This window comes from Pseudomonas sp. KB-10, from assembly GCF_018221585.1.
GTDB lineage: Bacteria > Pseudomonadota > Gammaproteobacteria > Pseudomonadales > Pseudomonadaceae > Aquipseudomonas > Aquipseudomonas yangonensis.
Map to the genome: position 1 here is coordinate 677652 of NZ_QYYB01000002.1, position 57253 is coordinate 734904.

A 57253-nucleotide genomic window follows, 5' to 3' on the forward strand; every position below is an offset into this window, starting at 1 on the left:
GGCGTGGTGCTGTCGCTGGCCGGCAACATGCTGCTGTTCGCCTGGGTATCCTGGTTCTCGCGCACACGGGTTTCCGAACACTGGCAGGCCGGGCGCTTCATTGGCCATGACCTGGGCACCAAGCCCAGCAGCCGCAGCCTGCTGGCGGTGCAGGTGGCCGACCTGCTGATGCTGTCCAGCCGCTTCGTCGGCGAGGAACGCGCCCGTCAGAGCTTCACCCGCTTCGCCTTGCGCCAGGGTAAAAGCAAGAACTTCGACCCCAATCAGCCGGCCAACAGCGAATGGATCGCCCACACCGAACGCCTGCTCGCCGGTGTGCTCGGTGCATCGTCGACCCGCGCGGTGGTCAAGGCGGCCATCGAAGGCCGCGAGATGCAGGTCGAAGACGTGGTGCGCATCGTCGACGAAGCCAGCGAGGTGCTGCAGTTCAACCGCGCCCTGCTGCAGGGCGCGATCGAGAACATCACCCAGGGCATCAGCGTGGTCGACCAGAACCTGCGCCTGGTGGCCTGGAATCACCGCTACCTGGAATTGTTCGAGTACCCCGAGGGGCTGATCTACGTCGGCCGGCCGATTGCCGAGATCATCCGCTTCAACGCCGAGCGCGGTATGCTCGGCAGCGGAGATGTCGAAGAGAACGTCGCCAAGCGCCTGTACTGGATGCGCCAGGGCACCGCGCACAGCTATGAGCGGGTGTTCCCCAATGGCCGGGTGATCGAGCTGATCGGTAACCCCATGCCGGGCGGCGGCTTCGTCATGAGCTTCACCGACATCACCGAATTCCGCGAAGCCGAGCGCGCCCTCAAGGACGCCAACGAGAGCCTGGAGCGGCGAGTGGCCGAGCGCACCTTTGAGCTGTCGAAACTGAACCAGGCGCTGACCGAGGCCAAGGCCCACGCCGAAGCCGCCAACCAGTCGAAGACGCGCTTCCTGGCGGCGGTCAGCCATGACCTGATGCAGCCCCTCAATGCTGCGCGCCTGTTCTCCGCAGCGCTGGCCCATCAGGACGACGCCCTGCCCAGCGAAGCCCAGGAACTGGTCCGGCACCTGGACAGCTCGCTGCGCTCGGCCGAAGACCTGATCACCGACCTGCTGGATATCTCGCGCCTGGAGAACGGCCGGATCACCCCGGATCGCCACCCCTTCGCCCTCTCCAGCCTGTTCGATACCCTCGCCGCCGAATTCGGCGTGCTGGCTGCCGAACAGGGCATCGACCTGCGGGTGCACGGCAGCCGGCAGTGGATCGACAGTGACATCAAGCTGCTGCGCCGGGTATTGCAGAACTTCCTGACCAACGCCTTCCGCTACGCCAAGGGTCGCGTGGTACTGGGCGTGCGCCGCGAAGGCGAGCAGTTGCGTCTGGAAGTGTGGGACCGTGGCATGGGCATTCCCGAGGACAAGCGCAAGGTGATCTTCGAGGAATTCAAGCGCCTGGACAGCCACCAGACCCGCGCCGAGAAAGGTTTGGGCCTCGGCCTGGCGATTGCCGATGGCCTGTGCCGCGTGCTCGGCCATCGCCTGGAGGTGCGCTCCTGGCCGGGCAAGGGCAGCGTGTTCAGCGTCAGCGTACCGCTGGCGAGAAAACCGGCACCGAAACCACAGGGCCCGACCGTTTCGGCGGCGGACGGGCAACCCCTGCAAGGCACTCAGGTGATCTGCATCGACAACGAGGACAGCATCCTCACCGGCATGTACAGCCTGCTCTCACGCTGGGGTTGCCAGGTGTGGACAGCGCGCAACCGTCTGGAATGCGAGCATCTGCTCAGCGAAGACGTACATCCGCAGCTGGCGCTGGTGGATTATCACCTCGACGAGGGCGAGACCGGCACCGAACTGATGGCCTGGCTACGCACCCGCCTGGGCGAACCGGTACCCGGCGTGGTGATCAGCGCCGACGGCCGCCCGGAACTGGTCGCCGAGGTGCATGCCGCAGGCCTCGACTACCTGCCCAAACCGGTCAAGCCGGCCGCCCTGCGCGCATTGCTCAGTCGCCATCTGGTGTTGCGCGGTTAAGGTCAGGCGCCTTGCCTGGACCGCATGTGCCTGCCTGCGACCGAGCCCCTAACCAAGGGTTGGACTTGCGCGGCGCAGGCTCTCAACAAAAATGGCCAGAATGCCCGTTCCAGAGCGGCGTGGAGGTTCGTCCCCCACAGCTGATGCCGCCCCCGCCACGGCTAGGCACAGGCGCGCCAGCGCTCAACAATGGTCCTTACACCACAGGATGTAATGATCATTCCCGGAGCCTGCCATGCCCCTGCGTACCCAGCCACTCGGTATCTCGCGATGAACGCGCCGCTGCCAATTCGTGACCTGCCACCCCGCCAGCTGGATATTGATAGCGACGGCCTGCGTCTGCGCGCCTATCTCTGGGACAGGCCCGGTGCTCCGACTCTGCTGCTGGTGCATGGCTATCCCGACAGCCACGAGATCTGGCGCCCGCTGATCCATGAGCTGGCCGGCGACTATCGAATCGTCGCCTACGATGTGCGTGGCTGTGGTGCATCCGAGATGCCGAAACGACTGCGCGACTACCGCCTGGAGCAGTTGGGGCGCGACCTGGCAGCGGTGGTGCAAGCCACCAGCGCGGATCGCCCGGTACACCTGGTCGCCCATGACTGGGGCTCGATCCAGAGCTGGGAGGCCGTGACCGAGCCAGGTATCCAGCCGCTGCTGGCGTCCTACACCAGCATCTCCGGCCCCTGCCTCGACCATGTCGGCCACTGGATGCGCGAGCGCCTGAGCCTGCGCCGCCCTGATGCCCTGCTGCAGGCACTGAGACAACTGCTCAGCTCCTGGTACATCGCCTTCTTTCACATTCCGTTGCTACCGGAACTGGGCTGGCGCCTGGGCCTGGATCGAGCCTGGCCCAGGCTGCTGCGGCGTCTCGAAGGCGTGCGTAACCTGCCGTCGAGCCCGACGCAGCGCAGCGATGGCATGCACGGCGTGCAGCTGTATCGCGCCAACTTCATACGCAGTCTGTTCAGACCGCGCTCGCGCAGCACCCGCGTGCCGGTGCAATTGATCGTGCCGTTGCACGACCGCTTCGTGCGCCCGCAGCTGTTCGAGGATTTGCAACGCTGGGCGCCACTGCTGACCCGCCGGGAAGTTCGCGCCGGCCATTGGCAACTGCTGGCCGAACCCACTGCGCTGGCCGGCTGGCTGCGCGACTATGTGGACAGGCTCGAACAACCCAGCCCTCGGCCGGACCGACCGGAAGACAACCCAAGCTAGCGACGCGGCGATAAGGAGCGACGGCCGCTCACTCGCCCAGTTCGTCCAATGCCGGCAGATCGGCAGAGCGTTCGAGCAACTCGCCCGGCAGGCTCTTGCTCGCGCGGGCGCCCAGCAGCTTGAGGTTTTCCACACGACCGACGAGGTTGCCGCGGCCGTCGACCAACTTGTTGCGCGCGCTGGCGTAGGCCTTGTCCAGCTGCTGCAGGCGGTTGCCCATTTCGTCCAGATCGGCGACGAAGGCCACGAACTTGTCGTACAGCTGGCCGGCGCGCTCGGCGATCTCGCGCGCGTTCTGGCCCTGGCGCTCCTGACGCCAGAGGCTGTCGATCACCCGCAGGGTCGCCAGCAAGGTGGTCGGGCTGACGATCACCACCTGCTGCTCGAAAGCCTCCTGAAACAGGTCCGGCTCTGCCTGCAACGCCGCGGCGAAAGCGGCTTCGATGGGCACGAAGAGCAGGACGAAATCCAGGCTGTGCAGGCCTTCGAGGCGCTGGTAATCCTTGCCGGAAAGCCCCTTGAGGTGGCTGCGCAGCGAGATCAGATGCTGCTTGAGCGCCTGCTGGCGAATCGGCTCTTCCACCGCCGAGACATACTGCTGGTAGGCACTGAGGCTGACCTTGGCATCGACGATCACCTGCTTGTCGCCGGGCAGACGGATCAGCACGTCAGGCTGGAAACGCTCGCCGCCGGCGCCCTTGAGGCTGACCTGAGTCTGGTATTCACGCCCCTTCTCCAGGCCGGCATGCTCCAGTACACGCTCCAGCACCAGCTCGCCCCAGTTGCCCTGGGTCTTCTGTCCCTTAAGTGCACGGGTCAGGTTGGTCGCTTCGTCGCCCAGGCGCTGGTTGAGCTGCTGCAGGCGCTCCAGCTCCTTGCTCAGGGAAAAGCGTTCGCGCGCCTCTTGCTGATAGCTCTCGTCGACGCGCTTCTCGAATGCCTGTATGCGCTCCTTGAGCGGGTCGAGCAGTTGGCCGAGGCGCTGCTGACTGGTCTCGGCGAAACGCTGCTCGCGCTCGTCGAAGATCTTCGTCGCCAACTCGGAGAACTGGGCACGCAGCTCATTGCGCGCCCCCTGCAGGTCATCGAGGCGTTGCTGCTGGTTATCGCGGTTCTCCTGCAGCTCGGCCGCCAGTGCCGCACATTCTGCGGTCAGCCGGCGCAGCTCGGCTTCGTTGCGTTCACGCTGCTGATTCCAGGATTGAGCGGCCTCGCGAGCGATCTGCCGCTCCTGCTGCAGCAGTTCGTTCTCACGGCGCAGGCCGGCCAGCTCGGTCTGCTGGTCAACCTTGATTTCGCTGATCTCGGCCAGCTCGGCACGGCACGCATCGAGCTGCGCCAGCAGACCGGCCTGGCTCAGTTGGGCGTGCTCCAGGCGCTCCTGCAGCAGCGCATGTTCGCCCTGCTCGCGAGTCAGTCGGCGTTGCAGTGACCACAGCCCCGCCAACAGCGGGACCAGCGCGACGACGGCGCCGATGGCGAGAGAGAGAGGATCGATTGGCATAGACGCTCCATGTTGAACCGCCGAGCAGTATACCCAGCCAGCGATTCACACGGGGCCAGCACGCATTCAGCGTGATAGGCGCTCCAGCTCCAGCTGGGCGCAGCGGTCGCCTGCACGAGCGGCCTGGCGCAGCAGTTCATAGCCGATACGGCGATCACGGGTGTTGCCGCAGTCGCGGCAGAGCAGTTGGCCCAGGCGGCTTTGCGCCTGCACACAGCCTCTGCGCGCGGGCTGCTTGAGCAGATTGCCGGCGATGCGCTTGACGCTGGGCGTTTGCCCCAGACGCGGATTGTCGAGCAGCCATAGCGCAACGCGCATGGGCAGACGAGAAGAAGCGGAGCCAGTAGCAGAGGACGAAGAAGGTAAAGCGCGAGGCATAAATAAAGGGGGGGTGACTGCCGGGGCGCGCCACTCTACTCCTTTTTTGCCGAAGGTAAAGTCTTGCCTGGCGGACGGATTGTCGTTCCATAAAAGAGTTCCGCCACAATCCACAGAAGCTGTGGATAACTCCGTGAACAACTTGAGCGAAAGCGCTGCCAGGCCCGATGTTTCGGGGCTCCGAGACAAACTGTCGATTTTTTCACCAATGAAAAAAATGCATATTTTTCATTGACTTAAAAATCATCCACGAAAAATCAAACGTTTAGCGACGTTTCTGACAGTGATGTGACAGGCTGCTTCAGCTTTGTGCACAACTCGCTGCGACATATCCGCGCAGCGCTCTGTATCGGGGCATCCAAACGACTCATGCAGCCGACATGCGGGTCTGCGATAACCTCTCCCTGCACCAGAAACTGCACCCAGCGAAACGGCCGTGGTCGGTCCGCCTATCCATGGCAGATCGCACGCAGGGTCGAACAAGCGCCACTGCGCGAAATCAGATCGGCTTGGCACCCTTCGGAGCATGGGGTACCGTCCCGCAACTGCACCTGGCAAGGAGAACTCATGAGCCGCTGGCGTTTCTGGCTGAGCATCTGCATGGCGATTGCGGTGCTGCTATCGCTAGTGGCCTGCTACGCCGCCTATCGCGTGCAGCAGTTGCTCGACGAGCAGCATGTCGAGCTGGACTGGCAGGGATTGAGCCTCACCTGGCGTGGCCTGCGGCTGCGCGAGGTGAGCCTGGTGCAGCGGCAACAGGATGAATTGCACGCTCACGCCAAGCAGGTGCATCTGCAATGGCTGGCCAGCGAAACGCCGCGCTACCGCCTGGCTGCGCAGGGCCTGCGAGTGGAGTGGCTGCCGACACAGACAGAGGCGCAAAACCCGCCCGACAGCGACCTCGACGCCACCTTCCAGGCAATATCGAATGCCCTGCCCTGGCTGCCGAGGCAGATCGAACTGCGCGATATCCAGGCGCAACTGCCCTGCATCAATGGCCGTTGCGCACTCGATGGCGAGCTCGACGTGCAGCGTCTGGACGATGCCTTGCAGGTGCGCGCGCGACTGCTACGCGAAAACCACAGCGCCGTATTGCAAGCGCACCTGCAGGGGCTCGATGGCGCTCTGGATAGTGCGCGCCAGTTGCAGATGACTCTGCACCTCGATGAACAACAACAGATGGAGCTGCACAGCGACCTGGCCGCTCAGGGCGATGCACTGCAATGGAATGGCGACCTGCTGCTCGCGCCGCTACAGGAAATAGCCTGGGTCGCCGTCTGGCTGAGCGAATGGACATCACTGGACACCGCCAATCTGCCAGCGACGCCGCAGCAGGCCGGCATCATCGCCCAATGGCAACTGCAGCTGCCGCAGACCACCCGCCAGCTTGGCGAGCTGCTGACCGCGCCTGGATGGCTACGTGTCGACGCCCAGCTGCCGCAGCCCTGGCCACTGCCCGGCATAGGCCTGCTAAGCGGTGAACTGCAGCTCGACCTGCGCAATGCCGCAAGCGCCTGGCAAGCGCGCAAGTTGCACGGCAACCTGCAACTCGACACCCAGAGCGCGCCCTGGCTGACCGCCCTGCCAAGCGGTCTGAGAACAAGCCGTGTGCAATTGCAGCTGCAGCCGCTGGAAAGCAATCCGGATACCCCGCTGGCCCTGCAGCTGAAGCTCGTCGCGGAAGGGGCGCTGCAGGTTAAGGCCAACGCCGAGCTAGGCCTGCAGCAATCACGCGACTGGGCGCTGGAGGTGCGCCAGTTGCAGCTCGATGCCCGTGCCAAGCGAGTGGACCTGGACAGCAATCGAGCCGACGGCCTGCAGCTGAACCTCGACCTGTCTGGCAAGGTCACAGCGCAACAGCTGCAACTCGCGCTGGCCGGCAACTCGCGTCTGGAGACTCAGCGCCTGCGCGGTGCCGACCTGGATCTGCAACAGGCCAGGTTGACCCTCGCCGGCCTGGGCGTGACCGGCGCGCCCCGTGCGCCGACACTGTCCGGCCCGCTGGCGCTGCGCGTGCAGAATCTGCAGCACGCACAACTGCAGGCCCAGGGCTGGCAATGGCAGGGCCGGATGGAGGCCGACAGCGCTCGCCAGAAGCTCGATGGCGCCCTGTTGGCCGACTCAGGCTTGAGCATGACTCTGGGACTGAACAATACCGCCGATGGCCTGGCGCTGAACGCCACGCTCGACGAGCTGTTTCTGCGTGCGGGTAACCCGCTCGCGCAAACCCTGGCCAGTTGGCCGCCACTGCTGACCCCGGAAAACGGCCGCATTCAGGGCAACGCCAGCCTCAACCTGCCCAGCGGCAAGCCTCTGCAACTGCGGGCGAAGCTCAGCGGCAAGGGCCTGGCAGGTATCTACGACCGCAGCACGCTGAGCGGTGTGGATGGCGAACTGCAGCTGCACCTGGCGGGCGACCGCCTGAAACTGGAACTGCCGAGCCTCAGCGCCAGACAGATCGACCCCGGCATCGCCCTCGGCCCGTTGCATGTGCAGGCCAGCTATCAGGCCAGCCTGCAGCATCCGATGGCCGGCAAGCTCAGCCATCAGCGCGCAGAACTGGGAGTTCTCGGCGGCAGCCTGCGCCTGGAACCGGCGACCTGGGCACTGGATCGGTCGAGCCAGCTGCTGCCACTGAAGCTCAGTGGCCTCGACCTGCAGGAACTGTTTCGTGTGTATCCAGCCGAGGGACTGGCCGGTAACGGGCTGATCGACGGCACGCTGCCCCTGCGCCTGGGTGGGGCGATCAGCATCGAGCAGGGGTTGATCGAAGCCAGGCCACCGGGAGGGCAACTGCGTTTTCGCTCGCCGCGCATCCGCGCCATGGGTCAGGCCAACCCGGGCATGAAGCTGGTCACCGACGCGCTGGAAGATTTCCACTACGATCTGCTCAGCAGTAGCCTCGACTATGATCAGTCCGGCACACTGCGTCTCGGCATGCGTCTACATGGACAGAACCCGGCCATCGAGCAGGGCCGCCCGATTCACTTCAACATCAACCTGGAAGAAGACATTCCGACCCTGCTGGCGAGCCTGCAACTGACCGACAAGGTCAGTGACATCATCCAGCGACGGATTCAGCAACGGATGCGCCAGCGTGTCCCTCAAGAAACGAAGGAGTAGCGCCATGCGCACGTACCGCCTCCTCGCCGCCCTGAGCCTGGCATTGCTGTGCCAGGCCTGTACCCCGACGGTGCAGCTGGCCATGCCCAACGAGCCGATCAACATCAACCTCAACGTCAAGGTCGAGCACGAAATCTACATCAAGGTGGACAAGGCGCTGGACAACGTATTCAACGAAGACAGTGGTCTGTTCTGAACCCGCCGAACAGGTTCTACGGAGAGAGACGATGATTCGATACATTTCAACCCTGCTCCTGGCGCTGACCCTGAGCCTGCCGGCTTATGCGCTGAACCTCAACCAGGCCATGAGCGCCCTGGGCGACGCCAAGGCCAGCGGCCAGCTGGGCGAGCAGCCCAACGGCTATCTCGGCGTGGTCAAGCCCGGCGGCCAGGCCGACGAAATCGCGCGCCTGATCAACCAGGCACGCCGCGCCGAATACCAGAAGGTGGCCAAGGACAATGGCATCAGCCTGAGCGACGTGGAAGCCATTGCCGGCAAGAAGGCCATCGAGCGCACGCCCAAGGGCCAGTTCATCCAGCTGAACGGCCAGTGGCTGCAAAAATAGATGCCAGACGGCAGAAACGAAAGAACCCGCCTAGGCGGGTTCTTTTTTGCGAGCGCAGCGATCAGGCGTCGGCTTTGCCCACGGCATCCTTGATCAGGGTCTGCAGTTCGCCCTTCTCGTACATCTCGGTGAGGATGTCGCTACCGCCGACCAGCTCGCCGCCGACCCACAGCTGCGGGAAGGTCGGCCAGTTGGCGTACTTCGGCAGGTTGGCGCGGATTTCCGGGTTCTGCAGGATGTCGACATAGGCGAACTTCTCGCCGCAGCCCATCACTACCTGCGCAGCACGGGCAGAGAAGCCACACTGCGGGGCGTTGGGCGAGCCTTTCATGTACAGCAGAACGGTGTTGTTGGCGATCTGCTCTTTGATGGTTTCGATGATATCCATGGGGCACCTCAGCATAGACTTCGCGACCCGACGGTCGCCACGGTGGCGCGATTGTAGCGAAAAGCCGAGCATAATGCTCGGCCTTGCCGTCATCCCCAGAACTGTTTACGACCTAGCGAGCTAGAGCCATGCAAGGCAAAAACAGGCGAGGACGCGGAGTTTACAAGTTGTAAATGAGCAGTCCGAGCCTGTTTTTAACGCAGCAGGGCCGACGCGCAGCAGGTCGTTACGCAGCCACCACCTCAACCGGCACGCCGTTAAGCACCGCATTGCCGGACAACGCATCGAGGCGGCGCTCGTCGGTCAGGTCATTGGCGCTGGCGCCGGGCTGGGCCTGTGCGATGTCCAGTTGCACGCCCGGGCGGGCATGGCCCCAACCATGCGGCAAACTGACCACACCGGCCATCACCTCGTCGCTGGCCGCCACCTCCACCTCGATGCTGCCGACGCGCGAACGCACCTGTACACGCTGCCCATCGGCCAGGCCGCGACTGGCCAGGTCTACCGGGTTCATCAGCAACTGATGACGCGGCTTGCCCTTCACCAAACGGTGATAGTTGTGCATCCACGAATTGTTGCTGCGTACATGGCGGCGACCGATCAGCAGCAGTTCATGGACACCAGGCAACTCCTGCCCGGCAAAGCGCGCCAGGTCTGCCAGCAACGGTTCGGGCGCTGCCTGCACGGCCTTGCTCGGAGTTTTCAGCCGTGCCGCCAGGTTCGGTTGCAGAGGTCCCAGGTCAAGACCATGGGGATGCTCGCGCAAGCTGGCCAGGCTGAGCTTGTGCTCGCTGCGATCGCCATAGGCGCCGAAGCGCAGCCCCATGTCGATCATCTGCTCCGGCGCCATGGTCGGCTTCAGTTCAAGGTTGTTGCGCGCGGCAAAGGCCTTGGCCAGACCGACGAAAATTTCCCAGTCGTGCAGTGCACCGTCCGGCTTGGCCAGCACAGCCTCGTTGAAGCGGGTGACATTACGCACCGCGAACAGGTTGAAGGTGGTGTCGTAATGATCGTGCTCCAGCGGCGCGGTCGGCGGCAGGATCAGGTCGGCGTAACGGGTGGTCTCGTTGATGTAGAAATCCACCGAGAGCATGAAGTCCAGGCCGTCCAGCGCCCGCTCCAATTGGCGACCGTTGGGCGTCGACAGCACCGGGTTGCCGGCTACCGTGACCAGCGCGCGAATCTGCCCTTCTCCAGGGGTCAGCATCTCTTCGGCCAGCGCCGAGACAGGCAGCTCGCCGCCATATTCCGGCAGGCCGGACACGCGGCTCTGCCAGCGGTTGAAATGGCCACCGGAAGTACTCGCCACCAGATCGACCGCCGGCGAGGTGCAAAGCACGCCGCCGACGCGGTCCAGATTGCCGGTCACCAGGTTGATCAGTTGCACCAGCCATTGGCACAGCGTGCCGAAGGCCTGGGTGGACACCCCCATACGGCCGTAGCACACCGCCTTGTCGGCTGCGGCAAAATCACGCGCCAGTTGCCGGATGGTGTCGGCCGGTACGCCACAGCGAGCGCTCATCGCCTCGGCGTGGAAGTCGGCGATCACCGCGCGCACCCGCTGCAGCCCTTCCACCGGCAGATGGCTGTCGCGGGTCAGGCCCTCCTCGAACAGGGTGTTGAGCAGCGCCAGCAGCAGCGCGGCATCGCTGCCGGGGCGCACGAACAGGTGCTGATCGGCGATGGCCGCGGTTTCACTGCGCCGCGGGTCGACCACCACCAGCTTGCCGCCACGAGCCTGGATGGCCTTCAGGCGCTTTTCCACGTCCGGCACGGTCATGATGCTGCCGTTGGAGGCCAGCGGATTGCCGCCGAGGATCAGCATGAAGTCAGTGTGATCGATATCGGGAATCGGGATCAGCAGGCCGTGGCCATACATCAGATGGCTGGTCAGGTGATGCGGCAACTGGTCGACCGAGGTAGCGGAAAAGCGATTGCGGGTTTTCAGCTGACCGAGGAAGTAATTGCCGTGGGTCATCAGCCCATAGTTGTGCACACTGGGATTACCCTGATAAACGGCCACGGCGTTCTGCCCATGTTCGGCCTGGATCGCACTCAGGCGCTCGGCCACCAATTCGAACGCTTCCTCCCAGCCGATGGCCTGCCACTGCTCGCCGATGCGCCGCATGGGCTGGCGAATGCGGTCGGGGTCGTTCTGGATATCCTGAAGCGCCACAGCCTTGGGACAGATATGGCCACGGCTGAAGCTGTCCTGGGCATCGCCCTTGATCGAGCGAATCTGCATGGCGCCATCCGGCTGGGTTTCGGTTTCGATGGCAAGGCCGCAGATGGCTTCGCACAGGTGGCACGCACGGTAATGGAGGGACTTGGTCATGGCCTGGCCTCTTGTTCTGATCCGAGACGACCGGTCAGGTCGCAGGTTTCGCACTATGGGCCGAGCACGGGGACGACGCCAGCAGGGTTCGTCCCGTGAATCGATAGGCATCATGGGTGCCGATTCAGGTGCTGCCGCCTTCAATATCGCTGGCGCCAAAGCTTTGGCAAAAAGGCTTGTAAAACAGGATTCTGCGCCTGCGCAGCCGGTAACTTGCGCCGTCTCGTCATTTCCTTATAGGATCGCGCCTTCCCCTGTTTCGTCGCACCCTGCGGCCTCCTGCCGCAAGCTCTGCTGTTTTTGTCGGTTTTGTCACCGGACACAGGCTTGCGAACTGTAGTGATAAAGGTAGTTAACGATGAGCGTCAGACACTTCCTCTCGATGATGGATTACACACCGGACGAACTGGTGGGGTTGATCCGCCGAGCCATCGAGCTGAAGGACCTGCGCAACCGCGGCGTACTGTTCGAGCCGCTGAAGAATCGCGTGCTGGGCATGATCTTCGAGAAGGCCTCGACCCGCACCCGTCTGTCGTTCGAAGCCGGCATGATCCAGCTCGGCGGCCAGGCCATCTTCCTCTCGCCGCGCGACACCCAGCTGGGTCGTGGCGAGCCGATCGGCGACGCGGCCATCGTCATGTCGAGCATGCTCGACGCGGTGATGATCCGTACCTTCGCCCATAGCAACCTCACCGAATTCGCCGCCAAATCGAAAGTGCCGGTGATCAATGGCCTGTCCGATGACCTGCACCCCTGCCAGCTGCTGGCCGACATGCAGACCTTCCTCGAACATCGCGGCAGCATCGCCGGCAAGACGGTGGCCTGGATCGGCGACGGCAACAACATGTGCAACTCCTATATCGAAGCGGCGATCCAGTTCGACTTCCAGCTCAAGGTCGCCTGCCCTGAGGGCTACGAGCCGGACGCGCGCTTCCTCGCGCTGGCCGGTGACCGCGTGCAGGTGCTGCGTGACCCGCGCGAAGCCGTGGCCGGCGCTCATCTGGTGAGCACCGATGTATGGGCCTCCATGGGCCAGGAAGACGAAGCCGAACAGCGTATGGCGCTGTTCCGCCCTTATCAGGTCACCCCCGCACTGCTCGATAACGCCGCACCGGACGTGCTGTTCATGCACTGCCTGCCGGCGCACCGCGGCGAGGAAATCAGCCTCGACATGCTCGACGACCCACGCTCGGTTGCCTGGGCCCAGGCCGAGAACCGCCTGCACGCGCAGAAGGCGCTGCTCGAACTGCTGGTCGAGCCGGCGTATCACCACGCATGAGCCAGCCGCTGCTGCAGCTACGCGGGCTGAACTGCGGCTACCAGACTCACAAGGTGGTGCAGGATCTCGACCTGCACCTCAACGCTGGCGATATCGGCTGCCTGCTGGGGCCATCGGGCTGCGGCAAGACCACCACGCTGCGCGCCATCGCCGGTTTCGAGCCGGTGCTCGAAGGTGAGATCGAACTCGATGGCGAAATCATCTCCCGCGCCGGTTTCACCCTGGCACCGGAAAAACGCCATATCGGCATGGTGTTTCAGGATTACGCCCTGTTCCCACACCTCAGCGTGGCGGAGAACGTTGCCTTCGGCATCCGCAAGCAAGCCAACGCCGAGCGCGTCACCCAGGAGCTGCTGGAACTGGTCAAACTCGGCAACCTGGCCAAGCGCTACCCGCACGAGCTCTCCGGCGGGCAGCAACAACGTGTCGCCCTGGCCCGCGCCCTGGCGCCGGAGCCGAAGCTGCTGCTGCTGGACGAACCCTTTTCCAACCTCGATGGCGAGTTGCGTCGGCGCCTGAGCCACGAGGTCCGCGATATCCTCAAGACCCGAGGCACCAGCGCCATTCTGGTCACCCACGATCAGGAAGAGGCTTTCGCGGTCAGCGATCATGTCGGCGTGTTCCAGGGCGGTCGTCTGGAGCAGTGGGACACCCCGTTCAACCTCTACCACGAGCCATTGACGCCCTTCGTCGCCAGCTTTATCGGTCAGGGTTACTTCATTCGCGGCCAGTTGCTCAGCCCGGATACGGTACAGACCGAACTCGGCGTGATACGCGGCAACCGCGCCTACACCTGGGCACAAGGCAGCGCGGTGGATGTGCTGCTGCGCCCGGATGACATCGTCGCCGATGAAGGCAGCGATCTGAAGGCGCGCATCGTCGGCAAGACCTTCCTCGGCGCCGCGACCCTGTATCGCCTGCAACTGCCCACCGGCAGCCAGCTGGAATCGATCTTCCCCAGCCATGCCGACCACCAGCCAGGCGATGAAGTGGGCATTCGCATCGCCGCCGATCACCTGGTGGCCTTCCCGGCCCTGGGCAGCGTGGCGGCGCAGCTGCAACTGAGCGATTCCGGCGGCGTGCGCCGGGTCAGCAGCAACTGATCAGAGCATCAGCTGGCCGCTGGCGATATGCCGCGCGTGGCCCGCGATCTTCACCCGGCCACCGTCCAGACGGCAGAGCAACTCACCACCTCGTGTCGAGCACTGAAAAGCGCTGAGCTCGCTGCGGCCCAGGCGTTCGGCCCAGTACGGCACCAGCATGCAGTGTGTCGAACCGGTCACCGGGTCCTCGTCGATGCCGATGGCAGGCGCAAAGTAACGCGAGACGAAGTCATGCCGCTCGCCTGCTCCGGTGATCAGCACGCCAAGGCCCGGCAACGCCGCGAGCGCCGGCAGATCGGGGGTAAAGCCGCGCACCTGCGCTTCGGACGCCAGCACCACCATCAATTCCTGCACGCTGCCATCGGCATTGAGCAGGGCCAGCACCTGCTGCGCGGGCTGATCCATCGCGCGCTCGACCTCGGCTTGCAGCGACGCCGCCACCGGTACCACCGGACGCACGGGGAAATCCAGCTCCAGCCGCTCCCCTCGACGAGTCACGCGCAAAGCGCCGGACAGGCAGGTGAACTGCAGTACGTCGCCCGCCTCGTGATAGAGATCGAACAGCACCTTGGCGCTGGCCAGGGTCGCATGGCCGCACAGCGGCACCTCGCTGGTTGGAGTGAACCAGCGGATGTGCCAGGCCTCCCCTTCCTTCACCACGAATGCCGTCTCGGCCAGGTTGTGCTCGGCGGCGATACGCTGCATCAGCGATTCGTCCAGCCAGGCATCCAGGCGATAGACCATGGCGGGATTGCCCGCGAAAGGTTGCTCGGTAAAGGCGTCAACTTGATGAAATTCGAGCGGCATGATGCGTTCCTGGCCAGATCAGAAACGCCAGCATGCCTGCGCCAGGTCACCTGCAACAGGTACAGTTGCTGTTTTCCAGATACGCGAGAGCATCGCGGCTGAAGCCGCTCCTACGAGCCCGATAGATCAGGGCTCGCTGCGCACGCGCTTGACCGCATCCAACCAACCGGCGTAGAGACGCTCGCGATGCGCGTCGTTCATCCGCGGTTCGAAACGCTGCTGACGATGCCAATGACTGGCGACGGCATCGAGGTCGCGATACAGCCCGAGTTTCAGCCCTGCCAGATAGGCGACGCCGAGCGCAGTGGTCTCGGTGACTTCGGGCCGCTCGACACTGACACCGAGGATGTCGGCGAGAAACTGCATGACCCAGTTGTTCTCCACCATGCCACCGTCGACACGCAGCGCGCTGGGCGCCGCCGCGCCGTCCTGACGCATGGCTTCGAGCAGGTCGCGGGTCTGGTAGCACACCGACTGCAGGCCGGCGGTGACGATCTCCTTGATGCCGGTATCTCGGGTCAGACCGAAGATGGCGCCACGCGCTTTCGGGTCCCAGTAAGGTGCGCCCAGACCGGTGAAGGCCGGCACCAAAAACACCCCGCAGGCCTCTCCCGTCGCTTCGGCCAGGGCCTCGCTTTCGCGCGCATGGCTGATCAGCTTGATGCCGTCGCGCAGCCACTGCACGGCGGCGCCGGCGACGAAGATGCTGCCTTCGACCGCGTAGGTGACCTTGCCATCAAGGCGATAGCCGACGGTGGTGAGCAGACGATTCTTCGAACTCACCGGCTGCTCGCCGGTGTTCTGGATCATGAAGCAGCCGGTGCCATAGGTACTCTTGACCATACCCGGTTCGAAGCAGGCCTGACCGATCAAGGCTGCCTGCTGGTCGCCGGCCATGCCCAGCACCGGGATGCTGGCGCCGAGCAACTCGGCTTCGGTATGGCCGAACTCGGCAGCGCAGTCGAGCACTTCCGGCAGCAGGCTGGCGGGAATGCCGAACAGCTTAAGCAGCTCTTCGTCCCACTGCTGGGTGTGGATATTGAACATCAGTGTGCGCGAAGCATTGCTGGCATCGGTACGGTGCACCTTGCCATCGGTCAGACGCCACAGCAGGAAGCTGTCGACCGTACCGAAACGCAGCTCGCCGCGCTCCGCCCGCTCCTGTGCGCCTGGCACGTTCTGCAGGATCCAGCGCAGCTTGGTGGCGGAGAAATACGGGTCGATCAGCAGGCCGGTCCTGGCCGAGACCATCGCTTCGTGGCCTTGGTCCTTGAGTCCGGCGCAATAGTCGGCGGTGCGACGATCCTGCCAGACGATGGCCGGATGGATCGGCGTGCCGGTCGCAGCATCCCAGACCAGCGTGGTTTCACGCTGGTTGGTGATGCCGATAGCAGCGATCGCATCGGGCTGCAGACCGCTGCTGGCGATGGCATCGCGGCAGACCTTGAGCGTGGACAGCCATATCTCCTGGCCGTCGTGCTCGACCCAGCCATCCTGCGGGAAGTACTGCTTGAATTCCTGCTGAGCACGCGCCACGGGCAGGCCCTGAGCACTGAAGATGATGGCGCGGGAGCTGGTGGTGCCCTGGTCGATGGCTAGCAGGTATTGAGACATGCAAGGTTCCTTGTTGTTATTGCCAACGATCGCTGCTGTTGACCGCAGGATGACTTATTTTGCTTGCAGCATACTGCGCGGCTCAGGCTTTGCCGATAGCGGCAAAGTGTCCCTGAGTATGCTGGGCCAGGGTGTCGGCCGAGAGCTCGAGCTCCAGCCCACGCCGGCCGCCGCTGACATGAATGGTGGAATGCAGGCGCGCCGACTCGTCGATGAAGGTGCGCAGGCGCTTCTTCTGCCCCAGCGGGCTGATGCCGCCGACCAGATAGCCGGTGGCACGCTGCGCTGCCGTCGGGTCGGCCATATCGGCCTTCTTCGCTCCGGCAGCCGCCGCCAGCGCCTTGAGATCGAGGCTGCCGGCCACCGGCACCACGGCCACCAGCAGCTCGCCCTTCTCGGTGGCCGCGAGCAGTGTCTTGAATACGCGCTCGGGCGCCAGGCCCAGTTTCTCCGCCGCCTCCAGCCCGTAGGACGGCGCCTTGGGGTCGTGCTGGTAACTGTGTACGCGGTGTTCGGCCTTGGCCTTCTTCAACAGATCGATTGCAGGCGTCATGTTCGAATGTGAAAACACTGGGAAAGATGCCCTACATTAACAGGCCGAAATCCTCCGCATCTACAGCCTATAATGGGTGACCATCACAGGAAGCGCTCATGAATCTCGCTCCCCGCCAGCACGACATCCTCAATCTCGCCCGTGAACGCGGCTACGTCAGCATCGACGAACTGGCCCAGGCGTTCGCCGTCACGCCGCAGACCATCCGCCGCGACATCAACCAGCTGGCCGAGCACGGCCTGTTGCGCCGCACCCATGGCGGCGCCGCCTGCGAAGCCTCGAGCATCCAGAACACCGCCTATGGCATGCGCGCCGGGCAGATGCGCGAGGAGAAGCAGCGCATTGCCGAAGCCGTGGCGGCGCAGATTCCCGACCACGCCTCGCTGTTCATCAACATCGGTACCACCACCGAGGCCATCGCCCGTGAACTGCAGAACCACAAGGGTCTGAAGATCATCACCAACAACCTGCACGTGGCCGCTCAGCTCAGCGCCAAGGCCGACTTCGAGGTTCTGGTGGCCGGCGGTACGGTGCGCAGCGATGGCGGCATCGTCGGCCAGGCGGCGGTGGACTTCATCCAGCAGTTCAAGGTCGACTACGCCATCGTCGGCATCAGCGGCATAGACGAAGATGGCAGCCTGCTCGATTTCGACTACCAGGAAGTGCGCGTTTCCCAGGCCATCATCGAAAATGCCCGGCAGGTTTTCCTCGCCGCCGATTCCAGCAAGTTCGGCCGTAACGCCGTGGTGCGCCTGGGCTCCATCGCCCTGGTCGACCGCGTTTTCACCGATAGCGCGCCCTCCGCCGCCATCACCCGCCTGCTGAACAGCCACAAGGTCCAGCTCGACCTGGTCTGAGCACGCTCCCTCCGAACGACGCCCAAGCTCCTTTCACCACCACTCGGCGCGCAATCGCGCGCCGGGGTAGCGAAGTTGCGCATGTTCGTCTAGGATATTTTCGAAAGTGAACATAAACACATTCGAATCCAATAGCCGAGCGTGCCCTATGCCCCACGATCCCTTCACCAGCCCCGTTGCGGAAGTCTATGACCTCGCCGTCGTTGGCGGCGGTATCAATGGGGTGGGCATCGCAGCCGATGCAGCCGGTCGCGGCCTGTCCGTGTTCCTTTGCGAAAAGGACGACCTGGCCAGCCACACCTCCTCTGCCAGCAGCAAGCTGATCCACGGCGGCCTGCGCTATCTGGAGCACCACGAGTTCCGCCTGGTACGCGAAGCCCTGGCCGAGCGCGAGGTGCTGCTGGCAAAGGCTCCGCACATCGTCAAACCGATGCGCTTCGTCCTGCCGCACCGCCCGCATCTGCGTCCGGCCTGGATGATCCGCGCCGGCCTGTTCCTCTACGATCACCTGGGCAAGCGTAAGCGCCTACCCGCATCACGCGGCCTGCGCTTCGGTGCCGGCAGCCCGCTTAAGGCAGAAATCAGCCGAGGCTTCGAATACTCCGATTGCTGGGTAGACGATGCCCGTCTGGTGGTGCTCAACGCCATGGCCGCACGGGAGAAAGGCGCACACATTCACCCACGTACGCGCTGCGTCAGCGCCCGTCGCAGCAAGGGGCTGTGGCATATACACCTGGAGCGCAGCGACGGCAGCCTGCTGTCGATTCGTGCCCGCGCGCTGGTCAACGCCGCCGGCCCCTGGGTCGCGCGCTTCATCCGTGAAGACCTCAAGCAACAGTCGCCCTATGGCATCCGTCTTATTCAGGGCAGCCATATCGTCGTACCGCGCCTGTACGACGGTGAACAGGCCTACATACTGCAGAACGAAGACCGCCGCATCGTCTTCGCCATTCCCTATCTGGAACGCTTCACCCTGATCGGTACAACCGACCGCGAATACCAGGGCGATCCCGCCCAGGTGGCGATCACCGCCGAAGAAACCGATTACCTGCTCAAGGTGGTCAATGACCACTTCAAGCAACAACTTGGCCGGGCCGACGTGCTGCACAGCTTCGCTGGCGTGCGCCCGCTGTGCGATGACGAGTCCGATGAGCCTTCGGCCATCACCCGCGACTACACCCTGTCGCTCTCCGGAACGCCGGGCGAAGCGCCGTTGCTCTCGGTATTCGGCGGCAAGCTGACCACCTACCGCAAGCTGGCCGAGTCGGCCATGCAGCAACTGGCGCCCTACTTCAGCAAACTCGGTCCGAGCTGGACGGCGAGCGCCCCATTGCCTGGCGGCGAGGACATGCAAGACCAGAGCGCACTGGTCGAAGCCCTCTGCGAACGCCATGGCTGGCTGCCCTCCAGCCTGGCCAGGCGCTGGGCTGCCTCTTACGGCAGCCGCACCTGGCACCTGCTCGAAGGCGTGCACAACCTGACCGACCTCGGCGAACACCTTGGCGCCGGCCTCTACACCCGTGAAGTGGACTATCTGCGCCGTGAAGAATGGGCCCGCAGCAGCACCGATATTCTCTGGCGGCGCAGCAAGCTGGGGCTGTTCATGACGCCGACACAGCAGGCCCGCCTGCAGGACTATCTGAACAGCCGTGATCCGCATTCGGCTCATGCCGCCTGATATTTCGCGTGCTCCGATGCCCCGCCTTGCGGGGCTTTTTTATGTCCGTAAAAAAATAAAATATCGACGGCTTCCAGCCGATTGCGTTACGGCCGAACTATTAGCAACTTTTTTATTGCGCCATTTCAATAACTTGGCACCAAGTTGCGGAATAAAAACATTCTTATTCAGTTTTATTTTTACTTATGTTTCAAGAACTTAGGTTTGACAGCGGAAAGAAGCCGGCAGAAAATTCAAGGCCATCACAGTCATTGATACAGTTGGAGCGGTCATGAAAGGCGACAAGAAGGTCATTCAACACCTGAACAAGATTCTTGGTAACGAACTGGTCGCCATCAACCAGTACTTCCTGCATGCGCGTATGTATGAAGACTGGGGCCTGAAAAAGCTCGGCGAGCACGAGTACCACGAATCGATCGACGAGATGAAGCACGCCGACAAGCTGATCAAGCGCATTCTCTTCCTCGAAGGCATTCCCAACCTGCAGGACCTGGGCAAGATCCTGATCGGTGAAAACACCAAGGAAATGCTCGAGTGCGACCTGAAGATCGAGCATAAGGCGCACGGCGATCTGAAAGCCGCCATCGCCTACTGCGAAAGTATCGGTGACTACGCGAGCCGCGAACTGCTCGAGGAAATCCTCTGCTCCGAGGAAGAGCACATCGACTGGCTGGAAACCCAGCTGAGCCTGATCGAAGCCGTTGGCCTGCAGAATTACCTGCAATCGCAAATGGACGAGTAAGTCCAAACTGCTGGATAAAGAAACGGGAGCCGATGGCTCCCGTTTTCATTGTCTGCGCTTATTTCTGCGGGTCCGGTTCGCCATCGGAGCGACCGATACTGGGGGGCGCATCCACCAGCAATTCTTCCGGCACTTCATCCACGCGCGGGTCGAGCGCCGCGGCCATGGGGCTGACCGTATCAGGCATCGGCACGTGACTCAGCGGCGCCTCGTCGACCCGGTGCCGGCCAGTGACACGCTTGGGCTGCACCCAGACGATCAGCACCACGGCATAGAGCGATACCAGCATGTAGAACATGCCCGGCCCGAAGTGCTGCATCATGAAGCCGGCCAGCAACGGACCGATGCAGGCGCCAACGCCATAGGTGGTCAGCAACATGGCGGACAGCGCCACCCGGCGCGATTGCTCGACATGGTCGTTACCCAGCGCCACGGCCAACGGGTACAGGGTGAACAGCAACATGCCGGTGACGAAGCCGTTGGCCAGCAACAACCAGTACGGCAGGTCGAACAGCCCCCACATGGGAACGGCGGTCAAGCACAGCAGAATGGCGTTACCGCGAATCAGCCAGCTGCGGTCCAGACGATCGGACAACCAGCCCAGCGGCCACTGCGCGCAGAAACCGGCGATGATGCACATGGCTACGAACAGGCTCGCCTGCGCGGTATCCAGTCCGCTGCGGCTGGCGTAAACCGGCGCCAGGCCGTAGAAGGCACCGACCATAAGCCCGGCGACGAAAATGCTGCCCAGCGCCTGCGGCACGCGTTTCCAGAAGAAACCGATTTCCAGCGGCGCTGCCACCAATTTGGCCGGGTGCACGCGGCGGGTCACGGCCAGCGGAATCAGGCAGGAGGCGAAGCAGATCGCCACCAGCACCAGCGGCTTGTAATCCAGAGTAGGGCTCATCGCCAGCAGGCCCTGGCCCACGACCAGGCCCAGGTCCACGGCCACCATGTAGCCGGCGAACACCTTGCCGCGCATATGATTTTCCGACTGCTCGTTGAGCCAGCTCTCGATCACCATGTACTGGTTCATCATTACCGCGCCCATTACGAAGCGCAGCAACAGCCAGACCTCCAGACGCTCGACCAGTATGTGTAACAGCACGATCACCGTGGCGAGGCCGGCGCAGGCGACGTAGGAGCGGATATGACCAACGCTGGCGATCAGCTTGTGGCCGAACTTGCCACCGCAAACCAGGCCGAAATAATAGGCCGCCATCAGGCCGCCAACCCAGCTGTCACCGGCGCCTTCCCCGGTCAGGCGCAGGCCCATGTAGGTGCTGAACAACCCTGAACCGGCCAGCATGAGTAAGGTGGCGCTATACAGGGCCGGGAAGGTGACGAGCGGGCTGAACATGACGACTCCAGACGGGACGGCAGCAGCGCCGTCCGACGAACACGGGACGATGGCGTCCCGTCGGCCCCGGGCGGGGCCAGCGAAAACCGCGCATTATCCATATCCGCCACCTGCCCCGCCACGCCCGCCGGGCGCTTTACGGCGAAACGCCCAAACGCCTGTGGCGCTAGCGCACCTCGCGCTCCTTGACCCGGAACCAAGCCGCGTAAAGCGCCGGCAGGAACAGCAGGGTCAGCGCAGTGGCGACCACCAGGCCGCCCATGATGGCCACGGCCATCGGCCCGAAGAACACGCTGCGCGACAGCGGAATCATCGCCAGCACGGCCGCCAGCGCTGTCAGCACGATGGGGCGGAAGCGCCGTACCGTGGCTTCGATGATGGCGTGCCAGCGATCGAGGCCGTGGCTGATGTCCTGCTCGATCTGATCCACCAGAATCACCGAGTTGCGCATGATCATCCCGGCCAGGGCGATGGTGCCGAGCATGGCGACGAAACCGAACGGCTGGCGGAAGATCAGCAGGAACAGCGTCACGCCGATCAGCCCCAGCGGCGCGGTGAGAAACACCATGGCCGAGCGCGAGAAACTCTTGAGCTGCAGCATCAGCAACGTCAGCACCACCACGATGAACAACGGCACACCGGCGTTCACCGATTTCTGCCCGCGCTGCGAGTCTTCTACCGTACCGCCTACCTCCAGCAGGTAACCATCGGGCAATTCGGCGCGGATCGGCTCCAGGGTCGGCAGGATCTGCTGGGTCAGGCTGGCCGGCTGCTCCTTGCCATAGACATCGGCCCGCACGGTAACGTTGGGCAGGCGATTGCGATGCCAGATGATGCCTTCCTCGAAACCGTATTCCAGCGTCGCCACCTGCGACAGGGCCACACTGCGCCCACTGTCGGTCGGCACCGCCAGGCTCGGCAGCAGGCTCAGCGCCTTGCGCTCCTGTGGCGTACCACGCTGGAGAATCTCGATCAGCTCGTTGCCTTCGCGGTACTGGCTGACGCTGGTGCCGGACAGCGAGCCCTGCAAAAAGCGCGATAGTTCGGCGGTATTGACCCCCAGCGCACGCGCACGATCCTGATCGATGTTGAGGATCACCACCTTGCTCGGTTCCTCCCAGTCCAGATGCACGTTCACCACATGCGGGTTCTCGCGCACCTTGTCCGCTACCTGGCGAGCCAGGGCACGTACCTCGTCGATATGCTCGCCACTGACGCGGAACTGGATCGGATAGCCTACGGGTGGGCCGTTCTCCAGGCGGCTGACGCGACTGCGCAGTGCAGGGAACTGGTCGTTCATTGTCTGGATCAGCCAGGTGCGCAGGCGCTCGCGCTCCTCGATGCTCGACGCCAGCACGACGAACTGGGCGAAGCTCGCCGCCGGCAGCTGCTGATCCAGCGGCAGGTAGAAACGCGGTGAGCCGGTGCCGACATAGGCGACATAGTTGTCGATGCCGGTCTGCTCCTTGAGCAGTTCTTCCAGGCGACGCACTTCGGCCTCCGTGGCGCTCAGCGAAGCGCCCTCCTCCAACTTGATGTCGACCATCAGCTCCAGACGACCCGAGGCCGGGAAGAACTGTTGCGGCACGAAGCGGAACAGCAATACCGAGCCGATGAACAAGCCGATGGTCAACAGGATGACGATGCCGCGACGGCGCACACACCACTCAACCGTGGCGCGTACGCGGCGGTAAAACGGCGTCGAGTAGGGGTCGTGGCCGTCATCGCTGCCGCCATGTTTCGCCGCGTGCAGCTTGGCCAGATCCGGCAGCAGCTTGTCGCCCAGATAGGGCACGAACATCACCGCCGCGATCCACGAGGCGATCAGCGAGATGGCCACCACCTGGAAGATAGAACGGGTGTACTCGCCCGTGCCGGACTGCGCGGTGGCGATGGGCAGAAAGCCCGCGGCGGTGATCAAGGTGCCGGTGAGCATGGGAAACGCAGTGCTGGTCCAGGCGAAGCTGGCGGCCTTGAAGCGGTCATAGCCCTGCTCCATCTTGATCGCCATCATCTCCACCGCGATGATCGCGTCGTCCACTAGCAGGCCCAGGCCGAGCACCAGCGCGCCAAGCGAGATCTTGTGCAGGCCAATCCCCAGGTAATACATGGCGGCGAAGGTCATCGCCAGCACCAGCGGGATCACCAGAGCCACCACCAGGCCGGTGCGCACGCCCAGGGAGAAGAAGCTGACCGCCAGCACGATCACCAGCGCCTCGACCAGCACCTTGACGAACTCGCCCACGCCGGCCTTCACCGCCGCCGGTTGATCCGACACCTTGCGCAGTTCCATACCCAGCGGCAGGGTCTGCTGCAGGCGGGCGAACTCGCCCTCCAGCGCCTTGCCCAGTACCAGGATGTCGCCGCCGTCCTTCATCGACACGGCAATACCGATGGCGTCCTCCCCCATGAAGCGCATGCGCGGCGCAGGTGGATCGTTGAACCCCCGTTTGACCTCGGCGACATCGGCAATGCGGAAGGTGCGGTCACCGACGCGAATGGGGAAGTTGCGAATCTCCTCCACCGACTCGAAGCGTCCGGTTACGCGTAGCTGGATACGCTCACTGGCCGTTTCGAAGAAGCCGGCCGCTGCCACCGCATTCTGCGCCTCCAGCGCCTGCTGTACCGCAGACAAGGGCAGGCCCAGGGTCGCCAGTTTGGTGTTGGACAGCTCGATCCAGATTTTCTCGTCCTGCAGGCCCACCAGCTCGACCTTGCCGACGTCCTTGACCCGCTGCAGTTGCAGCTGCAGGCGGTCGGCGTAGTCCTTGAGCACCGCGTAGTCGAATCCCTTGCCGGTCAGGGCATAGATGTTGCCGAAGGTGGTGCCGAATTCGTCGTTGAAGAACGGCCCCTGGATGCCGGGCGGCAATGTGTGGCGGATGTCGCTGATCTTCTTGCGTACCTGGTACCACAGCTCGGGAATCTGTGAGCTGCGCATGGAGTCGCGCGCCATGAAGGTGACCTGCGACTCACCCGGTCGGGAGAAGCTGGTGATGCGGTCGTACTCGCCGGTCTCCATCAGCTTCTTCTCGATGCGCTCGGTAACCTGGCGCGAGACTTCCTCGGCGCTGGCGCCCGGCCAGTTGGTGCGAATCACCATGGCCTTGAACGTGAAGGGTGGATCTTCGCTCTGCCCCAGCTTGGTGTACGACAATGCGCCCACCACGGCGAACAGCAGCATGATGTAGAGAACGATCTGGCGATGGCGCAGCGCCCAGGCAGACAGGTTGAAGCTCATGCCGGCTTACTCCTTGGCTGCCAGTTCGACGTTGCGATTGTCGCGATCCACGGCGCGCACCTTCTGGCCCTCACGCAGCATCTGCACACCAGCGGCCACCACCCAGTCGGAAGCGGAAAGTCCCTCCAGCACCGGCACACGGTCGTCACCATAGGCGCCTACGCGGACCGGCCGGCGCTGCACGGTTTGCTCCTGGGGGTCGATGACCCAGACGAAGGCCTGGCCCTGCTCGGCGCTGAGAGCCGACAGCGGCACGGCCAGCGGCACCTCGCCATTGCTGGCGATGAAGACGCGCGCACTCTGCCCCAGCTCGGCCGGCACCTTGCCTTCGCTGAAGGCGACGCGGGCAGCGAAGGTTCGCGACTGCGGATCAGCTGCCGGTGCCATTTCGCGAATGCGCCCGGGGAAGCGCTGGCCGGGCTGCGACCACAGCTCCACCTCGACCGCCTGACCGATCTCGAAACGGCCAAAGCTCTGCTCCGGCAGGCTGATGGACACTTCACGTTCGCCATCGGCTGCCAGGGTGAACACGGTTTGTCCGGCAGCCACCACCTGCCCGACCTCGACCGCACGGCGGGCGATCACGCCATCCTGCGAAGCGCGCAGCACGGCGTAGTCGGTCTGGTTGCGCGCCACGTCGTATTCGGCCTTGATCTGTTTCAGACGGGCTTCGCCAGCGCGGTATTGATTCTCGACGTTGTCGAACTGCGAGCGGCTGACCAGATTGCGCCCCAGCAGCGTCTTGTAGCGCTCGCGCTCGGCGCGCACGGTCTGCAGGTTGGCCTCTGCCGCCGCCATCTGCGCGCGCGTGGCCTCCAGCTGCAGACGTACGTCCTGGGGGTCCAGCTCGGCCAGCGCCTGGTTCTTCTTCACCCGCTCACCGACATCCACCATGCGCTTGCTCACCTTGCCGGCAATGCGGAAGGCCAGTTCCGGCTCGTAGCGCGCGCGCACCTCACCCGGATAGCTGTCGACCAGAGCACTGGCCGGCTGTGGCTGCACCACCATGGCCGGGCGAACCGGCTGCTCCATCTGCTCACCGTTGCCGCAGGCAGACAACACAAGGACCAGACCCAGGGATGCGATCAGGGGGAGAACGTGGCGGGACATGTGTAAGACCTTTCGAAGAAGGTTTGGGGCTGGCCCTCGAGCACGCGCTATCTGCGTCGATGCTATTGGAGTTGCCCTTTGGAATATTTGTACTGCCGGGTATAGTAAAAATAGCAAACTCGCCAGTCCAGTATTAAAATTCACCAATGCCCGACAAGTTGTTACAACCTTCCGGCCCCGGTCGTCCGAAGGATCCCGCCAAACGCCGCGCCATTCTCGAAGCGGCCAAGAGCCTGTTCCTGCGCAACGGTTACGACGGCAGCAGCATGGACGCGATCGCCGCCGAGGCCGGGGTTTCCAAGCTCACCGTGTACAGCCACTTCACCGACAAGGAGACCCTGTTCTCTGCGGCGATCAAGGCCAAGTGCCAGGAACAACTGCCGGAACTGCTGTTCGAGCTGCCTGACAACGTGCCACTGGAAAGCCAGCTACTGGGCATCGCCCGCGGCTTCCTGGCGCTGGTCAACAGCCGCGAATCGGTGGAAATGCATCGAATGATGGTGAGCCTGGCCAGCCAGGGCTCCAAGCTGTCGCAGATGTTCTACGAAGCCGGCCCGAAACGGGTGCAGGAAGAAATGGAAGTGCTACTGCACAAGGCGGCTCAGCGCGGCCTGCTGAGCCTGGAGAATCCGCACCTGGCCGCCGATCATTTCTTCAGCCTGCTCAAGGGCGGCGCACATTTCCGCCTGCTGATCGGCTGCGCCGAGCCGCTGGAGGGCGAGGCCGCGGAGCGTCATGTGCAGGACTCGGTGCAACTGTTTCTGCGCGCCTATCGACCCTGACGGCGTGCGCCGCACACTAGCTGCCGGCTTCCAGCTTCTTCTTCGGATAGATGTCGTAGCGACTGGATTTGCCTTCCAGCACATAACCCGGCTTGCAGCCTTCGATGGCCGGCGCCTTGCGCGGACGTTTGACCACCACCCGGTGGCTGGCCAGCGCCAGCGCTGCCTCGAGCAGAGCGGGCGCGTCCAGATCGTCGCCGACGAAGGGTCGGAACAGACGCATTTCCTTTTTCACCAGCGCGCTTTTGTCGCGATGCGGGAACATCGGGTCGAGGTAAATCACCTGCGGCGCATCCCCCTGCCAGGTGCGCATCAGCTCGATGGCATTGCCGGTGAGCAGGCGCATGCGTGCGATGATGGGCGCCACTTCGAGATCGAGCGCGGCACGTTGCAGGCCATCTTCCAGCAGCGCGGCGACCAGCGGTTGGCGCTCGATCAGAGTCATGTCGCAACCCAGGCTGGCCAGCACGAAGGCATCGCGCCCCAACCCTGCCGTCGCGTCGAGAATGCGCGGGCGAATCCCCGACTGCACCCCCACCGCCTTGGCGATCATCTGCCCACTGCCACCGCCGAACTGACGTCGATGCGCCGCCGCACCCTCGACGAAATCCACCCGCACCGGGCCAGGTGCCTTGTCGCCCAGCTCGACCAGCTGCAGCCCGTCATCGCCCAGTTGCAGGGCGAACTCGGTTTCCCCCTCGAGCGCCAGGCCCAGGCGTGACGCCCACTGGGCCGCCGCTTCGGCGTACTGAGGATGCAGGGCTTGGATGCGGATGCTGGCGTTGTGCCGCTCGTCGGTCATGGGCTCGTTCTGCTCAAGGAATCATTCAAAGCATCGACCACCGGCCGATTTAGAGGAAGCGGCATTCTGCCAGACCCGGCCGCCGACAGCCGCATCGAACGTGAACGTCCGCCCTGTGCCGAAGCGGCAAGCCAGTGCAGCCGCGAGCGGATCACAACAGCGCCACAACTCGCAAACAGGCTATTAGCGGCACATCCGCCACATGCCCATGTCGACGTGAAAGTGGTCACGGTGGGCAGCGTTGTATTCCGGCCCAAGGGTGACGTTGAAGCTGTCGCAGGCCGCGTCCCGAACCAGACGCAGAAAGCGCGCCTTGTCCCCCTCCCCCGGCCAGTCACGCAGCACGCTGATGCGCTGGCCGTCACGCAGGCGAAAGCCTACCATGTCCAGCGCGTTGGCATAGGAATGCTGGCTGGGTCGCTGGCTGCCGGCGATACTGCGGCAGGCGAAGCTGCCGACGTGCTCGACACGGCTTACCGGCTGACCGAACACCGCTTGCGCAGCAGGCTGCAGCCCATGGCGCTCGAACAGGGCGAAACTCACCGCCAACGGGCAGGTCGCCATGAAGCTACTGCTCAAACCGACGTTGGCTCCCTGGATACGCACGGCATTTTCAATCGGGCAGCCGGGATAAGGCGTACTGTCATCCAGGCGCGTGAAGCGCAGGTCGGACGTCGCCAGGGCCAGGTCGCACAGCGCCCGATCCTCGCTCAGGCGCCAGAGCTTGAATGAGGTCAGCAGGTTTGGTGCCTCTCGCACGTCAAGCGGCGCCCAAGGGTTGAAACGCGGCGCCACCTCCAGCCAGCCACGCCACAGCGCCACCAGCAGCGCCGCACCCAGCAGCAGGGAAAGAAACAGCAAACGGCCGATTATCCGTATCAGCATATTCATTCTCCATCAGAGCAGGCCGAGCTGCTCCAGTTCCGGTTCCGTTCGCAGGATTGGCAATTCAGGCAACCCCGGCAGGCGCTGCATCAGCTGCTGGTGAAAACGCCTTGCCAGCTCGGGGGCCAGGCGATTGTCGGAGGTATGCGCGAAGACATACGGAGCAAGCCCCTGTTCGATCCAGCCGGCGACCTTGTCCAGCCAGGGCTGCATGAAGGGATCGTTGGCCAGCAGTTCGGGATGGCCGATAAAACGCAGCTGTGGATGCTGGCTGAACGCCGCAGGCCGGGTCGGCAGGCGCGGTTTCTTGGCCTGCGCATGGAGCACGGCCGGCTCCTGCGAGTCACAGCTGAACAGGGCACGCGAGTCCAGGCAGATGCGCTCGATACCTCGCTCGTGCAACAGACGATTGAGCACGCGCTCGGCATCACCCTTGGCGAAGAACTCCGGGTGGCGCACCTCGACGGCCAGCGGCCAGTCGCCCCACTGCTCGATGAACGCCGCAAGCTCGGCCAACCGCGAAGGGCCAAAGGCGGCCGGCAGTTGCAGCCAGTAAGGCGCAACCCGCGCGCCAAGCGGCGCCAGCAGCTGGCGGAACTGCACGACCTCATCGAGCTGCTGGCAGAGATCGTCGCTGTGGCTGATATCGCGCGGCAACTTGGCGCAGAAACGAAAGTGCGCCGGCATCGCCAATGCCCAGCGGGCGACCGTCTGCTCGTTGGGCCTGGCATAGAACGTGGTGTTGCCTTCTACCGCGTTGAACACCTCGGTATAGCGGCCAAGAAACTCCGTAGGCCGCGTGTCCTGCGGATAGAGCGTGGCGCGCCAGGCCGCTTCGCTCCAGGATGGACAACCAAGAAAATAGGGAAACGCGACGCTCATCGATCTATGTAACGGACCTGGCTGAGGGGCGCGAATCACGCCATGGAACGGAGTTACGCGTAAAGATCGAGGCCGAGTACTTCCTGCGCATCGTACTCGTTGGCGTAGGCGGCGGTGGTGCTGTAGCTGGCCAACGCCTGAGCAGCACGATTGCTCAGCGCCGGCTGTTGATAGCCCAGATCCTGGGCGCGGGACGGCAGGCTATCGCTATTACTGCTGCTGGCCTGCACACGACGGATCTGCGGAGTCTGCTCGAGCCCCTGACTGCTGGCCGGAGCAGCCGGCACTTCACGTCTGGCCTCGACTTCCCGCTGCGCCTCGCGATAGGGCGTGACCGCAGTCCCCGAACGGGGGCCGCGATCTGGCGAGTAGGAAGGTAGATAACCATCGATCCGCATCTAGGGTTGCTCGGTGGGCTCGGCTGAACAGTGGGCAGTGCTGGCAATGTAGCGGCGGGCACCGCACTTGGCAAATGCCAGGATGCTCTTGACGTCAAACATCCGACCAGCTGTCATGCTGGCGCCGCTTTCGGCGTGGCGACCTGATCGCGCAGGTACACCGGCTGCGCCTGATCGGCCGGCACAGCCTCGCCACGCGCCCAGGCGAAACGGGCCAGGCTCAGCAGGTCTTCGGCATGCGGCAGCATGCTGCCGTCCATGCTCGCGGGCTTGAGGGCGATACGCGTGGCAAAGGTGCCCCACCCCGTACCGGCGCCGAACCATTCACCATCGCTACCACGCGGCGCTTCGGCCTGCTCGGGCGGCAGCACCGCTTCCTGACCGAGCAAACGCATCTCGCCTGCCTCGGCGCGATAACAGCCCCAATAGACTTCATCCATGCGCGCATCGATCGCTGCAGCGACCTGGGCGGCACCCTGTTCACGCAACGCACGCTGGGCCAGCATGGCCAGGTTGGAGACCGGCAGCACCGGCCTGTCCAGGGCGAAGGCCAGGCCCTGCACCACGCCGATGGCGATGCGCACGCCAGTGAAGGCACCGGGACCACGACCGAAAGCGATGGCGTCGAGCGCCGAAGCTGCGATACCGGCATCACCCAGCAGTTGCTGGATCATCGGCAACAGGCGCTGCGCATGCAGACGCGGGGCAACTTCGTAGTGGCTGAGTACACGACCGTCATGCAGCAGCGCGACGGAGCAGGCTTCGGTGGCGGTATCCAGGGCCAGGAGAGTGGTCATTGCGTTCGGACGGTTGAAGTAAAAGAGCCGGCATTAGACCGGCTCGACAGTTTTTTTTCCAGCGCCATGACGGCCCTCGGCGTGCGAGGAGCGACCAACGGGCGCCCTTAGAGGCTGCTCAAAGTCTCGCGAGCTGGAGCAATGCAAGCCTGTTTTTAACGCGGCAGCGCCGACGCGCAGCAGACTTTGAACAGGTTCTTACCAGGGCTCGACCACCGGCTCGGCCTCCCAGCCCTTGAGCGGTGCCTTGGACCAGGTGCCATAGCCGGCGTTGGGGAACACGATCCACTCGACGCCCCACTTGCCGGCCTCGTCGGCGACGGTCTTGCGCTGCGCATCGAGCGGCGTCTTGCGAAAGCGCGCATCGAAGTCGTGCAGGGTGTCGCCCAGCAGCATGACGATCTGGTGATCGGCGCTGACGATGGCGCGACGTTCGACCTTGGGCGGGCCGAGCAGCAGCACGCTGTCTTCCGACACCTGCGGCAATCCGAGCTTGGTCAGGGTGGCCAGGGTGTATTGCTTCTGCTCGTCGGCACGGTCGGAGATGTAGCGGATGGTCACGCCGAGCTTGTCGGCGTGTTCGAGGAATTTCTTCGCGCCGGGAATCAGCTCCGGCGTGCCGTCGCGCTCCCAGGGCAGCCAGGTATCCCAGGCATCGTATTGGTGACAGTTGGCCAGGTCGCGGGCCAACAGGGCGCTGTTGTCGATCACGGTTTCATCGAGGTCGGTGACGATGGCCAGCTTCGACGGATCCTTTGCCGCAGCAACGGCCTTGTCGAGCTTCTCCGTGGCGATGTTGTAAGCCTGCAGCTGCAGCGCCTGGACCTCCGCGGACTGCTGCTGGAAGCGCAAGCCCATGGTGAATTGCGCGACCGAACAGTCGGTCCTGCCCTGTGCGGCGGTCTCGGCAAATACCAGCGGAGTGCTCAACAGCGATACCGCAAGGCCCAGCCAGATGCGTTTCTCGGTCATTTAATGCCCTCTTCCTTATAGGTTATCGACACGCCTCCGAGCAGGCCGGAGGCTTGCACCATCGATACTAGCCGACACCTGTCCCGGAGCCAGCAGAACCTTTCCGTGTTCCATAAACGACCAAGGCCCCTTTCGGGGCCCTGCTTCGCTGACGGCTGGCGAGGTGGACTCAGTCCAGCGCGGCCAGGGTCTTCGCGGTGATTTCTTCGACGCTGCCTACGCCCGGAATGTGGCTGCATTTCGGCGTACCGGTCGCAGCGGAGAGCTTCTGGTAGAAGTCCACCAGCGGCTTGGTCTGCGAGTGGTAAACGGACAGGCGATGACGCACGGTCTCTTCCTTGTCATCCTCGCGCTGAACCAGCTCCTCGCCGGTCAGGTCGTCCTTGCCGGCAACCTTCGGCGGATTGTATTCGGTGTGGTACACGCGCCCGGATGCAGGATGAACGCGACGGCCGGACAGACGCTTGACGATTTCCTCGTCGTCGACGGCGATTTCCACTACGTGATCCAGGGCTACGCCGGCATCGCGCAGCGCTTCGGCTTGCGGGATGGTGCGCGGGAAACCATCGAAAAGGAAGCCGTTGGCGCAATCGTCTTGAGCGATGCGCTCCTTGACCAGATTGATGATCAGGTCGTCGGAGACCAGACCGCCGGCGTCCATCACGCTCTTGGCCTTCAGGCCGAGCTCGGTGCCAGCCTTGACCGCTGCGCGCAGCATGTCACCGGTGGAGATTTGCGGAATGCCGAATTTCTCGGTGATGTAGCGAGCCTGGGTACCTTTGCCGGCACCGGGCGCCCCCAGCAGAATCACGCGCATCGATGTGCTCCTCAAGAGTTATGTAGTAATCGGTCGGACTCGCCTCGTGGGGCCAATCTCTTGAATGTTGTGCGGCAGCCGCAGCGGCCAAAAAGGCTGCTCAAGATACACAGCGCACCCCAGGCGCACAAGCCGCCAAAAGTCGGATAAAAAACCTCCTCCCGACGCCCTGAACCTGGCATGTGGCGCTGAACGGACATGCGTCGGCCAGCGCCCGCCGCCCCTCAACCCGTGTTGCGCAAACCCGCTGCGATACCCGCCACGCTGACCAGCAGCGCCTGCTCCAGAGGGCTCTCCGGCGCCTGTTCGCGTTGCCGGCAGCGCGCCAGCAGCTCGGCCTGCAGCAGGTGCAATGGGTCGAGATAGGTGTTGCGCACGCTGATCGATTCAAGGGTCTCCGGGTTATGCGCGAGCAGACGCGACTGCCCGGTCAGTTCGAGTACGGCAGCACAGGCCTGCGACAATAGGTCGCGTAACTGCGCACCCAGCGGCAGCAACGCCGGTTCGACCAATCGCTCGTCGTACAGGGCAGCGATGCTGGCGTCGGCCTTGGTCAGCACCATCTCCAGCATGTCGATGCGCGTACGGAAGAACGGCCAGTGTTCGCGCATGTCCTTCAACACCTCGGCATCGCCACCTCTCAGCGCCTGCCCCAGCGCCTGCTCCCAGCCTAGCCAGGCCGGCAGCATCAGCCGCGTCTGGGTCCAGGCGAAGATCCACGGGATCGCGCGCAGGCTCTCCACACCGCCTTCACGCCGCTTGGCCGGCCGACTGCCCAGTGGCAGGCGCCCCAGCTCCTGCTCCGGCGTGGCCTGGCGGAAATACTCGACGAACTGCGGATGCTCGCGCACCACGCCGCGATAGGCCTTCACGCCGACGTCGGCAAGGCGGTCCATCATCGTACGCCAGCTCGGCTGCGGGGCCGGCGGCGGCAGCAACGTGGCTTCCAGCACAGCCGCGAGATACAGGTTGAGGTTCTGCTCGGCGATATCCGGCAGGCCGAACTTGAAGCGGATCATCTCGCCCTGTTCGGTGGTGCGGAAACGTCCCGCCACCGAACCCGGCGGTTGCGACAGAATGGCCGCATGAGCCGGGCCGCCTCCACGGCCCACGGTGCCACCGCGACCGTGGAACAGGAGCAACTCGACCTGATGCTCGCGGCACAGGCGCACCAGCTCCTCCTGAGCACGGTACTGAGCCCAGGCAGCGGCGGTGGTACCGGCATCCTTGGCCGAATCGGAATAACCGATCATCACTTCCTGCGGGCCATGCAGACGCGCGCGATAACCGGGCAACCCCAGCAGACGATCCATCACCGGCCCGGCGTGGTCGAGGTCCGCCAAGGTTTCAAACAGTGGCACCACGCGCATCGGACGGCGCAACCCGGCTTCCTTCAGCAGCAGTTGCACCGCCAGCACATCGGAAGCGGCACCGGCCATGGAGATCACGTAGGAGCCCAGCGAGGCAGCGGGAGCAGCGGCCACCTCACGGCAGGTGGCGAGCACTTCGGCCGTATCGGCCGAGGGGCGATAGTCGCTCGGCAATAGCGGACGGCGGCTGTCCAGTTCACGCTGGAGGAAACTCAGGCGCGCCTCTTCATCCCACTCGGCGTAGCGACCGAGACCGAGGTAATCGGTAATTTCCGACAGCGCCGCGGCGTGCCGGGCAGAGTCCTGGCGCACATCGAGGCGCACCAGGAACAGGCCGAAGGTCGCGGCCCGGCGCACGCAGTCGAGCAACGGGCCATCGGCTATGACGCCCATGCCGCACTGGTGCAGCGACTGGTAGCACAGCTGCAGCGGCGCCAGCAGATCATGGTTGTCCTGCAACACCGAAGGCCCCGCGGCGATATCCGACGTCAGCGCCTGCTGCGCCCAGCTGCGCGTCTCACGCAGGCGCTCGCGCAGTTGCTTGAGCAACGCGCGGTAAGGCTCGGCACTGTCGCCCACCTGTGCGCGCAGCTCATCGCTGGCCTGCTGCATCGACAGCTCGGCGGCGAGACTATCGACATCGCGCAGATAAAGGTCGGCCGCCATCCAGCGCGCCAGCAGCAGCACCTCGCGCGTCACCCGCGCCGTGACATTGGGGTTGCCGTCACGGTCGCCGCCCATCCACGAGGCGAAACGAATCGGCGCAGCTTCCAGCGGCAGACGCAAGCCGGTGGCAGCCTCAAGGCTCTTATCGGCACGGCGCAGGAACTGCGGCACGGCCTGCCACAGCGAATGTTCGATGACGGCGAAGCCCCATTTGGCCTCATCCACCGGACTGGGCCGGCTGCGACGGATTTCCTCGGTGTGCCAGGCTTCGGCGATCAACCGTTGCAGGCGCAGGGCGATGCGCTCACGTTCGGCCGGCAACAGGTCGCTGCGATCCAGCGCCGTCAGTTGCGCGGCGATGGCATCGTATTTCTGGATCAGGGTACGCCGCGCCACTTCGGTGGGGTGTGCGGTCAGCACCAGCTCGATGTCCAGACGCGCCAGCTGGCGCGCCAGTTCATCGCCGCTTTGCCCTTCGGCAAGCAGACGCTCGAGCAACTCGTCCAGCACGCGCAGCTCGAAAGGCTCGGGTTCGCCTGAGCGGCGGCGGCGCACGCGGTGTTGCTGTTCGGCGATATTGGCCAGGTTGAGGAACTGGTTGAAGGCACGGGCCACCGGCAGAAGCTCGTCGTCACCGAGGTCGCCCAGGGTGCTGCTCAACTGCTCGGAGCCAGCAGCAGAGCCACTGCGGCCGGCCTTGGCGGCCTTGCGTATGCGCTCGATCTTGTCGAGAAACTCATCGCCCAACTGGGTGCAGATGGTATGCCCGAGCAGTTCGCCGAGCAGGTGCACCTCTTCACGCAGGCGCGCATCTATTTCCGCCATGTCGCACTCCTTCTGCTGACCATTGTCAACAGAGTGCCCAGCGCGCCAACTTCTTACAAGGGTGCGACGCGTCCGAAGGTGGGGTTGAGCGCTGGGTCTAGGCTTGTTGACAGGTGCAGAGAGTCCAACCGGCATCGCCTGCCCCCCCGTAAGGAGCGACGACATGAGAATTCGCGAACTGGCAAAACACTGGGAACAGAATGCCAAGGGTCATCTGACTCCGACCCGCTATCACATTCATCTGGATGTCGAATCGGCAGCTCGCCTGGCGGCGCTTACCGAGATGTATCCCAAGCATCACAGCGAGGAATTGCTCGGCGAACTGATCGGCGCGGCGCTGGAAGAACTGGAGGCCAGCCTGCCCTATGTAAAGGGCAACAAGGTGGTGGCGCTGGATGAACAGGGCGATCCTCTCTATGAGGACATCGGTCCGACTCCGCGTTTCCTGGCGCTGTCGCGCAAATACCTGCGCGAGCTGAGCGAGTCGACCAAGGGCACCAGCCACTGACGCTGGCGGGTCGCACTCGTTCGATATACCGCTCAAGCTCGCTCGCTTAGTCTGTAGGGCGCTATCACCCGAATGCCTCTACGCGACAACTCCCCGGGGCTGTTCGTCTTAATCCGAACACTTGCCCCCGCCGCCTCTTGCCTGGACGAATCACACTGAACTCACTAGCGCCAAGGGTGGTGGATCTGTCCGCGCAGCTTTGCTGCCCGAACTAAAAGACTCGATAAATCAATTACTTGGCCGACATAAAATTCTCGGAATCGTGAGCACACTGTCATTTTTTCTGAACCATTCCAGAAATATTCAGGTCCCAAATTGCAGGCCGCCGTGGCAACACCATCACCCTCGGCAGGGGGCAGCACGGCGGGCAAGCTGTCACGGATATCGTCATTCATAGGAGTGTTTCAAATGGAGTTAGCCGCCATGAAGACCCGTATCGAGAAAGCCCCGCGCAACCGTCTGCAGGGGATCAAACTGGCCGCCGTGGTACTGGGCAGCAGCCTGGTGCTCGCTGGCTGCGCCGGTAACCCGCCTACCGAACAGTACGCCGTGACGCAGTCGGCCGTGAACGCGGCGATCAGCGCTGGTGGCACCGAATTCGCGGCCGTGGAAATGAAAGCCGCGCAAGACAAGCTCAAAGAAGCCGAGATCGCCATGCACGACGAGGACTACGAGAAAGCCCGCCGCTTGGCCGAACAGGCCGAATGGGATGCCCGAGTCGCCGAACGCAAGGCTCAGGCTGCCAAGGCCGAACAAGCACTGCAGGACGCCCGCCAGGGTGTTCAGGAACTGCGTGAGGAAGGCATGCGTAACGCTCAGTGAGCGACGTGCCACCCACCCATTCGCTGACAGATCAAAGGATGAACGCCATGCGTAAACACGTGATGATCCCCGCCCTTCTGGCCCTGAGCGTCGGCCTCGCCGCCTGCTCGCACCAACCCAACGCCAACCTGGAGTCGGCGCGCAGCAACTTCTCCTCGCTGCAGAGCGATCCGCAGGCGAGCAAGGTCGCCGCGCTGGAAACCAAGGAAGCCAAGGAATGGCTGGACAAGGCCGACAAGGCCTACCTGGACAAGGAAGACGAGAAGAAGGTCGACCAACTGGCCTATCTGACCAACAAGCGCGTCGAGGTGGCCAAACAGACCATCGCCCTGCGTACCGCCGAAGCCGAATTGAAGAACAGCTCGGCGCAGCGTGCCCAGGCCCTGCTCGATGCACGCGACGCCCAGATCCGCAAGCTGCAGGAAAGCCTCAATGCCAAGCAGACCGAGCGCGGCACTCTGGTGACCTTCGGTGACGTTCTGTTCGACTTCAACAAGGCCGAACTCAAGAGCAGCGCGCTGCCCAACATCACCCAGCTGGCGCGGTTCCTCCAGGAAAATCCGGAGCGCCAGGTGATCGTCGAGGGTTACACCGACAGCGTCGGCTCGGCCAGCTACAACCAAGGCCTGTCCGAGCGCCGCGCCGAGTCCGTGCGTCGTGCATTGATCCGTGCCGGTGTGGAGCCGACGCGCATCGTCGCTCAGGGCTACGGCAAGGAGTATCCGGTTGCGGATAACTCCACCGACTCCGGTCGCGCGCAGAACCGTCGCGTGGAGGTGACCATCTCCAACGACAACCAGCCTGTGGCTCCGCGCTCCTCTGCCGGCGCCTGATCGCAGCGTTGTAATGAAGAAACCCGCCTATCAGACCGTGTGAAAACGTAGCGAGCGAAGGTCAGGCAAGGCAAAAAACGGCGAAAAAGCGCAGTTTACGAGCTGTAAATGAGCATTTTGAGCCGTTTTTTTTCGCAGCATGGCCGAGCGCAGTAGTTTTCACACAGCCTGTGATGGCGGGTTTCTTTTTGGACGCCTGAGCTTACTCCTCCAGAGCCGGAGTCTCTTGCCCCATGCAACGCACGGCCTGCTTCTTGTTATCCACCAGCACGCCGGTCAGCCCTTTCTGCTGCAGGTCGAACAGCACCAGCACGCCGTCGATGCACTGCGCCACCTGGTTGGCCGGCTTCAGCGAAACCTTGTAGTCCTCGCCGGGGATGGTCTTGAGCATGGTGAAATCGGACAGCAGCAGGGCATCTTCCGGTTTGGCGAAATGCACATAGCCGTAGTACCAGAGCACGCCGATGGTGCCGACGATGCTGGCGACACCCGTGAGGATCAGAGGGATGGGATTGCGTTCGGTCATTGCGGACTCTCTGTTGCGGATTCGGTAGCCGGCCCCGACCGTTCGACGTAAGCCTGCGGCGCAGCGAAGAACGCCAGCAGCGATTGACGCCAGGCGGGCGCGGCGAAGGTTTGCACGTGCGGGCCACGGGTCGCCTGAAAGGCGCGTGGTGGGTGCGCAGCTTGATACAAACGCTGGCCATTGGAAAGCGGCACGATCGTATCGTCAACACTGTGATAGATCAGCAAGGGCGTGCCCTGGATTCGTTCGATGCTGTGAATCGCGCTGTCGCCGTCCGGCACCAGCCAGGACAGCGCCATCTGCAACGGCCAGGTCAGCCAGCTCCTGCTCAGGGCATAGCGGCCGACATCGCGGTAACTGGCCGGCACACCATCGAGCGCGATGGCCTGCAAGCTCGACCGGCGCTCGGGTTGCTGCGCCAGGTAATGCACACCGAGGGCACCGCCAAGGCTCTGCCCCAGCAGGAACAGCGGCTTGCCCTCGACCTGCGGCGCCTGGTCGAGCCAGGTGAAGGCCGCGTCGATATCCTGATAGACCTCCGGTAAACGTGGTTTGCCCTCGGACAGGCCATAGCCTCGGTAATCCAGCATAAGCACCTGGTAGCCCTGCTCCGGCAGCCAGTGCACACCGCCCAGGTGCCAGGCCAGGTTGCCGCCATTGCCGTGCAGGTGCAGCACCGTGCCCTTGACCGCGACACCAGCCTTGGCCGGCAGCCACCAGGCGTGCAGTCGGGTGCCATCGGCGGCATGCAGTTCGATGTCGCGGTATTCAAGGCCGGCACGCTCCGGGGTGATCGGCAGCCCCGGCTCGGGATAGAACAGCAGACCGCTGCAACCGGCCAGCCACAGGCTGGCCAGCACAAACGCCAGCGTCCTTAGGCTACTTGCCACCGGCACGCACCTCTTCGCGCGCCTGTACGGTCGCCGCATAGACGCGCTCGGCCAGGCGCGAGAACGGTAGGCTCTGAATCCACACCGTGCCGGTGCCCTTGAGCGTAGTCAGCAGGATCCCTTCGCCGCCGAACAGCATGCTTTTCAGCCCGCCGGCCAGGGCGATGTCGTAGTCGATGCCGCTGCTGAAGGCCACCAGGCAACCGGTGTCCAGGCGCAGGGTTTCGTTGTTCAGTTCCTTGCGGATTACCGTGCCGCCGGCATGCACGAAGGCCAGGCCATCGCCTTCGAGCTTCTGCAGGATGAAACCCTCGCCGCCGAAAAAGCCGGCGCCCAGACGCTTGGCGAAACTGATGCCTATGCTGGTGCCGTGCGCCGCACAGAGAAAGGCATCCTTCTGGCAGACCAGCCGGCCGCCGATCTTCGCCAGATCGATGGGCACAACCGTGCCCGGATAAGGCGCGGCGAAGGCGACCCGCGCCTGGCGCTTGCCGGCGTTGCTGAAGTGGGTCATGAACAACGACTCGCCGGTGAGCATGCGCTTGCCGACGCTCCACAGCTTGCCCAGCAGACCACTGGACGAACCATCGCCCATGCGCGTTTCGAAGCGCACACCGTCGGTCATGTAGTTCATCGCCCCGGCCTCGGCGATCACCGTCTCGCCGGGGTCGAGGATGATTTCCACCGATTGCGCCGATGCACCGAGGATTTCGTATTCGAGTTGATGGCTTGCCACGTTTTGCTCTCCGCAATTCCCGGATTTCATCCGGGCGACACCTTGCCGCCTGCTGCCGCTAGAGAATATTGGCGTAGTCCGCCTCGATGCGATCCAGACTCAGGTGGTTGAGGAAGTTGGAGAAACACATCCAGGCCGACAGCGCGTTCATGTCCTGGAATTGCGGCGGCAGGTACTTGGGCGGCAGCACCAGGCCCTCGTCCACCAGTTTGCGCAGGGTGCGCATGTCTTCCAGCGTGGTCTTGCCACAGAACAGCAGCGGAATCTGCTCCAGCTTGCCTTTGCGCACCGCCAGCTGGATGTAGTTGTAGATCAGGATGAAACCCTTCAGATACGACAGGTCCTTGGTGAACGGCAGGCCATTCGGCAAGGAGCCGCGGAACACCCGGCTGGCATTGCTGTAGCCGCCCTCCAGGCCATAGCCCTGCTCGCGGAAGAACTCGAAGACCTCGAGAAAGTCAGCGCCCTCCTCCGCCATGTGGATGGCACGGGTGCGGTTGGTCAGCTTGCGCAGACGCGTCGGGTACGAGGCGAAGGCGATCACCTCCATGAGGATCGCCAGGCCTTCCTGGGTCACGGTCGACGAGGGCGGGCCCTTGGCCAGGAAGGTACAGATCGGCTGGTTCAGACCATTGAGCGTGGTACCCACGTGCACCAGACCCTCGTGCACTTCCAGCGCTTTGACGTCGCGTTCATTGAAGCGCGCATCGCTGCGAATCTTGATGTAGTCGGCACCGGCCGCGGCGTCGGCGAGGATGCCGTCGGACTCGAACACGCGAATGGTGTCGTCGCCGAACACGCCCGCCAGGCGCTGCTGCAGGATATTCACCGCGTCGCTGGCGCCAAGCACCTTGGGCTCGTCTTCCAGATCGCCACGTGCGGCGATGTTGTTGAGGTAGTCCGAGAGCATCAGGCCAAGATCGGCCAGGGTCGGGTCACCGGCATGAAAGGCATCGGAAGCCGCGCCATAGAGCTCCTGACTGATCAGGCCGAAATCCTCGGTGCCGCGTGCTTCGAGCATGCGGATGACCATGCGGTATTCCTTGCACATGCGCCGCATGATCTGCCCGACCGGGTTGAACTGGCCGAGCTGGCGGGTGATGTCGCGCTCGATGTTCTGGAATTCCAGCTTCTTCGCCGCGGCATCGAAGGCCAGCGGCCGGCTCAGGTAGTAGTCGCGGTCCACCGCCGGCGGCTGCTTGCCCTTGGCCTTGAGAAAGCCATCGCGGATGCCGTCGTCCCACTTCACCGCATCGAGCACGCGGATGGGGGTCTGCGCCTCGACGATACGGTCGCTGAGGGCGCGAATGCAGAGTTGATAGTCGTCCAGTTTTTGCTGGCTGTTCATTGCGATTCCTATTCGGCCACTCGCTGGTAACGCGCGACTTCGACGAACAGATCGGCATTGGCCGGGTCGTCGAGGTAGGCGAACACCTTGTCCAGCGGGCTGGTGATCAGTGCGCCATCCGCTTCGGGCATGGCGACGGTCTGCCCTTCCAGCAGGCCCTTGTCCATGTCCTGCAGGATGCGCTCGGTATCGAGGTTGTACACCACCAGCTCGTTGTCACGGGTCAATTCGAAACCGGCGATGGCGAAGTTGGCGCCCAGGCTTTTCGGCAGGCCGGCCGAGAGATACCAGCGGCGACCATGGTGGGCGACGGTAAAGCCGAACTCTTCGAGGCTGCTCACGTTATCCGGGCTGCCTTCATAGATACGCGCTTCATAGAGGTTGGAGCCGGCTCGGGTGATCTCCAGATACAACTGATCACCCCACTCGTCCTGCCGGGTCCACTCGCCCAGCAGCGGGATGGGCGCGGCCTCGTTGGCCGGGATCGGGTCCTTGAAGGTGACTAGGCAACCACTCAATAGCAGGAAGGACAGGGCGACCATTACGCGCCAGGCTTTCATTACGCTCTCCTTGTGCAGGCCGTTCGACCCGATGATCGACGCTTACAGCCCCAGAACCAGATTCATGTAACGCTTAAGGATGGCCAGCATTCCCTGGCTGTCCAGATGATCCACGCCGTCCAGCAGGCCCTGATACTCCATCCGCACGATGGTGGCCGTCAACAGCACGGCATCCTGCTCGGGCTGGCGCGAGCCAAGCACTTCGAAGAAGTGGGTCACACCCTGCTGCAGAATCTGCCGATGGGCCCGCACCAGCTCACGCAGACGCGGATTGAGCAGCGCCTCCTGCTGGAACGCCTGTTCGGCGATCAGATGATCGCGGCGCTCGCGCAACTGGCGCTGCACGTACTGCACCGCCAGCTCGGCGATTTCCTCGGCCAGTTGCCGGCGTGCCTGCTCGCTGCCATCCAGGCGCCCGACCATCTCCTCCAGCGTACCCTGGGTACTGGCCCAGAAAGCCGCCATCTGCGCCGCGCTGCGCTCGACGAACTGGGCAAAGGTATCGGTGATTAGGTCATCGATGTCCTTGAAATAGTAGGTCGTGGCCGACAATGGCACCTGCGCCTCGGCGGCTACCGCACGATGGCGCACGGCGCGTACGCCCTCACGCACGACGATGCGCATGGCGGCATCGAGAATCGCCTGGCGGCGCTGCTCGCTGCCCTGGCGACTGGCCTTGCGGCCCTGGTACTGGACGCTTTCGGCAACGGCATTGGCAGCATGGGAGGCTTTCGGGGACACAGGTACGGAGCTCACGGTAGATCGTTCCTCTACGCTCTGGTTGTGGCAAGGAGAGTAATGGGTTGGACAGGCAACCAAAAGGCCGCGTTTCGCTTGCCAGCCCGCCACCCGGAGAAAGCCCCCCGAATGCCCGAGTCACAGACAGAAAAAAGCCGCCCGAGGGCGGCTTTCCGTATTGCCGTCAGGCCTGCGGGCGCATATGCGGGAACAGGATGACGTCGCGGATCGACGGCGAGTTGGTCAGCAGCATCACCAGGCGGTCGATGCCGATGCCTTCACCGGCGGTGGGCGGCATGCCGTACTCCAGGGCGCGCACGAAGTCGGCGTCGTAGTGCATGGCCTCGTCGTCACCGGCATCCTTCTCGGCCACCTGGGCGAGGAAGCGCTCGGCCTGATCCTCGGCGTCGTTGAGCTCGGAGTAGGCGTTGGCGATCTCGCGGCCACCGATGAACAGCTCGAAGCGGTCGGTGACGTTGGGGTTCTGGTCATTGCGACGGGCCAGCGGCGAGACCTCGAACGGATACTCGGTGATGAAGTGCGGCTGCTCCAGCTTGCTCTCCACCAGTTCCTCGAAAATCATCACCTGCAGCTTGCCCAGACCTTCGTGGCCGAGCACCTTGGCGCCGGCCTTCTTGGCGATGGCGCGGGCCTTGTCGACGTCGTTCAGGTCAGCCTCGGTGATGTCCGGGTTGTACTTGAGGATCGAGTCGTACACAGACAGGCGCACGAACGGCTCGCCGAAGTGGAACACCTTGTCGCCGTAGGGCACGTCGGTGCTGCCCAGCACGGCCAGGGCCAGTTCGCGGAACAGCTCCTCGGTCAGGTCCATGTTGTCGCGGTAGTCGGCGTAGGCCTGGTAGAACTCGAGCATGGTGAACTCGGGGTTGTGCCGGGTCGAAACGCCTTCGTTACGGAAGTTGCGGTTGATCTCGAAGACTTTCTCGAAGCCACCGACCACCAGACGCTTGAGGTACAGCTCCGGGGCGATACGCAGGAACATGGCCATGTCCAGCGCGTTGTGGTGAGTCTCGAACGGCTTGGCCGCCGCGCCGCCGGGGATGGTCTGCAGCATCGGGGTTTCCACTTCGAGGAAACCGCGCTCGTTGAGGAAACGACGGATATGCGCGATCACCTGCGAGCGCACGCGGAAGGTGTGGCGCACTTCTTCGTTGACGATCAGGTCGACGTAACGCTGGCGGTAGCGCTGCTCGGTGTCGGTCAGGCCATGGTGCTTGTCCGGCAGCGGGCGCAGCGACTTGGTCAGCAGACGCACGTTGTGCATGTCGACGTACAGGTCGCCCTTGCCGGAACGAGCCAGCGTGCCCTCGGCAGCGATGATGTCGCCCAGGTCGAAGTGCTTGACCGCTTCCAGTTGCTCGGCCGGCAGGGTCTTGCGGTTGACATAGACCTGCAGACGCCCGGAGGTGTCCTGCAGCACCATGAAGGCGCCACGGTTGAGCATGATACGACCGGCCACCTTGACCGGGATGGCAGCGGCCTCCAGCTCTTCCTTGCTCTTGCCCTCGTACTGTTTCTGCAGGTCGGCGCACAGGCTGTCACGGCGGAAATCGTTGGGGAAGGCAATGCCCTGCTCACGGACGGCAGCAAGCTTTTCCTTGCGCTGGGCAATCAGCTTGTTTTCTTCCTGTTGCAGTTCGTTGTGGTCGAGTTGTTGGTCGCTCATGGTCGCTTTATCTGCCTGGCGTGTCGTACAAAATTTGAGCAGGCGCCGGCTGACCGGCGCCCACGGATGGGTTACTGGGCTTACAGGCCCTGCTTGAGGCTGGCCTCGAGATAGCCGTCGAGGTCGCCATCGAGCACCTTCTGGCAGTCGCTGCGTTCGACGCCGGTACGCAGGTCCTTGATGCGCGAATCATCGAGCACGTAGGAGCGAATCTGATGGCCCCAGCCGATATCCGACTTGCTGTCTTCCAGCGCCTGCGAGGCCGCATTGCGCTTCTGCATCTCCAGCTCGTACAACTTGGCCCGCAGCATCTTCATCGCGGTGTCCTTGTTGGCGTGCTGAGAACGTTCGTTCTGGCAGGCCACCACGGTGTTGGTCGGCACGTGGGTGATACGCACCGCCGAATCGGTGGTGTTTACGTGCTGACCACCGGCGCCGGAGGAGCGGTAGGTGTCGATACGCAGGTCGGACGGGTTGATCTCGATGTCCACCTTGTCGTCGATTTCGGGGGACACGAACACCGCCGAGAAGGAGGTGTGGCGACGCGCGCCGGAGTCGAACGGGCTCTTGCGCACCAGGCGGTGCACGCCGATCTCGGTACGCAGCCAGCCGAAGGCGTACTCGCCCTTGATGTGCACGGTGGCGCCCTTGATGCCGGCGACTTCGCCTTCGGACAGCTCGACGATCTCGGCACTGAAGCCGCGCTTGTCGGCCCAGCGCAGGTACATGCGCAGCAGGATGTTGGCCCAGTCCTGGGCTTCGGTGCCGCCGGAACCGGCCTGGATATCCAGGTAGCAGTTGTTCGGGTCCATCTCGCCGCTGAACATGCGGCGGAATTCCAGCTTCTCGAGGATTTCGCGCAGGCGCTCGACTTCGGCGACGATGTCGCTGACCGCACCTTCGTCGTTCTCTTCGGCGGCCATTTCCAGCAGATCCCTGGAATCGGCCAGACTGCCGGTGAGGTCGTCGATGGTTTCGACGATCTGCGCCAGCATGGCGCGCTCACGGCCCAGGGCCTGGGCGTACTCGGGCTTGTTCCAGACGCTGGCGTCCTCCAGCTCGCGGTTTACTTCGACCAGACGATCATGCTTGTGATCGTAGTCAAAGATACCCCCTAATTGACTGGGTACGTTCGGACAGGTCCTTGATGGCGTTGAGGATCGGATTGATTTCCATGGTAGTCGGCGCTCGCGGCAAATCGGACGGAAAAGCCGGCGATTATACCCGAGCCGCCACGGCCTGGCAGCCCGTTCAGGCTGATCGATCAGCGATCTCTGGATCAACGGCGCAGTTCTTGGCACGCCCCGCGCAAAGGACAGCACAAAGCCAACAGCTTCGCCCCGAGGCGGGGCTCCTACACAAAGCAGCTCACGCCTCCCGTAGGAGCGGCGCCTCGCCGCGAACCTGCAATTGCACGGCCGGCAGCACAGGACGCAGCGCGTCCTCCTTGATCATCTGCGCGGCCTTCTCCGCGATCATCAACACCGGCGAGCAGGTATTGCCCGAGACGATGGTCGGCATGATCGACGCATCGACTACCCGCAAACCGGCGATACCGTGCACGCGCAAGCGGGCATCGACCACCGCACCCTGCCCCTGCCCCATCGCGCAGGTGCCCACCGGGTGGAAGATGGTGGTGCCTATCTCCCCCGCAGCGCGCTGCAGGTCTTCCTCGCTCTGGTAATCCGGCCCGGGCTTGTACTCCTGCGGCCGGTAGCCGGCCAATGCCGGCGCGGCAACGATGCGCCGGGTCAGGCGGATGGCATCGGCCGCCACCTGCAGGTCGCGCTCGTCGCTCAGGTAGTTGGGCTGGATCGATGGCGCGACGGCAGCATCAACCGAAGTGATCGCGACACGCCCACGACTGTGCGGGCGCAGGTTGCACACCGAGGCGGTAAAGGCCGGGAAATCGTGCAGGGGCTCGCCAAAGCGCTCCAGCGACAGCGGCTGCACGTGATACTGCAGGTTGGCACGCGCCTGGCCGGGGTCGGATTTGGCGAAGGCGCCCAATTGACTGGGCGCCATGGACAGCGGCCCACTGCGCTTGAGCAGGTATTCCAGGCCCATGCCCAGCTTGCCCCAGGGTGTGGCGACGATGCGATTGAGCGTCTTCACCCCCTCGACGCGGTAGATCAGGCGCAATTGCAGGTGATCCTGCAGGTTCTCGCCGACGCCCGACAGCTCATGCTTCACGCCGATGCCGAGCCGTTCGAGCAGCGGCCGCGGACCGATGCCCGAACGCTGCAGCAAGGCCGGCGAACCGATGGCGCCAGCGCAGAGAACGATCTCGCGGCGTGCCCTGACCCGCAGGACCTGCCCCTGCCAACGCAGATGCAAGGTGCTGGCGCGGCCGCCCTGCAATTCCAGGCGCTCGGCTTCGGCGCCGGTCAGCACCTGCAGATTGGCGCGCTGGCGTATGTCTCGAAGAAAGGCCTTGGACGCATTCCAGCGCACGCCGCGCCGCTGGTTGACTTGAAAATAGCTGCAGCCTTCGTTGTCGCCGCCATTGAAGTCATCGACGCTGGCAATGCCGCTCTGCGCCGCCGCCGCACGAAAGGCCTCGAGAATGTCCCAGGACAGACGCTGGCGCTCGACCCGCCACTCGCCGTCGCCGCCATGCAGGTCGCTGGCGCCGGCAAAGTGATTTTCCGAACGTTTGAACAGCGGCAGCACGTCGCGCCAGGCCCAGCCAGGATTGCCGGCCGCCGCCCAGCCATCGTAATCCGCCGCCTGGCCACGCATGTAGATCATGCCATTGATCGAAGAACAGCCGCCGAGCACACGCCCACGCGGGTACTTGAGACTGCGACCGTGCAGGCCGGGGTCGGCCTCGGTGCTGTAGCACCAGTCGGTACGGGGGTTGCCGATGCAGTAGAGGTAGCCGACCGGAATATGGATCCAGGGGTAGTTGTCGCGCCCGCCTGCCTCGATCAGCAGCACGCTGACGCCAGGGTCGGCAGACAGCCGATTGGCCAGCAGGCAGCCGGCCGGGCCGGCACCGACGATCAGGTAGTCATAGGCATCCAGGGGCGCTTGCGACATGGGCATCCTCGCGTGTCGTTCTTGTCGTTGGCCTTCAGCCTAAAACAAGCCGGGCGCGAGGATGAATGATCTTTTGGTCTGATCAGACGCGCTGCAGCTCGAGCCGCACCTGTGCCTCCAACTCGCTCTTCAGCGCCGGCGGCAACTGCAGCTGGCGCGCCAGCTCTTCGAGGTAGGTACGCTCCATGAAGTGCTCCTCGTCCACCATCAGCACGCTCGCCAGGTACATTTCCGCAGCCATTTCCGGCGTGCTGGCGGCACGCGCAACATCGGCGGGGTCCAGCGGCTTGTTCAGCTCGGCGTGCAGCCAGGCTTGCAGCTCGGCGTCCTGCGCCAGCTTGCCGAGCTCCTCCTCGATCAACTGCCGCTCGCGATCATCGACATGACCATCGGCCTTGGCCGCCGCCACCAGGGCCTTGAGGATGGCCCGGCTGTGCTGCTCGGCCTGCGGCGCAGGCAGGCGATCGAGCGTCTGCGGCTCGACTGGCTGCGCACCACCCTGCTGGGCCTGTTGCGCCTGCCAGTTGCCGTAGGCCTTGTAGGCCAGCACGCCAAGCGCAGCCAGGCCGCCATAGACCGCCACCTTGCCGCCGACCTTGCGCACCCGTTTGTTGCCCAGCAGCATGGCCAACGCAGCACCACCGCCGGCGCCCTTGAGCATCGAGCCGAGATCGCTGCCACCGCTCTTGCCCGCGCCACCGCCGAGCAGGCCACCCAGCGCGCCGCCCAGCCCGGAAGAGGCTCCACCAGCACCTTTCTGTTGCAGCATCTCCTGACCGGATTTGAGCAGTTGATCGAGCAAGCCACGGGTATTCATCGCGCATTCTCCTGAGGAAATCTCGCCGAGTGTAGGCCTCGGCCATTGGCCCGGCAGCCGCCTGAATGCTTCCAGATATTACCGCCGGGGCCGCTTGACAGCCGCGCAGACGTCCAAGCACTGCTCCCAGGTTCCATGACCTGCCAGTGCGCGTGCGTCGTCGTTGCCAAGAAATCCAAGAAACAGTCGCTCATTTGACCGGGGCGTGCTGTCCCGTCAGATGGGCTGACAGGACAAGCGCCAGGTTCAATCCCCTTCCCGCTCGTATCCCGCACCCTCCCTGACGGCGACCCGACGGTCAGTCGCAAGGAGTTTTCGCATGTCCGCTTTTCAGGGTATCTGGGTGGCGCTGGTCACCCCCTTTCGCAACGGCGAGATCGATTTCGCCAGCCTCGACCGCCTGACAGCCAGGCTGCTGGGGGACGGTGTCGCGGGTTTGGTGGTCTGCGGCACCACCGGCGAAGCCGCCGCGCTGAGCCAGGCCGAGCAGTTGGCGGTGCTGGATGCCGTGCTCCAGCGCGTCCCCGCAGACCGCGTCATCATGGGCCTGGCCGGTAACCAGCTAAATGCGCTGCTCGACCTGCAACGGGAAATCCAGCGCCGCACGCTGGCCGGCCTGCTGGTACCGGCGCCCTACTACATTCGCCCGTCGCAAGCGGGGCTGGAGCACTTCTTCAGTACACTGGCCGACGCCGCCGAGGTACCGCTGGTGCTCTACGACATCCCCTACCGCACAGGGGTGCGCATCGAGCGCGAAACCCTGCGACGCATCGTCCGCCATCCCAATATCCAGGCCATCAAGGACTGTTCAGGCGATGCCGAAACCACCATGGCGCTGATCGCCGATGGCCAGGTGCAGGTGCTGGCCGGCGAGGACGTGCAGATCTTCAATACCCTGTGTCTGGGTGGCGCAGGCGCCATCTCGGCCTCCGCGCATATTCGCGCCGACCTGTACGTGGCCATGCAGCAGCGCGTGGCACAAGGCGATCTGCAAGGCGCACGGCAGTTGCACTATCGCCTGTTGCCCTGGATGCAGGCGGCTTTCGCCGAAGCCAACCCTTCGGCGATCAAGGCGGCGCTGGCGATGCAGGGGCTGATCGATGATGAAGCGCCGCGGGCACCATTGCTGCCCTGCACCGCCGAGACGCGTCAGCGCATGCAGGAGGTATTGGCCCACCTCGCGAGTTAGCGCGGGGCGATATGCGCCACCATCAACTGCACGCTCTCGTTGCCGCGGAACTCGTTGAGGTCGAGCTTGTAGGCCACTTCGGCCCAGCGCAGCGTCGGGTTGGGCCAGACCTCGCGGTCGATGTTGAAGGCGATGCCGTCGAGCTGCACGCTGCCGCACTCGGTCTTGAGCACCAGCTTCAGGTGCCGCTCGCCGACGATGCGCTGGCCCACGATCTGGAACACGCCATGGAACAGCGGCTCGGGGAAGTGCTGGCCCCAGGGCCCGGCGTTGCGCAGGGCACGGGCCAGTTCCAGGTGGAATTCGGTGGCGTCGAGCTGGCCGTCGGACAGCAGGCGACCGGTCAGGTCGTCCTCGCACAGCTGGCGGCGCACCTCGGCATCGAAGGCGGCGGCGAAGGCGCCGAAGTTCTCCTGCGGCAACGACAGGCCGGCGGCCATGGCATGCCCGCCGAACTTGCTGATCAGCCCTGGATGCTTGGCCGCCACGGCGTCCAGCGCATCGCGGATATGCAGCCCCGGCACCGAGCGTGCCGAGCCCTTGAGGAGCCCATCACCGGCATCGGCGAAGGCGATGACCGGGCGGTGATAGCGTTCCTTCAGGCGCGAGGCGAGGATGCCGATCACCCCCTGGTGCCAGTCCGGTTCGAACAGGCACAGGCCGAACGGCATGTCCTGCAGCTGCAGGTCCTTGAGCTGGGCCAGCGCCTCGCGCTGCATGCCCTGTTCGATGGCCTTGCGGTCCTGGTTGAGCTGATCGAGCTGCACCGCCATGTCGCGGGCCAGCGCCTCGTCGTCGCAGAGCAGGCATTCGATGCCCAGGCTCATGTCGTCCAGGCGCCCGGCTGCATTCAGTCGCGGGCCGAGGATGAAACCGAGATCGGTGGAAGTGATGCGCCGGTGGTCGCGCCCGGCCACTTCGAGTATCGCGCGCAGCCCGGGCCGCGCCCGACCGGCACGAATACGCGCCAGGCCCTGGTGCACCAGGATGCGGTTGTTGGCATCCAGCGGCACCACATCGGCGACGCTGCCGAGTGCCACCAGATCGAGCAGCTCGCCCAGGTTCGGCTCCTGGCGGCTGGCGAACCAGCCCAGCTCGCGCAGGCGCGCACGCAGCGCCAGCAGCACGTAGAACATCACCCCGACACCGGCCATGGCCTTGCTCGGGAACTCGCAGCCCGGCTGGTTGGGGTTGACGATGGCATCGGCCGCGGGCAATTCCGGCCCTGGCAGGTGATGGTCGGTGACCAGCACCTTGAGCCCCGCCGCCTTGGCAGCAGCCACGCCGTCGACGCTGGAGATGCCGTTGTCCACAGTCAGCAGCAGGTCGGGCTGACGCTCCAGCGCCACGGCGACGATTTCCGGCGTCAGGCCATAGCCGTACTCGAAGCGGTTCGGCACCAGATAATCCACATGCGCAGCGCCGAGCAGACGCAGGCCGAGCACGCCGACCGAGCTGGCGGTGGCGCCATCGGCATCGAAGTCGCCAACGATAAGGATGCGCTGACGCTGCGCCAGCGCCTCGACCAGCAGCTCGACAGCTGCGTCGATGCCTTTCAGCTGCCGGTACGGAATCAGCCGCGCCAGCCCCTTGTCCAGCTCCTCGGCGGACTGCACGCCACGGGCAGCGTAGAGACGGGTGAGCAACGGCGGCAGGTTGCCCAGGTCGGGCAGTTGCGCGGGTAAGGGACGGGATTCGATACGCATGTTCGGTCTATTTCAATGGGGACGGTTTTTCTCCCCTCTCCCGCTTGCGGGAGAGGGGCCGGGGGAGAGGGTCAATCCAGCAACACCGAGCCACCGAAGTCCCCCTCTCCCTAGCCCTCTCCCCGAGGGGAGAGGGAACTGCGATCCAAGGCGTGCAAAACCATTTTCCGGATTGCATCCGGGCTACGGCTTCACCGCTCGCCGGCCAGATTCGTAGGGTGGACGGCGCTTCATCCGTCCACCTTGCACTTGTGGTGGACGAAAAGAGCGTCATCCACCCTACGCTACTCATCAAGCTCCGCGTTCGCCAGCCAGCCACTCCAGCGGAATCTCGTGCTGGCCGCGCTCGTCGGTGACGAACAATTCGCCATCGCTGATCATCACGCTCCAGGACAGCGAACGCGGGAGGTCCTGTGCGAGGTCGGCCAGTGCCTCCTGGCCCAGGGCGACCACGTTGATGTTCTTCAGGCTGCGCACCGGGTCGAGGCACTTGCCCTGCCACACGCGCAGATTGCCGTAGGCCACCAGGCTGAACTTCTCGGTACGCCGCGAGCACCAGGTGATGCGCTCGCTGTCCGGTTGCCCGACCTCGATCCAGTGCAGCACGCGATCGTCCAGACTCTTTTCCCACAACGCAGGCTCATCGACATCCGACAGGCCGCGACCGAACGCCAGTTGCTCGTGATAGAACAACGCGTAGGCGATCAACCGCGCGGCCAGGCGCTCTTCGGTCTCCGAGGGATGGCGGGCAACGGTGAAGCGCAGGTTCTCGTAGACGCTGCGATCCATGTCGGTGAGGTTCAGTTCGATCTTGTAGGTGGTCGATGGCAGGGCCATGGCGGGCTTCTTGACTGGTCGGGAAGGCGGCAAGTCTACCGCGAATCAACATCGCCATGCCGATGCAGCAATGAACGGGTTGGCAAATGCCCCGATACGCGGTTGTCAGCATGGCAGTGGATCCGTATAAACCCGACGCAAAGCTCATCCTGGACGGATGGTGCCAGCGGGCGAATCAAACAAGGAGGTGTCGTGGAAGCTTTTATCATTCTGGTGCTAGTGGTTCTCATCGCGTTCAGACTCGCCGAGTCGTTCAGCAAAGAAGACGAAGAGGTGCACCTGGATTTCTCGGGTCACTCGGCCCGCATCACCCCCACAGACGCCGCACAGATCAATCGCATCAGCATCCTGAGTCTCAGCGCACCGGAGCTGGCCTTGCAGGTCGCCTCGCGCCTGTGGGGAGATGCCTGGCATATCGCTCACGTGTCTCTGTGCAGCGTACTGCTGAAACTGGGCAGGGAAGAGGAAGCGCTCAAACTGCTCTCGAGTCTCGAGGCCCCCTACGCCCAAAAGGCACTGGAAGAGATGCTGCAGCACCTGATCGACGAAGGCCAGGTCGACAAGGCTATCGAGATGAAAACTCGCCTGCCTGCACAACGCCTCAGCCTGCCGCTGCTGGATGCAGAATTGCTGCTGGCCGAGGGTAAAGCGGACGAAGCACGCAGCGTGCTGGCTGCCCTGGCGCAGAGCGATCACCTCGACGCCAGCCAGCTAATCGATCTCGCTCGCCTGCAGCAGCGCTGCGAGATGCCCGACGCGGCTCAGGCAAGTCTTGCCAGGGCCGAAGTCGCATTGAATGCCGAAGAACAGAGTTCGATTATCCAATGGCGGCCCTTCATGCAGGCGCTGGCCGAGTTTCAGCGCTATGGGCAACTGCTTCAACTCGCCGAACGAAGCGAGGAGGACAAGCGCTTCATCGCCCAGCTGTTGCTGGATCAGGGGCAGTACGAGCACTGTCTGACCCTGCTTGGTTCGCTCGACTCATCGGCCGCCTACCTGCTGGATTACGAAAAGCTGCTCGACCAGTTGCTGGATGACCAGCGCCATGACCTGGCACAAGAGCTGCTGGCCAACGCGACCGGAAGCACCCATTCGATTCTGCTGGAGCACTACCTGGACTGGCACGCCCGGCGAGGCGACACCCAACAGGCGCAGAAACTGCTGGACAAGGAAACACCGCGTCTGGAACCCGCCACGCTCAACTGGCTTCTGCTCAACCTGGCGCAACGCCACTTACAAAGCCAGCCGTATTGGACCGCAGACCTGCTACGCCAGTCCGATCGCCTGGTGAGCAGCCGCAAGGGGCAGCCTGAGTGGCCATTCATGCGCCTGCTGCACCTGCAACACCTGCTCAAGGAACAGGCCGGACGCTCCCTGAGCCAGCGCGATAGCTGGACGGTCCGCAACCACCTGGAAGAGATCGCCAAGCTGCACGCCCAACTCGAGTTCGACGACGCCCTGTCCGAGCGAATTCATCATTGTGAGCTGCTGCAGGCACTGGGTGAGTCGGAGCAGGCTCGGACGCTGGCGCAAGAGATCGAGCGACAACTGCGCGATGCGCAGTTCCCGGAAGAGGACGATCAGGGCTTCTACTGCGATGAGTTCGTCACCGTCATGATCAGACTCGGCGCGCTGGACACTGCCAGGAAACTGCTCGAGGAAGGCCTGGCCAGCGACTGGCAGGAGGAGCCGTTGCTACAGGCCCATGTCGAAGCAGACCGACTGGAAGAAGCCGTGGAGCTGATCGGCTTCAAAACGCTCATCGGGCATGCTGACGCCCCTATAAACGCGCTACACCAACGTATCCTGTCCCTCGCCGAGCAGGACAAACAACGCAGCCAACGGCTGCAGCAGCGCCTGCTCGAGCGCCTGGATGACGACAAGACCTGGAAAACCTTGGGCTTGATCAGCCAGGGCCAGCGCAACGAGACCCTGTGCGCTATCTAAAGCCGCGCCAGTATCGCCTCCAACGCCTGCTGCGGGGCCTCGCGCCAGAGGCCGTAGCTCAGCGGCAGGGTTTCCAGACCGGCGCGCGTCAGCACCAGATAGCGCTCCAGCTCGAGGAAGCCCTCGCCCTCCCCCGGAAAGCCGATCAGGTCGATGGCCAGGCATTTGTCGCCACGGCGGCAGAACAGGTCCAGTACCTGGCCAGCCAGCGGATAGTGGTTCCAGACGCTGACGCCGCGGGCCTGCAGCGCTTCGCATAGCGTCTGCCGCGCCGCATCGGTGGCACCGGGTTGCCAGATCGCACCGGGCTTCTCGAGGTACTCCAGATAACGACGTAGCAGGTGCGTGGCCGGCAGGTGGCGCTCGTCGCCACTGAACAGCAACACCTGGCGCTCGCGGGCGCGGGTGATGGCGACGTTGAACAGGTCGGCGCGATTCAGATAGGCCGCAGCCTGGCTCGACTCGCTATCGATGGCGAAGCTGAGGATCATCAGGTCGCGCTCCTCGCCCTGGAATCCATAGGGCGTATCCACCAGCAGGCGGAACTCGCGCAATTGCTCCAGCGGCAGGGTTTCGCCGATGCGCGCGCGGATGCGTTCGACCTGATCGCGAAACGGTGACAGCACGCCGATGCTGGGTTTGAGCGGGCTGCCTAGGTACTCGGCCAGATGCGCCGTGATCAGTGCCAGCACCCGCTCCACTTCCACCTCGTTGACACCATTGCGCCCACGCCGACCCTCGATGCGCAGCAGCTGCAGGCTGTCGCAGGCATCGAAGCCAGGGCGCTCCTTCATCACTCGCAGACGCCGGTCGTAGAACAATTCGTTGCTGAAGCGGATCAGCGCCGGGCGGCTGCGAAAGTGTTCGTCGAGAAACACCACGGCGTCCTGGCTGGCCAGTTGCAGGCCGACCAGGTCCAGCACGCTATTGTCTCGGTAGCTCCAGGCCTCTCGCTCTTCGGCCTGCAGACCGGCACGCTGCAGCAGTTGCGTTTTGCGTACACGGGAAAGAAAGGAAATGTGCCGCAGCTGACGCGCGTCGCCGGTGACCACGGCGCGTTTGCAGCGCTGGAAGGCCGGCAGCGCCGAGGCGATGTCGCACTGGGTCGCCTCGTCCATCACCATTACGTCGAACAGTTCCGGGCGCAGCGGCAACAGCCGGTGCAGCTCGTCCAGCGTCACCACCCAGATCGGGAAGGCGGCCAGCAGGCGCGCCGGGTCGATATCCTCGAACAAGGCCAACTGGCGCTGCGAGTTGCGCGCGCGAATGGCCTGATTGTAGCGCACGAACAGCCCACGGTCGGTCATCAAAAGACGTTTGAGCGCCAGGCTGCGATGGCTGTTGAGGTGTTCGCGACTGAGCAACTGCCGGCGCCGCTGGCCATCGCGCAACTCGTCCAGCAACGCCCAGGGGCGTACGCTGGCACCAACCCGTTTGCGCACCCAGGGCACCTGCAGCCAGCGCTGCCAGAAGGCCAGGCTGCCGCGTTCGGCGCGCAACAAGAGACGGCTCCAGCGCACGGCCTGCTCGCAGCGCTTGCGGAAGTCCGCCGAGAGGCGCCGCTCGGCCTGGGTCAGCACCTCCAGCTCGCTGCGCTGACGCGCCTCGAGCTGCTCGGAGACCTCCGGAATCTCGCCCTGCAGCATGCGCTGCAGACGCTCGCGCAGGGCCTGGCGCAGGCTCTGGCCATCGCCTTCGAGCACGCCGTCACGCAGGCCGAAATCCTCGCGCAGTTTGTGCGCGATGACCCGCACCGCCTGTACGCTGCGGCTGACCAGCAGCACGCTCTCGCCCTGCAGGTAGCGATCCAGCGCCAGGGCCGCCAGGCTGTAGCTCTTGCCGGTACCGGGCGGGCCGGAAACCTGGCTCAGCGGATAGCGCGCGGCATTGGCCAACGCCCGGCATTGGGCCGCGCTGAGTTGCGCCGGCAGGCGCTGCGGCGCGCTGATCGAGCCCGTGGACTGCAAGGCAGGCACTTCACCGAGCAGCTGCAACAAGGCCGGCGAAAGCTGCTCGGCCTCCTGCAGCAGCTGCAGCTCATGGGCGATACCGCGGCTGCCGCTGCCGCGCGGCACCAGGGCGACGAAGGCACCGGACTGCAGCGACAGGCTGCGGCGACGCTGAGCCTTGGCCAAGGTATCGGCCTCTGCCAACAGCGGGAAGCCTGCGGCTTCGCTGACCTCGCCCACCTGCGTATTGCGCTCTACCCAGGCCAGCAGCTGCCCCAGCGAGGCAGCGTCCAGTATGCCGGCCGGCAGCGGCAGATCATCGAGGCTATCGTTGCCGCTCTCATCGAACAGACGGCGCAGCAGCCGCCAGTTGCCATGGGCGCGCTGCACGTCGATGGCGAGCATCTGGCTCTGCCCGTCGGCCGTCGCCTGCAGGCTGGCCTCGTAATAGAACAACGGGCCGCAGATCGCCTGCGCAGCACCGCTTTCCACTTGCAGCCGGCCACAGATCGGCAGCACGCCGTAGACCAGTTGCAGTTCGCGTTGATACAGCGCCTGCGCCTCGGCCAGGTTGCGGCCCAGCTCGGCCGCCAATGGCAGCAGCGGCATGCCGCCGCTGGCTAGCTCCTCGCGCCCATCGAGCCAGGCCCAGCGATTGGCGGGCAGCTTGCTCAGGTTGTCCAGATCCAGATCGCGGCTGTCGGCCAGGTAGCAACTGCGATAGAAGCCGAGCAGCTGGCGCGCGTGAGGGTGCTCCATCAGTTGCCTGCGTAGCGCGCCCAGAGCGCGTCGAATTCACGGGTATAAGCCGCGACCAGCTGCGGATGGTCGATTACCAGCAGGTTTTCCTCGTTGCTGGTGGTGGCACTGCGCGTCCAGTTGAAGCTGCCATTGAGCAGCAGGCGCCCGTCGAACAGGGCGAACTTGTGGTGCATGTGGAAGGGGCCGGCGTCGATGCGCAGCGGCACGCCCTTGTCGCGCAGCCACTGAATGTCGCTGCCTTCGTCGAACTGCTTTTCGTTGTCGCTGATCACCCGCACGGCGATACCACGCTGATGACAGGCGAGCACTTCCTCGCTGAGTTGATCGTCGGAGATGGTGTAGACGCAGATATCCACGCTGCTGCGCGCCTGGCGGCACAGCTCGCAAATCTTGCGCCGGCAGCTCTCGCCCGGACTGAAGTGGGCGCTCGCATGTTCCACGCGCGGCGCGCTGCCGACGCTGTCGAGGGTCTTGATCACCTGCTCCAGCCACTTCAGCACCGGTTCGACGTTGGCCGGCTCGCGCATCAGCTCACGGGCCAGGGCGAAGGCGCGGTTGCGCATGAAGCGCACCTGGTCAGTGCTCAGCTCGCTGCCCAGCTGGCGCAGCTCGTCGCGTTCCTCGTTGCTCAGACGCAGGTCGGCCAGGCTGTCGCGCAGTTGCTGATCGAGGCGGTTGAAATCCATTAAAAGTCCCTTTTCATCGTTGAATGCGGCGACGAGTCAGCGCGGCGTACAGCACACCGCAGAAAGCCCCCGCCAAATGGTATTCGAAGGAAACGCCGGCACGCGGCAGCAGGCCGAAGAACCAGCCGCCGTAGAGGAAGAACACCAGCACCGCCAGCAACAGGTCGAGCAGGCTGCGCTCGAACCAGGCCCGCGCCAGCAACAGCCCCCAGAAGCCGAACAGCCAGCCGCTGGCGCCGACATGCAGGCCGGTACGACCGAACAGCCAGACCAGCGTCCCGCTGCCAAGGATGATGAAGGCACTGGCGAAGAAGAAATCGCGGCGCGAGCGCAGCAGCACCAGAGAACCGAGCACCAGCAGGCCGCTGAGGTTGCCGAGCAGATGCGCCCAACTGCCGTGCAGCCAGGGCGCAAGGAAAATGCCCGGCAGTGCCTCGATATGCCGGGGCACCAGACCCCAGAGATTCAAGGCGCCGCCGAGGGCGCCATTGACCAGTTGCACCAGCAGCATCGCGCCGCTGATCACGATCAGCGGGCGTAACTCGACCAGCCAGCCTCGCCTCACGGCGCCTCGTCGTCCGCGGCATCGCTGCGCTGCTCGTGGC

The 57253-nt window shown here is 64.1% G+C and carries 51 protein-coding genes (2 of these 51 only partly in view); 16 read left to right on the forward strand and 35 right to left on the reverse strand.

Annotated elements, in window-relative coordinates; genetic code table 11:
• Both DXK50_RS08140 and DXK50_RS08145 read left to right on the forward strand, forming a co-directional pair.
• On the forward strand, positions 1–2013 hold the 3' portion of the coding sequence (locus DXK50_RS08140; protein ID WP_212629948.1) for a hybrid sensor histidine kinase/response regulator. Its footprint begins 1476 nt before the window's first position; only the last 2013 of its 3489 coding nucleotides appear in the window; the start codon falls outside the window, past its left edge; the stop codon is at positions 2011–2013.
• A 270-nt stretch (positions 2014–2283) separates the two neighbouring features.
• Entirely contained in the window at positions 2284–3231 is a 948-nt protein-coding gene (locus tag DXK50_RS08145; protein WP_161865203.1) for an alpha/beta fold hydrolase, read from the forward strand.
• A 28-nt stretch (positions 3232–3259) separates the two neighbouring features.
• Here DXK50_RS08145 and DXK50_RS08150 read toward each other — a convergent pair whose 3' ends face one another.
• Both DXK50_RS08150 and DXK50_RS08155 read right to left on the reverse strand, forming a co-directional pair.
• On the reverse strand, positions 3260–4621 hold the full coding sequence (locus DXK50_RS08150) for a DNA recombination protein RmuC (protein WP_212630004.1): 1362 nt from the start codon (positions 4619–4621) through the stop codon (positions 3260–3262).
• Positions 4622–4801: 180 nt separating this feature from the next.
• Complete coding sequence (locus tag DXK50_RS08155; protein ID WP_212629949.1) at positions 4802–5053, reverse strand: SEL1-like repeat protein; 252 nt, start codon at positions 5051–5053, stop codon at positions 4802–4804.
• Positions 5054–5680: 627 nt separating this feature from the next.
• Here DXK50_RS08155 and DXK50_RS08160 point away from each other — a divergent pair.
• Genes DXK50_RS08160 through DXK50_RS08170 form a run of 3 tightly spaced genes read left to right on the forward strand, consistent with a single transcriptional unit; the run spans position 5681 to position 8802 of the window.
• Positions 5681–8236, forward strand: a complete 2556-nt coding sequence (locus DXK50_RS08160) for an intermembrane phospholipid transport YdbH family protein (RefSeq protein WP_212629950.1) — start codon at positions 5681–5683, stop codon at positions 8234–8236.
• A 4-nt stretch (positions 8237–8240) separates the two neighbouring features.
• Complete coding sequence (locus DXK50_RS08165; protein WP_024309303.1) at positions 8241–8432, forward strand: YnbE family lipoprotein; 192 nt, start codon at positions 8241–8243, stop codon at positions 8430–8432.
• A gap of 31 nt (positions 8433–8463) precedes the next feature.
• The gene (locus DXK50_RS08170) at positions 8464–8802 is read left to right on the forward strand and encodes a YdbL family probable chaperone protein (RefSeq protein ID WP_161865206.1); all 339 of its coding nucleotides are present in this window, start codon (positions 8464–8466) and stop codon (positions 8800–8802) included.
• 61 nt (positions 8803–8863) lie between these two features.
• Here DXK50_RS08170 and grxD read toward each other — a convergent pair whose 3' ends face one another.
• Both grxD and DXK50_RS08180 read right to left on the reverse strand, forming a co-directional pair.
• A complete protein-coding gene (gene grxD, locus DXK50_RS08175; RefSeq protein WP_074682640.1) occupies positions 8864–9190 on the reverse strand; it encodes a Grx4 family monothiol glutaredoxin in 327 nt (108 codons plus the stop codon).
• 226 nt (positions 9191–9416) lie between these two features.
• Positions 9417–11525 carry a molybdopterin oxidoreductase family protein gene (locus DXK50_RS08180; protein ID WP_212629951.1) on the reverse strand — a complete coding sequence of 703 codons (2109 nt, stop codon included), beginning with the start codon at positions 11523–11525 and terminating at the stop codon, positions 9417–9419.
• A 358-nt stretch (positions 11526–11883) separates the two neighbouring features.
• Here DXK50_RS08180 and argF point away from each other — a divergent pair, with 358 nt between their 5' ends.
• The gene (argF, locus tag DXK50_RS08185; protein ID WP_024309306.1) at positions 11884–12804 is read left to right on the forward strand and encodes an ornithine carbamoyltransferase; all 921 of its coding nucleotides are present in this window, start codon (positions 11884–11886) and stop codon (positions 12802–12804) included.
• Positions 12801–13907, forward strand: a complete 1107-nt coding sequence (locus tag DXK50_RS08190) for an ABC transporter ATP-binding protein (protein WP_212629952.1) — start codon at positions 12801–12803, stop codon at positions 13905–13907. Before argF ends, DXK50_RS08190 begins: the two co-directional genes overlap by 4 nt.
• Here DXK50_RS08190 and DXK50_RS08195 read toward each other — a convergent pair whose 3' ends face one another.
• The 3 genes from DXK50_RS08195 to ybaK all read right to left on the reverse strand — a co-directional run bounded on the left by DXK50_RS08195 (position 13908) and on the right by ybaK (position 16881).
• Positions 13908–14714: a PhzF family phenazine biosynthesis protein gene (locus DXK50_RS08195; RefSeq protein ID WP_212629953.1), complete on the reverse strand. Its 807-nt coding sequence runs from the start codon at positions 14712–14714 to the stop codon at positions 13908–13910. It lies immediately after the preceding gene.
• A 126-nt stretch (positions 14715–14840) separates the two neighbouring features.
• Entirely contained in the window at positions 14841–16328 is a 1488-nt protein-coding gene (gene glpK / locus DXK50_RS08200) for a glycerol kinase GlpK (RefSeq protein ID WP_212629954.1), read from the reverse strand.
• An 82-nt stretch (positions 16329–16410) separates the two neighbouring features.
• Positions 16411–16881 carry a Cys-tRNA(Pro) deacylase gene (gene ybaK, locus DXK50_RS08205; protein WP_024309310.1) on the reverse strand — a complete coding sequence of 157 codons (471 nt, stop codon included), beginning with the start codon at positions 16879–16881 and terminating at the stop codon, positions 16411–16413.
• Positions 16882–16979: 98 nt separating this feature from the next.
• Here ybaK and DXK50_RS08210 point away from each other — a divergent pair, with 98 nt between their 5' ends.
• The 3 genes from DXK50_RS08210 to bfr all read left to right on the forward strand — a co-directional run bounded on the left by DXK50_RS08210 (position 16980) and on the right by bfr (position 20158).
• A complete protein-coding gene (locus DXK50_RS08210; RefSeq protein ID WP_212629955.1) occupies positions 16980–17738 on the forward strand; it encodes a DeoR/GlpR family DNA-binding transcription regulator in 759 nt (252 codons plus the stop codon).
• 148 nt (positions 17739–17886) lie between these two features.
• On the forward strand, positions 17887–19416 hold the full coding sequence (gene glpD / locus DXK50_RS08215) for a glycerol-3-phosphate dehydrogenase (RefSeq protein WP_161865211.1): 1530 nt from the start codon (positions 17887–17889) through the stop codon (positions 19414–19416).
• 271 nt (positions 19417–19687) lie between these two features.
• Positions 19688–20158, forward strand: coding sequence for a bacterioferritin (gene bfr / locus DXK50_RS08220; protein WP_161865212.1), 471 nt, complete (start codon positions 19688–19690; stop codon positions 20156–20158).
• A gap of 58 nt (positions 20159–20216) precedes the next feature.
• On the opposite strand, the gene DXK50_RS08225 is transcribed toward bfr, so the two are convergent.
• The 3 genes from DXK50_RS08225 to DXK50_RS08235 all read right to left on the reverse strand — a co-directional run bounded on the left by DXK50_RS08225 (position 20217) and on the right by DXK50_RS08235 (position 25869).
• Positions 20217–21518 (reverse strand): MFS transporter, encoded by a 1302-nt coding sequence (locus DXK50_RS08225; protein ID WP_161865213.1) that lies wholly within the window; start codon positions 21516–21518, stop codon positions 20217–20219.
• Positions 21519–21684: 166 nt separating this feature from the next.
• The gene (locus DXK50_RS08230; RefSeq protein ID WP_212629956.1) at positions 21685–24759 is read right to left on the reverse strand and encodes an efflux RND transporter permease subunit; all 3075 of its coding nucleotides are present in this window, start codon (positions 24757–24759) and stop codon (positions 21685–21687) included.
• Between the two features lie 6 nt (positions 24760–24765).
• Positions 24766–25869 (reverse strand): efflux RND transporter periplasmic adaptor subunit, encoded by a 1104-nt coding sequence (locus DXK50_RS08235; RefSeq protein ID WP_161865215.1) that lies wholly within the window; start codon positions 25867–25869, stop codon positions 24766–24768.
• A gap of 146 nt (positions 25870–26015) precedes the next feature.
• Here DXK50_RS08235 and DXK50_RS08240 point away from each other — a divergent pair, with 146 nt between their 5' ends.
• Positions 26016–26651, forward strand: coding sequence for a TetR/AcrR family transcriptional regulator (locus DXK50_RS08240; protein ID WP_212629957.1), 636 nt, complete (start codon positions 26016–26018; stop codon positions 26649–26651).
• 16 nt (positions 26652–26667) lie between these two features.
• On the opposite strand, the gene DXK50_RS08245 is transcribed toward DXK50_RS08240, so the two are convergent.
• From DXK50_RS08245 to ppc, 8 genes are all read right to left on the reverse strand, one after another.
• A complete protein-coding gene (locus DXK50_RS08245; protein ID WP_212629958.1) occupies positions 26668–27453 on the reverse strand; it encodes a class I SAM-dependent methyltransferase in 786 nt (261 codons plus the stop codon).
• 183 nt (positions 27454–27636) lie between these two features.
• On the reverse strand, positions 27637–28338 hold the full coding sequence (locus DXK50_RS08250; RefSeq protein ID WP_212629959.1) for an extensin-like domain-containing protein: 702 nt from the start codon (positions 28336–28338) through the stop codon (positions 27637–27639).
• Positions 28339–28350: 12 nt separating this feature from the next.
• Positions 28351–29220, reverse strand: a complete 870-nt coding sequence (locus DXK50_RS08255; RefSeq protein WP_212629960.1) for a DUF72 domain-containing protein — start codon at positions 29218–29220, stop codon at positions 28351–28353.
• 53 nt (positions 29221–29273) lie between these two features.
• Positions 29274–29618, reverse strand: a complete 345-nt coding sequence (locus tag DXK50_RS08260) for a hypothetical protein (RefSeq protein WP_212629961.1) — start codon at positions 29616–29618, stop codon at positions 29274–29276.
• A 113-nt stretch (positions 29619–29731) separates the two neighbouring features.
• On the reverse strand, positions 29732–30415 hold the full coding sequence (gene tsaB, locus DXK50_RS08265) for a tRNA (adenosine(37)-N6)-threonylcarbamoyltransferase complex dimerization subunit type 1 TsaB (RefSeq protein WP_212629962.1): 684 nt from the start codon (positions 30413–30415) through the stop codon (positions 29732–29734).
• 198 nt (positions 30416–30613) lie between these two features.
• Complete coding sequence (locus tag DXK50_RS08270) at positions 30614–31387, reverse strand: 5'-nucleotidase, lipoprotein e(P4) family (RefSeq protein WP_212629963.1); 774 nt, start codon at positions 31385–31387, stop codon at positions 30614–30616.
• Between the two features lie 169 nt (positions 31388–31556).
• Positions 31557–32204: an adenylate kinase gene (gene adk / locus DXK50_RS08275; protein ID WP_017362788.1), complete on the reverse strand. Its 648-nt coding sequence runs from the start codon at positions 32202–32204 to the stop codon at positions 31557–31559.
• Positions 32205–32428: 224 nt separating this feature from the next.
• Positions 32429–35065, reverse strand: a complete 2637-nt coding sequence (gene ppc / locus DXK50_RS08280) for a phosphoenolpyruvate carboxylase (RefSeq protein WP_212629964.1) — start codon at positions 35063–35065, stop codon at positions 32429–32431.
• Positions 35066–35228: 163 nt separating this feature from the next.
• On the opposite strand from ppc, the gene DXK50_RS08285 reads away from it, so the two are divergent.
• Positions 35229–35573, forward strand: coding sequence for a pilin assembly protein (locus DXK50_RS08285; RefSeq protein WP_161865224.1), 345 nt, complete (start codon positions 35229–35231; stop codon positions 35571–35573).
• 164 nt (positions 35574–35737) lie between these two features.
• Here the strand turns inward: DXK50_RS08285 and DXK50_RS08290 are convergent, their stop codons facing one another.
• The gene (locus DXK50_RS08290; RefSeq protein ID WP_212629965.1) at positions 35738–35968 is read right to left on the reverse strand and encodes a hypothetical protein; all 231 of its coding nucleotides are present in this window, start codon (positions 35966–35968) and stop codon (positions 35738–35740) included.
• Positions 35969–35981: 13 nt separating this feature from the next.
• Here DXK50_RS08290 and DXK50_RS08295 point away from each other — a divergent pair, with 13 nt between their 5' ends.
• Entirely contained in the window at positions 35982–36395 is a 414-nt protein-coding gene (locus DXK50_RS08295; RefSeq protein WP_233787592.1) for a DUF4398 domain-containing protein, read from the forward strand.
• A gap of 47 nt (positions 36396–36442) precedes the next feature.
• Entirely contained in the window at positions 36443–37228 is a 786-nt protein-coding gene (locus DXK50_RS08300) for an OmpA family protein (RefSeq protein ID WP_161865226.1), read from the forward strand.
• 202 nt (positions 37229–37430) lie between these two features.
• On the opposite strand, the gene DXK50_RS08305 is transcribed toward DXK50_RS08300, so the two are convergent.
• The 10 genes from DXK50_RS08305 to DXK50_RS08350 all read right to left on the reverse strand — a co-directional run bounded on the left by DXK50_RS08305 (position 37431) and on the right by DXK50_RS08350 (position 47572).
• Positions 37431–37754, reverse strand: a complete 324-nt coding sequence (locus DXK50_RS08305; RefSeq protein ID WP_212629966.1) for a hypothetical protein — start codon at positions 37752–37754, stop codon at positions 37431–37433.
• Positions 37751–38644 (reverse strand): alpha/beta hydrolase, encoded by an 894-nt coding sequence (locus tag DXK50_RS08310; RefSeq protein ID WP_212629967.1) that lies wholly within the window; start codon positions 38642–38644, stop codon positions 37751–37753. The genes DXK50_RS08305 and DXK50_RS08310 overlap by 4 nt, the downstream gene beginning before the upstream one ends.
• The gene (locus DXK50_RS08315) at positions 38634–39380 is read right to left on the reverse strand and encodes a TIGR00266 family protein (RefSeq protein WP_013716783.1); all 747 of its coding nucleotides are present in this window, start codon (positions 39378–39380) and stop codon (positions 38634–38636) included. The genes DXK50_RS08310 and DXK50_RS08315 overlap by 11 nt, the downstream gene beginning before the upstream one ends.
• Positions 39381–39438: 58 nt before the next feature.
• Positions 39439–40728 carry a flavohemoglobin expression-modulating QEGLA motif protein gene (locus DXK50_RS08320; RefSeq protein ID WP_212629968.1) on the reverse strand — a complete coding sequence of 430 codons (1290 nt, stop codon included), beginning with the start codon at positions 40726–40728 and terminating at the stop codon, positions 39439–39441.
• A gap of 8 nt (positions 40729–40736) precedes the next feature.
• A complete protein-coding gene (locus tag DXK50_RS08325) occupies positions 40737–41288 on the reverse strand; it encodes a hypothetical protein (RefSeq protein WP_013716785.1) in 552 nt (183 codons plus the stop codon).
• A gap of 42 nt (positions 41289–41330) precedes the next feature.
• Positions 41331–42044 carry a TetR/AcrR family transcriptional regulator gene (locus DXK50_RS08330; RefSeq protein WP_212629969.1) on the reverse strand — a complete coding sequence of 238 codons (714 nt, stop codon included), beginning with the start codon at positions 42042–42044 and terminating at the stop codon, positions 41331–41333.
• 166 nt (positions 42045–42210) lie between these two features.
• Positions 42211–43713: a lysine--tRNA ligase gene (lysS, locus tag DXK50_RS08335; RefSeq protein WP_161865231.1), complete on the reverse strand. Its 1503-nt coding sequence runs from the start codon at positions 43711–43713 to the stop codon at positions 42211–42213.
• A gap of 80 nt (positions 43714–43793) precedes the next feature.
• Positions 43794–44889 (reverse strand): peptide chain release factor 2 gene (gene prfB, locus DXK50_RS08340; protein ID WP_161865232.1). Its coding sequence is split into 2 segments (ribosomal slippage): positions 43794–44816 and positions 44818–44889, totalling 1095 coding nucleotides; the frame shifts between segments, so codons are not numbered across the junction.
• A gap of 192 nt (positions 44890–45081) precedes the next feature.
• Positions 45082–46755 (reverse strand): GMC family oxidoreductase, encoded by a 1674-nt coding sequence (locus tag DXK50_RS08345; protein ID WP_212629970.1) that lies wholly within the window; start codon positions 46753–46755, stop codon positions 45082–45084.
• A gap of 82 nt (positions 46756–46837) precedes the next feature.
• Positions 46838–47572 carry a tellurite resistance TerB family protein gene (locus DXK50_RS08350; protein ID WP_212629971.1) on the reverse strand — a complete coding sequence of 245 codons (735 nt, stop codon included), beginning with the start codon at positions 47570–47572 and terminating at the stop codon, positions 46838–46840.
• 319 nt (positions 47573–47891) lie between these two features.
• Between DXK50_RS08350 and dapA the strand changes: the two genes are divergently transcribed.
• The gene (gene dapA / locus DXK50_RS08355) at positions 47892–48761 is read left to right on the forward strand and encodes a 4-hydroxy-tetrahydrodipicolinate synthase (protein WP_212629972.1); all 870 of its coding nucleotides are present in this window, start codon (positions 47892–47894) and stop codon (positions 48759–48761) included.
• Here dapA and recJ read toward each other — a convergent pair.
• Together recJ and DXK50_RS08365 are read right to left on the reverse strand one after the other, a co-directional pair.
• Positions 48758–50467: a single-stranded-DNA-specific exonuclease RecJ gene (gene recJ, locus DXK50_RS08360; protein WP_212629973.1), complete on the reverse strand. Its 1710-nt coding sequence runs from the start codon at positions 50465–50467 to the stop codon at positions 48758–48760. The genes dapA and recJ overlap by 4 nt on opposite strands.
• A 291-nt stretch (positions 50468–50758) precedes the next feature.
• Positions 50759–51304, reverse strand: coding sequence for a YaeQ family protein (locus DXK50_RS08365; protein WP_212629974.1), 546 nt, complete (start codon positions 51302–51304; stop codon positions 50759–50761).
• Positions 51305–51496: 192 nt separating this feature from the next.
• Between DXK50_RS08365 and DXK50_RS08370 the strand changes: the two genes are divergently transcribed.
• Positions 51497–53251 (forward strand): tetratricopeptide repeat protein, encoded by a 1755-nt coding sequence (locus DXK50_RS08370; protein WP_212629975.1) that lies wholly within the window; start codon positions 51497–51499, stop codon positions 53249–53251.
• Here DXK50_RS08370 and DXK50_RS08375 read toward each other — a convergent pair.
• The 4 genes in view from DXK50_RS08375 to DXK50_RS08390 are tightly spaced (at most 13 nt apart) and all read right to left on the reverse strand, a layout consistent with a single transcriptional unit that may run on beyond the window.
• Positions 53248–55959: a DEAD/DEAH box helicase gene (locus tag DXK50_RS08375; protein ID WP_249186713.1), complete on the reverse strand. Its 2712-nt coding sequence runs from the start codon at positions 55957–55959 to the stop codon at positions 53248–53250. The genes DXK50_RS08370 and DXK50_RS08375 overlap by 4 nt on opposite strands.
• The gene (locus DXK50_RS08380; RefSeq protein ID WP_212629976.1) at positions 55959–56648 is read right to left on the reverse strand and encodes a phospholipase D-like domain-containing protein; all 690 of its coding nucleotides are present in this window, start codon (positions 56646–56648) and stop codon (positions 55959–55961) included. The genes DXK50_RS08375 and DXK50_RS08380 overlap by 1 nt, the downstream gene beginning before the upstream one ends.
• A 13-nt stretch (positions 56649–56661) precedes the next feature.
• Positions 56662–57213: a rhomboid family intramembrane serine protease gene (locus DXK50_RS08385; RefSeq protein ID WP_212629977.1), complete on the reverse strand. Its 552-nt coding sequence runs from the start codon at positions 57211–57213 to the stop codon at positions 56662–56664.
• Positions 57210–57253, reverse strand: partial view of a DNA repair ATPase gene (locus tag DXK50_RS08390; protein ID WP_212629978.1) — the 3' end only. 5197 nt of this gene lie beyond the right edge of the window; only the last 44 of its 5241 coding nucleotides appear in the window; the start codon falls outside the window, past its right edge; the stop codon is at positions 57210–57212. The genes DXK50_RS08385 and DXK50_RS08390 overlap by 4 nt, the downstream gene beginning before the upstream one ends.

Coding starts and splice junctions, on each gene's coding strand:
- DXK50_RS08145 (WP_161865203.1), top strand. CDS start 2,284: ATGAACGCGCCGCTGCCAATTCGTGACCTGCCACCCCGCCAGCTGGAT.
- DXK50_RS08155 (WP_212629949.1), bottom strand. CDS start 5,053: ATGCGCGTTGCGCTATGGCTGCTCGACAATCCGCGTCTGGGGCAAACG.
- DXK50_RS08160 (WP_212629950.1), top strand. CDS start 5,681: ATGAGCCGCTGGCGTTTCTGGCTGAGCATCTGCATGGCGATTGCGGTG.
- DXK50_RS08165 (WP_024309303.1), top strand. CDS start 8,241: ATGCGCACGTACCGCCTCCTCGCCGCCCTGAGCCTGGCATTGCTGTGC.
- DXK50_RS08170 (WP_161865206.1), top strand. CDS start 8,464: ATGATTCGATACATTTCAACCCTGCTCCTGGCGCTGACCCTGAGCCTG.
- grxD (WP_074682640.1), bottom strand. CDS start 9,190: ATGGATATCATCGAAACCATCAAAGAGCAGATCGCCAACAACACCGTT.
- DXK50_RS08180 (WP_212629951.1), bottom strand. CDS start 11,525: ATGACCAAGTCCCTCCATTACCGTGCGTGCCACCTGTGCGAAGCCATC.
- argF (WP_024309306.1), top strand. CDS start 11,884: ATGAGCGTCAGACACTTCCTCTCGATGATGGATTACACACCGGACGAA.
- DXK50_RS08190 (WP_212629952.1), top strand. CDS start 12,801: ATGAGCCAGCCGCTGCTGCAGCTACGCGGGCTGAACTGCGGCTACCAG.
- DXK50_RS08195 (WP_212629953.1), bottom strand. CDS start 14,714: ATGCCGCTCGAATTTCATCAAGTTGACGCCTTTACCGAGCAACCTTTC.
- glpK (WP_212629954.1), bottom strand. CDS start 16,328: ATGTCTCAATACCTGCTAGCCATCGACCAGGGCACCACCAGCTCCCGC.
- ybaK (WP_024309310.1), bottom strand. CDS start 16,881: ATGACGCCTGCAATCGATCTGTTGAAGAAGGCCAAGGCCGAACACCGC.
- DXK50_RS08210 (WP_212629955.1), top strand. CDS start 16,980: ATGAATCTCGCTCCCCGCCAGCACGACATCCTCAATCTCGCCCGTGAA.
- glpD (WP_161865211.1), top strand. CDS start 17,887: ATGCCCCACGATCCCTTCACCAGCCCCGTTGCGGAAGTCTATGACCTC.
- bfr (WP_161865212.1), top strand. CDS start 19,688: ATGAAAGGCGACAAGAAGGTCATTCAACACCTGAACAAGATTCTTGGT.
- DXK50_RS08225 (WP_161865213.1), bottom strand. CDS start 21,518: ATGTTCAGCCCGCTCGTCACCTTCCCGGCCCTGTATAGCGCCACCTTA.
- DXK50_RS08230 (WP_212629956.1), bottom strand. CDS start 24,759: ATGAGCTTCAACCTGTCTGCCTGGGCGCTGCGCCATCGCCAGATCGTT.
- DXK50_RS08235 (WP_161865215.1), bottom strand. CDS start 25,869: ATGTCCCGCCACGTTCTCCCCCTGATCGCATCCCTGGGTCTGGTCCTT.
- DXK50_RS08240 (WP_212629957.1), top strand. CDS start 26,016: ATGCCCGACAAGTTGTTACAACCTTCCGGCCCCGGTCGTCCGAAGGAT.
- DXK50_RS08245 (WP_212629958.1), bottom strand. CDS start 27,453: ATGACCGACGAGCGGCACAACGCCAGCATCCGCATCCAAGCCCTGCAT.
- DXK50_RS08250 (WP_212629959.1), bottom strand. CDS start 28,338: ATGCTGATACGGATAATCGGCCGTTTGCTGTTTCTTTCCCTGCTGCTG.
- DXK50_RS08255 (WP_212629960.1), bottom strand. CDS start 29,220: ATGAGCGTCGCGTTTCCCTATTTTCTTGGTTGTCCATCCTGGAGCGAA.
- DXK50_RS08260 (WP_212629961.1), bottom strand. CDS start 29,618: ATGCGGATCGATGGTTATCTACCTTCCTACTCGCCAGATCGCGGCCCC.
- tsaB (WP_212629962.1), bottom strand. CDS start 30,415: ATGACCACTCTCCTGGCCCTGGATACCGCCACCGAAGCCTGCTCCGTC.
- DXK50_RS08270 (WP_212629963.1), bottom strand. CDS start 31,387: ATGACCGAGAAACGCATCTGGCTGGGCCTTGCGGTATCGCTGTTGAGC.
- adk (WP_017362788.1), bottom strand. CDS start 32,204: ATGCGCGTGATTCTGCTGGGGGCGCCCGGTGCCGGCAAAGGTACCCAG.
- ppc (WP_212629964.1), bottom strand. CDS start 35,065: ATGGCGGAAATAGATGCGCGCCTGCGTGAAGAGGTGCACCTGCTCGGC.
- DXK50_RS08285 (WP_161865224.1), top strand. CDS start 35,229: ATGAGAATTCGCGAACTGGCAAAACACTGGGAACAGAATGCCAAGGGT.
- DXK50_RS08290 (WP_212629965.1), bottom strand. CDS start 35,968: ATGAATGACGATATCCGTGACAGCTTGCCCGCCGTGCTGCCCCCTGCC.
- DXK50_RS08295 (WP_233787592.1), top strand. CDS start 35,982: ATGGAGTTAGCCGCCATGAAGACCCGTATCGAGAAAGCCCCGCGCAAC.
- DXK50_RS08300 (WP_161865226.1), top strand. CDS start 36,443: ATGCGTAAACACGTGATGATCCCCGCCCTTCTGGCCCTGAGCGTCGGC.
- DXK50_RS08305 (WP_212629966.1), bottom strand. CDS start 37,754: ATGACCGAACGCAATCCCATCCCTCTGATCCTCACGGGTGTCGCCAGC.
- DXK50_RS08320 (WP_212629968.1), bottom strand. CDS start 40,728: ATGAACAGCCAGCAAAAACTGGACGACTATCAACTCTGCATTCGCGCC.
- DXK50_RS08325 (WP_013716785.1), bottom strand. CDS start 41,288: ATGAAAGCCTGGCGCGTAATGGTCGCCCTGTCCTTCCTGCTATTGAGT.
- lysS (WP_161865231.1), bottom strand. CDS start 43,713: ATGAGCGACCAACAACTCGACCACAACGAACTGCAACAGGAAGAAAAC.
- DXK50_RS08345 (WP_212629970.1), bottom strand. CDS start 46,755: ATGTCGCAAGCGCCCCTGGATGCCTATGACTACCTGATCGTCGGTGCC.
- DXK50_RS08350 (WP_212629971.1), bottom strand. CDS start 47,572: ATGAATACCCGTGGCTTGCTCGATCAACTGCTCAAATCCGGTCAGGAG.
- dapA (WP_212629972.1), top strand. CDS start 47,892: ATGTCCGCTTTTCAGGGTATCTGGGTGGCGCTGGTCACCCCCTTTCGC.
- recJ (WP_212629973.1), bottom strand. CDS start 50,467: ATGCGTATCGAATCCCGTCCCTTACCCGCGCAACTGCCCGACCTGGGC.
- DXK50_RS08365 (WP_212629974.1), bottom strand. CDS start 51,304: ATGGCCCTGCCATCGACCACCTACAAGATCGAACTGAACCTCACCGAC.
- DXK50_RS08375 (WP_249186713.1), bottom strand. CDS start 55,959: ATGGAGCACCCTCACGCGCGCCAGCTGCTCGGCTTCTATCGCAGTTGC.
- DXK50_RS08380 (WP_212629976.1), bottom strand. CDS start 56,648: ATGGATTTCAACCGCCTCGATCAGCAACTGCGCGACAGCCTGGCCGAC.